The sequence below is a fragment of the Vibrio sp. PNB23_22_6 genome, from assembly GCF_052877535.1.
The window spans coordinates 1-57,671 of the sequence record NZ_JBNFXP010000013.1; the positions used below are offsets into that span (position 1 = coordinate 1).

Consider the following 57,671-nt stretch of genomic DNA (forward strand, 5'->3'; position numbering starts at 1 on the left):
TCCCTGGGAGTATTTAGCAAGGTGTGAGAATAGGAAAAACTCTAAGTTAGAGTGCCACTAATCCAGGGAGGGTTACACCTGTTGACACTCTCCCGTCGAACATATCCTCTATAAGGGAATTGGCTGTTAGTGTCTACACAGCGCCAATAAGTAGCTTCCGAAGTAGTAGGGCTATACACTTATCGATAATTTAGTTTGTTTCATCTATTGCTCTAACCATAATGGGGTTCGTATAGAACATATAGTCACCGTTAATAGGTTGGAAACTACGCCCTCTCAACCTTATAGCCATATCTCCACCCACAGCCAGTACTGGTACCGACATTACTATGCGATGACCGATCTTATAATCTTCTACATCAAATACTTGGCTTGTCACCGTTTCATTCGAGATAACGATTAACTCTACCTGTTCTAATTTTGTTGGCTTTCCTTTCCAGTTAAGTTCATTTAACGTTAGCTCAATATTGACTGTCAGCTTTTCGACGCCACTGATAGGTACTGTCTCTCCCATAATGGCAGGCCTTTCTAGCTTACCGTGCTTCAGCTCAAATTTTAGATCCCTTACGACTTTACCGTGACTAGCAAAAAAAGAGCCTTTACGTAATGCCTCTATTACTCCATTAATTGAATTGTCCCGCGAATAGACCCTAGTTTCTGAAAATTGACAAGGCCAATAATCACCTCTCGTACCATGAAAATCAGAAGGTGCACGTGCCCCCCAAAGTAATTTCCCTTTGCCAAGTAGATTATCCCACACCCCACCAACCTCTGAGACAACAGGGTCCCATCGGTCATGTGTCTTAAATTTATGGAAATACGAACCAATTTTATCACCAGGAACTCGTTGATGGCCTGGAGCTCCGGAAAAGCCTAAAAAAACACTGTTTTCTTTCGCCCAATCCTCCAAATTTCTAAGAGTCTCTTCAAAACTGTCGACTTTGCGGCTAGGGTGATTATAAAAAACTGCAGGTAAAACTGGGTAAGAATCGAAGCTACTTTCAAGCCACTTAAGCCCATCCCTCACAGATGAAAATGGGTTGTTAGGGTTTCTATAGTCATCGAACTGACGTCGAAACTGACTCGCTATCATGGCGGCAGTATGCCCTTCTGGGAACAGCAGCGTCGCATGCTCTCGTCCCTCATACGGAGGTAAATTCCATTCCAAGCCAGAAATAATTGAAAGTGTTGGAAATGCGCGATCGATTGCTTCAATTTCAAGAAAATAGTCTAATGAACCTGCATGTAAATCACCGTCTGAATGATCAGTAATCGCAATAGCATCGCACCCATAGCTCACCGCTTTATTGGCGATTTGTTCTATCGAATGCCCACCATCGGAATGCTTCGTGTGGATATGAGTATCGACAGCCAACCAAACACCATTGGAAGCCCAAGGGATAGTGTCAATTATAGCTAAACTCTTGTTTCTGGATAAATCATCTAAAGAACTGTTTTGATATAAGGTGAGAGCTTGCACTTCTGCTTGTAGTTTCTCTATCGTTTTAGTGTACTCCTCATTTTCAGTACTACCAATGACCTTTTCAAAGTCTGCAGAAGTTATAGAGCGATGCCGATTAACATTCGGAAAAAAAAGGGCTTCGGAATGACTAGCGATAAGAAGGTTTTGTGAGTGAACGGCATTAATTTTACGACTCGAGATAAAATTAGAAAATCTTGCACCAGCGATATCTGCGGCTAAATCAGAAATATCAAAACCAGAACCATCTTGATTAGCATCAAACAACTCTTTTAGTTCGCCCATATTATTAGCAATTGCTTCGCTACCAACTCGTTCAATAATAGCAGAATATAAAAAGTGCAGTGCTAAATCATTTCTGTTATTAAGATATGCTGTCTTTGATGAGAGATTAGATAATTTAGTACCTATTGAATATGTGTCAGCATCTATTAGCTCTGCAAAGCGATGGTTTGCGAATGCCATCGCGACCGCCCACAATGCATACTCATTTTCTTTTCTAGCATCACTAATGCGGCTTCTCTCTTTTGCATGTTGAAATACAACATTAAATATTTCTGATAGAGAAAGCTTTCTTTTGCTCATGATGACATCACTTTCCAACATAAACTCTAAATAGCTACCTATAACATCAGGATCAATTTTATTATTGTATCTTGAACTAAATGATTTTATAAATGAAGATATATCAGACAAACCAGATTTGATATAATTCTTTAGATCACCATTTTTTATCGCTCTTAAGCGTAATGTATTATCTTCTATTTCTATACTTTTTATAAATTGCTCAAAAATATCATTAACACCAGAATCAAATACTATTTTTAAAAAAACACTAACCCCGAATTCAACCAAAGAACCAGGGACATAAATCCCGCCTACCTGACATGAATCGATGGCATTATTACCATCTGGGATGATAAAGCAAGAAACGTTGACATATCGATTATTAATAAAACCGCTTAAATCTAAGGTTCCTAATACTACCGCACCATAATGAGAAACTTTAATCTCAAAATTCATATTAGGTGTAAGATGTGAAGCAGCTTTAAATATAGATGTTAATTTTTCACCACTGATCTCTACTTCTATTTCATCCTCCAAACCAAAGATGACACCGGATACGTATTGATATTTATCCACTGCATCTTTGACCTCTTTTGGATTAATGTAAACATCAGAAACCAATGGTTTTTTAGATAACAAAAAAAACAGCAGCAAAAATAAAACAATCATAACAAACAGAATTAAAACCTTCCATTTATAACGCCTCAACTTGTCCATCTTTGACAATCACCTCATTGTAAACCCAATTTCAACTCTTTATATTTCACCTATTGATTAAAACATCAAAAATCAAATCATGCACTAACAAGGAATAAGTTAGTATTCAACTGAAACTGTAAAATTAGCTCTATTTTCTTTGTATATCGAACTATTGGCATGACGTAAGGACACGTCCCAAAAAATGCTGTTTGAAATCTGATTTTCTAAAGAAACATCGAATATACGGTAATAATTAATCAGAGATTCAGTTGGTTCAGAATCAAATTTATCTATATCAAATTGAAAGCTAGCAGACAATGAAGTCAAATTAGAGATATTGTGCAAAATGGCAAGTTTACTTCCATAAAGCTTACTGTCTCCTACATTATCACTTCCTACATTATCACTGTCAGAGAGTATTAGCCTCTCTTGAGCACGAAGGTCAAAACTAAACGTTGTTCTGCGTGTAATAAACGACGAGTTCATACTCAACTCTTTGACAAGTTGGAATTCCTCTATATTTTCTCCTACAACAAAAAATTGGCGTTCAAATCCTTCAAGTTCTTCACGATAGCTAATGGTGTTAGTCATTCTTTTGTTTATATTAATCAGCGTAAAATCATAGGAATCCCCATAAAACTTTCTTGTGTAATCAAATGCTAAGAATGTTCTTGGGTTAGGATTAAGACTAACAGCCCACCTCCAAAAGTCCCTATCGTTAATCGAAAATTCGTAACCCAATTCAACATAAGATCTCCGATGTAGATAATATCGCACTCCAGGTCCCCAACTCCCAGATTCAACAACTTTATCTTGATTGCCTGTTGTATATCCTTCATAGTACGCGTGAATGAGAGGGCTCACCCCATATACAGTCTGAATTCCAACTTCTTGGTCGATCTCATAGTTATAATAGGATTCTTTTGTATTAGCAGATATGTTTTTTTCGTAAGAATAATCCGTCAACCAAAAATAATCCTTCTCAGACAAACCATTTTGAAAAACTATATTGCTTTCTATAGCATAATAATCACCTATACCATCTTCGTTAGATGTAGCGCTCCCATAAATGGATCCATAAATATCAAAATAACCTCTTGGATTATTCTGATATGAAATTTCTGCGTCTATCGAACGAGTTTCTATCGTGTTACCAGAAATAATATCAGGGTTAGCATTATCTTGAATAGAACGAGCAATATTGGTAATCGTAGCGTTAGTTTCTAACTCTACAGAGTCCTTATATATTTTTCTATTTGCGAAGAGTGAAAGTTCATTAAACAATTTATTTTCACTAGAGTCTTGCAGGTTAAACGTTTGATATACATCGTAGCCAAACAGCAACTCTCCATTATTTCCAATAGATTCAGTGATAACACCGGCGGACCATGTTGATACGAATCCACTGTTTTCATTTGTTGAATCTAAATTTATGTTATCGGAGTAAGTTAATTCGACCGAAGCCGTTGGACTAATCTCTACATTCGCGGAAAATGCATTTTTAACGATGATAGATGATAAAATTAATATTATCCCCTCTAACTTTAGATATTTACAACTAGCCATACCCATAACCGTAACCATATTGACTTAGCTTATAGTTAACAGACTTATTAAGAATAAATCCAATGGCTAACCTGCTATCAAGCTGAGACACCGCCTCTTTGATAGATGAAATTTTCGTTTTGTTGTGTTCGACCACAACCACAACCTGACCGACGAGTTTTGACAACGAGATGGTTTCAATAACACCGAGAAGAGGCGGGCCATCGAACAGCACGATACGATCACTGTAACGGCTTGCTAATTCACTTGCCAATGCCAACATCTTGTCACTGGCCAAAAGTTCGTAGCTCAAATGGTGAGCTTCACCTGAAGGCATTATCCGAAGGTTCTCTACTGAAGTGTTGTAAATAATACTCTCTACATCCGATACATCACCGTTTAAGTAGTCGATTAAACCAGGTCTATTATCAATATTAAGTATTCTGTTAACACTAGGATTTAGCACATCCGCATCAACGAGTAATACTGATTTGTTTTTCTCTAACGAAAGCATCATAGCTAAGTTAACAGCGCAGAAGGTTTTACCTTCATTTGCTGTCGAGCTAGAAACCATGATTAGATTGCCATTCTCATGGCTATTTGCTCCAGAGCCAAATGCATTGCTTACCAATTTATGTTTTATTGCACGAAACTCATCATTAACTCCTTGTTTATTCCCATTACTTCTTACGCAAACCATCCCCTTCTTTTTTAGATCTTCAACATCTATAACGATAATGTCTTTCTTTAAAAATCCAGGTTCATTGATTTCTTTAGTTCGCTCTTCTAAAGATAATTCACCGCTCTCTTCTGATTTTGAGTTGTGCATCCTTTCCCCCAAACGCATTTTATTGTAATAAATAAACTATCGAATCTACCTAATCATGCTATATATTGATGGAACAGTATTGATAACCAGTAACATGAACAACACGCTTAACAACATTAAGGTCATAAAAATAAATACCATTAACCTTTTCTTTTCTGCTGCTAGTAAACCAGAGCACGCTGTAGCCGACACAACACCAAAAACAGGCACTCCTGTCATCTGATAAAGTTGGTTTGGTGAAGTGGCCACTGGATACATCTGGCTCATAATAAACGACACCCCAAAGCCTGCCCCAACGCCAGCGACCAGAACGGCTAATAATAGTAGTAATCGATTTGGGCCAGAAGGTGATGTCGGTATTGAAGGAGGCTCAATGATTTTGAATTTAATGTCTTCCGAAGCATTTCCGACGCTATTAGAAATAGAGGCAGTTTCACCTCGAGACATAAGCTCTAGATACTTTCCTTTAGTGACTTCGTAATTTCTTGTCAGTGATGTAAGCATAGCCTCAACATCTGGCACAATATCAAGCTTACTTTGATACTCGTCTATCTTCGCTTTGTGTTTTTCGACGCGTACTTCTAGCGATGCGATTTCATTGTTAAGTCGGTAAATCGAGATTTTTAAGTCCTGATAGACTAAATTATCATTTAAACTGTTGTCTACGGTGATATTTTTCACCGACTGACTTTTTAACTGTTTTAGCTCTAATAACTGTCGTTTAGTCTCAACGACATCAGGGTGTTTCTGAGTATATCGGAATAGAAGCTCATCTAAACGCATTTCGACAGCCTCAATCCTAGCGTCATACTCAGTCTGAATGGTGAATATTTGGCTCAATGCATTTTGCTTTTCTTCTTCGAGCTGAAGCTTGGCTCTAGCAACACCAGATCTTGCCTCTTTTAGGGCTAATTCTGCTTGTTCTAAATCAGACTTCTCTGATTCAAGATTTGAGTAGTAACTTTGATCACTACCAGGAAGAAGCCCGATATATTCTCGCTTAAAATCTGCCAAGTCTTTTTCTGCTTCGACTAATCGGTTTTCATAATATTCAATCTGGTCATTAATGACATAACGGGCTTGTTCAGCATCAAGTCGTTTATCTCCTAAACTGCTTTCAATAAATACGTTTAGCGCCGCTTGTACTACATTTTTGGCAAAAACTGGGTTTTCACCAGTATAACTGATTGTATATAAATTATTTCTACCCGCAGACCTAATTATTATTCCTGACTTCAAGTCATTTAATAATTCTTCGTATTCTTCTGGAGTAGTTGCCCTAATGTTAGCATCAACTTCATTTCCAATAACTTCGAGATTTCTCGTATTAAGTAATGTCTTTGCCATCAATTCCAATCTCTGGGAAGGATCCGTTTGTATTGCAAGCCCTCGTAGAAGTGGGCCAAGAATAGACTGTGTATCTGCGTAAACTTTTGCCTCTGATGTATACTGATTTGGCAGTAAAGTAACGCCAATCCACCCGATTGGACAAATGATCCAGGCCAAAATGAGAATATACCTTCTTTGCAACCAAATTCCCTGGAGATAGTAAGCCAACAACTTAACTTGTTCTTGCATGTATTGTTCTTCCCTGATTAAAACCACGCCTCTGGAATGATGATAATATCGCCAGGTAAAATATCGACATTCGCCTCTATATCACCGTCTCTCAGTAAGTCATCCATTCTTAAACCGAATTGTTTTTGCTGATTTTTAATCACTCTTATAAGTCGAGCGTTATTTCCGTCGGCAAAATCTGTTAATCCTCCAACCTCAATCATCACGTCAAAGAGCGTCATGTTTTCTTTATAATTGATAGCCTGAGGCTCTAACGCTTCACCCATTACCCGAACCTGCTCGCTGAATGGGCCAACAAAGGTGTCCACCGAGATAGAGACTATTGGATCTCTTATATACACAGATAGTTGGGCTTCAAGCTCTCTAGCGAGGAACGTTGGTGTCTTGCCAGCAACAACAATATCATCGACCAGTTGGGTAGAAATCATGCCATCAGGACGAACCGTATACGTTCCTGATGCCTCTGGATTTCCCCACACCGAAATGGTTAAAGAGTCTCCTGGGCCAATAAGGTAACGATAGTTATTAATGTCCTCAGTCAAGGATGGGTGGATTGTTGCCGTGGGTAACGAAGGTAAATCGTTAGTGGTACAGCCTATCATCAGCCAAACACAACTCAAAACGAATGCTTGTTTAGATTCTCTGTAGAATTGGCAAATTGCACTCATACATGCTTCCTTAGAATTCCTTTTCTCATCCATATCTTTACGTTCCGCTGCCACGTAAACTCAGAGTTCAACGTACCGAATGTTTCGTACTATGACTCCCTTTCCTATTTCCGAATGTACAAAGACATGAAAATCTATAGCTATACAAGAATCTAATATAGAACATGAATTTACACTCTGCACATTAGTTGACAGAAAAAACATGCCCCAAGAAATGCAAAAGTAAAATGTCAGTTACACCCAACATTGTTTTCAGTGGCACCACTCTTTTACCTATTTACATTGTGTAATACTACTCTTCAACATGCTTCCTTAACCTTCTGATTACCAAAATAATTACGGCGAGATTATCCAAATTAAGTAGGACACTACAAACCGCTACATTAAGATCTGAATCCTAATTGTGATTCGTTCATCACGGATTTACTTGAGTCATTAGGCGAACTGTCTTCTACAAGCAAACACTAAACTAAAGTGAAAATAGTCTAATATTGCATTGGATCTAACAACAAAACCCGTCTAAGTTTCATAAGTGTGTGACTCCCAAAATGTATTTAATTTGCTTTAGTGAGTTCTTAATTATGTCAGGGATAGGATATGTCGAGCGCTAAATTTCACGGATTGAATACCAATAATACTTTAATGATAGTTACTGATTTCATGGTGGTTTTTTTCAGTTTCATACTGACAATATTCTGCGCGAAGTTGTTCACGAGTGACTTTTATTTAAGTAATTCTAATATTGATGTTTATGTGCAATTCTTCATCTTTGCTCTGCCTTTACATTTAACGCTGTTAGGTGTTGGTTTATACAACGAAAAACTCAGGGAAACCTTTTATGGCATTCTAATTCGAATATTTGTCGCTGTTTTATTGGCTTATATATTAACCAGACTACTAAGCCATTTATTTATTGCAGACTTTTTCCCTCATTCATTCAATGAGTTATTATCCGTCTTCGCATTTTTTTCGCTGTCGATCTGCCGCTTTATCATGTTAAAGCTAGGGTTGAATCAATTGGTTAAGCGACGCATCCTAATCCTTGGTTCAGGGAAAAGGGCAAGTATCATTGAGCAATGTATGCGCCGTAGCTCCGATCGTATTGGGCTTGATTTTGTCGGTTTTGTCACTGTTGAAGGCGATGCCCAGCAACAGATAAATGACGAACAAGTCATCAAAATCTCAGAACCGATTGATACTTTTGTAAGGCATAAGCAGATTGATGAACTCGTTATTGCAATTGATGAACGTCGAAATAACCTGCCCTTTGAAGAATTGCTTCGCTTAAAACAAGTGGGAGTGCAAATTACCGACATCATTGAATTTGTTGAGCGAGAAACTGGGCAAGTCGCCGTCAACTACCTCAACCCATCTTGGTTTCTTTTCCAGAACCATCGCTCAAAGAACCAATTGAGAACAAACTTGTATTGGTTGTTCAATGGTGCGATCGCGATTTCAATCGCTCTATTAACCCTCCCAGTGATGGCACTTACTGTGGTGGCCATCAAACTAGAAGGCGGGCGACATTTTCCTATCCTGTACTCTCAAGAGCGAGTCGGACTAAACGGCAGACGTTTCTTTATATACAAATTTACGAGCATGCGTACTGACGCAGAAAAAAATGGTGTTCAGTGGGCGCAACAAGATGACCCCCGAGTAACTAAAGTCGGTAAGTTCATTCGGAAATTTCGTATTGATGAACTTCCACAGCTCTACAACGTCATTATCGGTGACATGTACTTCGTTGGTCCGAGGCCAGAGAGACCACAATTTACTCAAGGCTTTAGTAGCTCCATTCCCTATTACAATCAAAGACACAATGTTAAACCAGGTTTAACAGGTTGGGCGCAGCTAAAGTATCCCTATGGCAGCAGTGAAAAGGACGCATTAGAAAAGTTGAAATTCGATCTTTACTACATAAGAAACCGCAACTTTACCTTGGATCTTTTAATTTTATTGAAGACATCCGAGATTATCCTCTTTGGAAAAGGTAGATAGCCGTATGACTGATTTACCAAGCAACGATCACTCTATAGCGCAGTGTGCGATGACCGTCGATGTTGAGGATTATTTTCAAGTAGCAGCCTTTGACAAAGTAATCAAACGTTCAGAATGGGGGACTAAGTACCCTCTACGAATCGAGCGAAGTACGAATAGGATCCTCGAAATTTTCTCAGAACATAATGTAAAGGCAACTTTTTTTATGTTGGGGTGGGTCGCTAATTCATGCCCACAATTGGCTAGAGCAATCACAGAGAACGGGCATGAACTAGCTAGCCATGGCTTCAATCACGAAAGAGCCACCTCTCAGTCCCCAATCGTGTTTAGACAAGATGTTCAACGTAGTAAAGCGTTGCTAGAAGATATAACTGGTGGCCAGATTAAGGGCTATCGAGCACCAAGTTTCTCGATCAACCCACAGAATGAATGGGCATTTAGTGTTTTGGCTGAATTGGGTTTTCTCTACAGCAGTAGTACTTACCCAGTTAAACACGACCATTATGGCGCGCCAGATTGGCCGAAATTGAAGTATCGTCGGCCTGAGGGAATTTACGAAATTCCCATACCGACGTTACATAAATTCAATCGCAGCGTCCCAATTGGCGGGGGTGGTTTTTTCAGACTCTACCCCTACGATTTGAGTAAAGTGTTGATTAACCGTTTTATTCGCGAGACTGGTTTGCCTTATAGCTTTTATTTTCACCCTTGGGAAATCGATCACCAGCAACCTCGCATCGCTGGGATAACCCTGAAATCTCAATTTCGCCACTATCTGAATCTTAATCGAATGGAAGCTCGTATTCAGCACCTATTAACGGATTTTTCATGGAATACGATGAGCCATGTTTTCCAACTGGATGGACTAACGGATGACTCAAAATCTACAAATCAGAAAAATGACTCAACAAGATATGTTGGCCTGGGATAAGTACGTTGACCATCATCAAGACGGTACGTTTTTTCACCTTACCGGTTGGTACACAGTCATACACTCTGTTTTCAAACATAAACCACAATACCTGCTCGCGGAACGCGACCACAACATCGTGGGTGTGTTGCCTCTTTTTGAGCAGAAAAGTGCGATTTTTGGCCACGCGCTGATATCGACACCTTTTTGTGTCTATGGTGGCGTGCTCGCTGACTCTGATGCCATTCGACATAAACTCGAAAAATCAGCACTTGAGCTTGGCGCGTCTTTAAATGTCGACTATGTAGAGCTACGCGATAAAACGCCCCGTGAATCAGAAGGGCCTTGGGTGGCACATTGCCAACACGCAACGTTTTCATCCGTACTTAGTGATTCTCCCGATCAAATCCTAACTGACATTAAGCGAAAGCAAAGAGCGGTCATTCGCCACTCGCTTAAAAACAACCTGAAATGGGATAACAAAGACGACACGTCGTGCTGCTACGATGTGTATGCTCAAAGCGTTCACAACCTTGGCACTCCCGTCTTCAACAAAAAGCTTTTCGATTCACTAAAAGAAACGTTCGCTGAGCGATGCGAGACACTTGTTATCCATAATGATAAAGATACTCCAGTATCGAGTGTGCTCAGTTTCTACTACAAAGATACAGTACTTCCCTATTACGGAGGCGGTACTCACGATGCTCGAGATTTAAAGAGCAATGATTATATGTACTATCAACTTATGTGCATCGCTAAGGACAAGGGCATGACACAGTTTGACTTCGGTCGAAGCAAAAAAGATTCAGGCTCCTACCAGTACAAAAAACACTGGGGTATGCAGGAGAATAATCTTCACTATCGTATTGCACTAATCAAAGCCAAAAACTTACCGAACCTGTCACCAAACAACCCTAAATATCGGATACTAATAGGGTTATGGAAGAAAATGCCGTTAAGCCTTTCTCGTCAAATAGGGCCCCAACTTTCCAAATATTTAGGCTAGAACATGAAAGAACCGCTACTGTACTTGTGTCATCGTATTCCGTATCCCCCGAACAAGGGGGACAAAATCACGACATTCAATGTTCTGAAGTTCTTGAACAAACACTATGACGTATATGTGGGCTGCTTTATCGATGACCCAAACGACAAACAGTACACTGACAACGTTGCTAAGTTGTGCAAAGAATGTTTTTTTGTCGACCTCAATCCTACCCTAGCCAAAATAAAAGGATTAACTGCATTTGGTCGGGGTGAACCGATCACCTTACCCTATTACCGCAGTTCTAAAATGCAGAGCTGGGTTAATCAAACCATCGCAGAGCACAGCATCACTAAAGCTTTTATATACTCAGGCTGCATGGCGCAATATGTACTCAGGCCCGAATCACCAACCTTATATAAAGTGATGCAGTTTGCGGATATTGATTCTGATAAGTGGCGTCAATATGCATGTTCCTCAAACGGGGTCATGAGCAAAATATACATGCGTGAATACCAGGCTCTCGAAGGGTATGAAAAATACGTTGCAGATAAATTCGAGGTTAGTTGCTTTATCTCGGATGCAGAAGCTTCTCTTTTTAAGGAAATGGTGGACGACCATATTCAACCAAAAATTAAAACCTTAAGTAATGGTATCGACAGTGAATACTTCTCACCGTCAGCTATCGCGAACCTAAATGAAGGTTTTTCCGTTCAAGATGACAACTATATTGTCTTTACCGGCGCAATGGATTATCGACCTAACATCGAGACCGTAACGTGGTTTACTCATCATGTTTGGTCTGAAGTCATTAAACAGTGCCCAGATAGCAAGTTTTATATTGTCGGTTCCTCCCCCCCTAAACAGGTATTGGAACTGTCCGCATTTTCTGGCGTTATAGTCACTGGTCGTGTCGATGATGTTAGACCTTACCTCGCACATGCTAAAGCGGCTGTCGCTCCTATGCAGATGGCTAGAGGAATCCAGAATAAAATTTTAGAAGCGATGGCAATGGAAAGGCCTGTACTTACGTCAAACCGTGGTATCGAAGGATTGGAAGGGTGCCCTAATGAAAACCTGTATGTCACCGATTCAGAACAAAATATGAGAGCATGGGTGATCAATAAGTTAGAGAGCCCTCCCCTTAACGCCACTGATTCTAGAGTGTGGTTAGAGCAAAATTACAGCTGGGAAGCAAAACTGACCCCTTTGCTGCATTATTTGGGAGCTCGCGGTGATTAAGCTACCCATATATCGCTTTATTCTCCCCCTTATCACTTGGGCTTTTGTTTACCATGAGTCTATAGAAAGCATGGTCACGGTATGGTCGCAATCTAAAACTTATGAACATGGCTTTATTATTGTTCCAATCTCTCTATGGCTCACTTGGCGTAAAAGAGACCAGATCAAGCAAACCCCGTTGGGGAGCAGCTGGATCCCTGTCGTTCTCTTTATATTCCCGACACTGTGCTGGATGTTCGGAAAGGCGGCAGATGTCGCGCTGCTTGAGCATATTGCCGCTATTTTCAGCTTGCAGCTAATACTTTGGGCGTTACTAGGGACTCCCCTAACGAAGATCCTGTTTTTCCCAATATTTTATCTAATTTTCTGTATTCCTTTTGGTGAGGAGCTCGTTCCTTATCTTCAGGTCATTACCGCTGATATCACCGTGTTTGCCCTACAACTCTCAAATATTCCTGTTTATCGTGAAGGGTTATTCCTCGAGATACCTAATGGCCAGTTTGAAGTGGCCGAAGCGTGTTCAGGAATACGATTCCTAATATCTAGCCTCGCACTCGGGACCTTATTCGCTTACCTCAGCTTCAATAAATGGTGGAAGATACTCATTTTTGTCGGGTTCTCGTTTATTTTTCCGATTATCGCAAATGGCATCCGAGCTTACGGCATTGTGCTCATCGGCTACTTAAGTGACATGAAGTATGCCACTGGCGCGGATCACTTAGTTTACGGGTGGGTCTTCTTCGCTTTCGTCATCGGCATCATCTTCTATATCTCTGATAAGTTTGCCGACAACCCGCGATCTTCGGCTACGTCACAGAAACCGAACCATGTGATTCGAACGCCGGCCAAAACATTGACTATGTCGATATGCTTTACCGCCGTTTTGTTCCTACAATTCAAATGGGAAGCGTCTTTACAAAAAACCGACCAGCAAGCCGTCTCTCCAATTCGTTTACCTGACCAGATAACTGAAGTTCATTCGTCAGTGTGGGGGATCTCTTTCCCGCAGGCACTAACAGTAACGAGGGGCGTCACGCCTGACGGTCGAGTTGAATACTTTTCAGCAAGATATTCCATCCGTCAGAAGCATGGGGAATTAATTAGCTCAGTTAATCACCTCTATGACCAGAATAAATGGGCGCTGAACTCAAACTCGAAACACGTCATTTCACCACAGGTTATTGATGCCTTTAATGCAACGCAACTCACTATCGCTAATCATTACGGCGAGTCAATGAAAGTCCTTTACTGGTATTGCATCGATAATGTCTGTTCGAGTAACCCACTAGAAATAAAACTAATCAAAGCAACGAAATTGATGACTGAACGGTCGGGCACAGCAGATATATTGGCGTTGGCAAGTTTCGATTTGACAGACGAACAACTTCAAGCACTCGCGAAGGCATGGATGGCCAACGGAGACTACTAACAGGGAATCATGTTATGTGTGGAATATCCGGAATATTTAATCTTGAGACCAATGCAGCGATTGACGAGAGCCTATTAAAGCATATCAATCGAGTGCAATCTCACCGAGGGCCTGATGATGAAGGTTACTTCATTGATAGCGACGTTGGGTTAGGTCATCGTAGATTATCAATCATTGACCTCAGTAGTGGACAGCAGCCTATTTTCAATGAAGATCAATCCGTTTGCGTTGTCTTTAACGGCGAGATTTACAACTTCGAATCATTAGTTGCTGAGCTGTCATGTCTTGGCCATCGCTTCTCTACTCATAGTGATACTGAAGTCATTGTTCATGCTTGGGAAGAATGGGGAGTCAAATGTCTTGAACGCTTTCGCGGGATGTTTGCGTTTGCACTGTGGGACAGGAACAAAAAGCGACTTTTTTTAGCGAGAGATAGGCTCGGCAAAAAGCCTCTTTACTACACCAAAACCACATCAGGCCAATTCATTTTTGGTTCTGAGCTCAAGGTATTACTCGCCCATCCAGACGTCGACACAAGGTTACGCGAGCAGATGGCAGAAGAGTTCTTTATGTATGGCTACATACCTGAGCCATTCAGCGCATACAAAAACGTTTATAAGCTCAACGCCGGCCACTATATGCTGTTAGAGCCTTGCACAAAAATCCAACAAACTCGTTACTGGGATCTACCCGTGCCCACCAAAACTCATTCATGGGAAGATGTTCAAACCGAACTGATCGAGCGGCTAAATGAGTCTGTCAGAATTCGCCTGCTCTCCGATGTACCTTTGGGGGCTTTTCTGTCCGGTGGCGTGGATTCAAGTGCTATCACTGCCCTGATGGCTGGCCTGCAAGAAACCCCGGTCAACACGTGTGCAATAGGCTTTAATGAACGTGACTATGACGAAAGTGACTATGCCAACCAAATAGCCGTGAGGTACCAGACCAACCACATAAGCCAAATCGTCTCCTCAAACGATTACCATTTAATAGACAGGCTCAGTACCATTTATGATGAACCTTTTGCCGATAGCTCAGCACTCCCTACCTACCAAGTGTGCCAACTGGCACGGCAAAACGTAAAAGTTGCTTTATCCGGCGATGGCGGTGATGAAGTCTTCGCTGGCTACCGACGTCAAAGAATGCATTTAACCGAACAGCGTCTTAGAGATAAAATCCCCCTACATTTACGCAAATCTCTATTTGGTGGCTTAGCAAGCGTCTACCCTAAAGCCGACTGGGCTCCCAAGCCACTACGAGCAAAAACCACATTACAATCACTGGCGATGAATACGGTCGAGGCATACGCCAACACCATGTCAAAACTGCGAGCAGAACAAAGGCATCAACTTTTTCATCCCGATTATTTGCGTCGCCTCAATGGCTACTCCGGTTTAGAGATCATGCGACAGCATGCTAAGGCGGCACCAACCGATGATCCGTTAAAGCAGATCCAATATTTAGACATCAAAACTTGGCTTCCAGGAGACATATTAACCAAGGTGGATAGAGCCAGCATGGCGCATTCGTTGGAAGTTCGTTCGCCGCTACTCGACCATGTCTTTGTGGAATGGGCATTCTCAATTAAGAGTACGGACAATATCCGAGGCACCGAAGGAAAATACGCCTTCAAGAAAGCGCTTGAACCCTATGTGGACTCAAACATTCTCTACCGCCCAAAAATGGGATTTAGCATTCCTATCGCCGAGTGGTTTAGAGGACCGTTAAAGCACAGCCTCAGCTCAACCATACTTTCTGAAAATATGCTCGACAGTGGTTTTTTTTCTGCCGACACGCTTAAAAAAATGATTAATGAGCATATCGAAGGAAAGAGTAATCACGCCGACGCCCTTTGGTGCCTGCTGATGTTTGCAAAGTTTATGAATAGGCAGTAGTGATAAATGAAGATATTGACAGTAACAACCTTATTCCCTTACGCCAATAACCCAAAGCATGGTGTGTTTATCGAAACTCGGCTACGTCATTTAAAGCAGCATTTTCCTGACGTTGAAATAAAGGTTATCGCTCCGATTCCTTGGTTTCCATTTCGCCAGCCAATGTTTGGTGCGTATGCTTCTTATGCCAATGCTCCACTGCATGAAAATCGTTTTGGGATGGATGTCTACCACCCTCGTTACGTTGTCGTGCCTAAAATTGGAATGACACTCACTCCACATACACTCGCTAATACAATATATAAAAAAGCAGCGGAACTTATCCAGCAAGGCTTTGATTTTGACATAATTGATGGCCACTACTTCTATCCAGATGGGGTGGCCATATCACAAGCTGCAGAAAAACTGGGTAAACCCTTTACAGTCACAGCTCGAGGGACGGATATCAACCTTATTCCAGAATTCACAAAGCCTAAAAAAGATATCCAGGCGGTCCTTAAACGTAGCGATCACAACATGGCGGTTTGTGAAGCGTTAAGGAAGGAGATGATAACGCTGGGAGCGGAACCTAACTCGGTAACCACACTGAGAAATGGTGTGGATCTAGAGCTATTTTCCTATGTGGACGAGTTAAAACAAACCGCACTAAGAGCAGAGCTCAATCTGCCGCAGGATAAACCTATCATCATTTCTGTCGGTCATCTTATTGAACGCAAAGGCCATCACTTCGTTATCGAGTCATTACGACAGCTGCCCAGCGTCTTGCTTCTTATCGCTGGCAATGGACCAGACGAAAATCAACTCAAACAACAGGTCATAAAAAATCAGCTGCAAGATCGCGTCATTTTCCTCGGTAGTCTTAGTCAAAGTGAGCTTGCGAACTACTACGGAGCAGCTAACGCGCTTGTCTTGGCATCAAGCCGTGAAGGGTGGGCGAACGTTCTATTAGAGTCCATGGCCTGTGGAACCCCTGTCGTGGCAACAAATATCTGGGGGACACCGGAAGTGGTTCAAAATATACAGGCCGGTGTCCTTGTTGACAGAGATTCGAACTCGATCGCTCAAGGCGTACAGCATCTGCTAGAAAATCCCCCACAGCGAAATCACACTCGTCTTTACGCAGAACAGTTTGATTGGTTCACCACTTCTCAAGGGCAATACGATGTATTCTCTTCACTTCTAGAAAGACAGTTTGAAGCCCAACGGAATGACGGCGGGGTCCAATATGAATAAGTCGCCTAGCAAGGATGGAGATGCTACATCCCAGGAAGTAAGGACCGTTCAGATACTTAGAGGGCTCGCTGCACTGATTGTTATGATCGGTCATACTGTTGGGAAATTGAAGCATGAATACTCGCAGGAGGCAATGCCAGACCTCTTTCTATCTATATGGAAGGTCAGTGCACTCGGTGTGGACGTATTTTTCATTCTAAGTGGTATTGTCATGGTACTGGTTACACGAGATTCTCAGAATAAAAGTAATGACATAAAATGCTTTGTCATTAAAAGAGTGTTCAGGATTTACCCAATCTATTGGCTTGCTTTTATCGCTTACCTGTCTTTGTTGTCACTGAGTAACATGCTCAACACACAACCTCTACTAGGGCATGTAGAGCTACAGCCTTTAATAACTTCTCTCCTTCTGTTACCGACAACGAATAATGGTAGTTACTATCCTTATCTAGGCATCGCTTGGACACTCGTGTTCGAAATGTTTTTTTACATGGTCTATGCTGCGTTATTAACTTTAAAAATCCAAAGCAGGTTACTGACCCTAAACATTATTTTTGTCTTCCTTGCGCTCACTAATTTTGTCTTATCCTCTACTTTTAGTAGTGCATATATACACTACTACACAAACCCAATAATTTTGGAGTTCATTGCGGGTTGCTGGATCGGCTACCTTTATAAAAAGGGGGTACTTTTAGGCAAAACTCTCGCTATTCCTCTTGCTATCATAGCCCTGATTTTACTCAGTCTGTCATCTCATTTAGAAGCACCTTACGTGTCTTTCTATAACCTAAATCCATGGCGTTTTATAATATGGGGGATGCCATCAATAATGCTCGTTTACGCGATTGTTTCGTCCGAGCACTTATTCCAAGCAAACGCTTTTAGACCAATGGTTGCGTTAGGTAACGCCTCATACTCACTTTACCTGTTTCATGCGGCACTTTTCCTTCCAGTACTTGGCGTTATTTTTTCCACGTTAGATGTGTATGCTTACATAGACGTTTATACCTCTACGGCCGTTCTTTCCATTCTCTGCATAGCAGGCTCATACTTAATTTACTCACTCATTGAACGCCCTTTAGCTTCAATACTCAAAAGAAGGATGTTGTGTAATGAAGATACTTTATCACCACAGAATCGCGTCTAAAGATGGCCAGTATGTCCATGTGGAAGAAATCATTAATGCCCTTGAAAGCCTTGGTCATCAAATTATTGTCGTTGGTCCAAATGTCTCCGAGGAGGCGGAGTTTGGCAGCGACGGTGGATGGGTATCAAAGCTAAGAAGTGTATTACCGAAAGCGTGCTCGGAAGTGTTGGAGTTTGGCTATGCGTTTTATGTCTTTTTCAAGTTGCTACTTGCTGCTATTAAGCACCGCCCCGATGCTATTTATGAACGCTATAACTTATTTTTGCCAGCTGGAATTTGGGTCAAGAAACTCCTTCGCCTTAAGCTCATTCTGGAAGTGAACTCCCCTCTTTACGACGAACGAAAGCAATACGGAGGCATCACACTAAAACCGCTGGCAAAATGGAGTGAGGTGTATACGTGGCGTAATGCCGATCATGTGTGCCCTGTTACCCATGTGCTCGCTCGCTATATCCTGCAAGTGGGCGTTCCAGCAGACCAAATTACGGTGATCCCCAATGGCATTGACCCTCAAAAGTTCTATCCAACCACTCAGCATGATCGAAATCGTAAATTTGAAAATCAGCTAACCATCGGCTTTGTTGGCTTTTGCCGGGAGTGGCATCAGCTAGATAAATTACTATCCTTGATAGCAGAGCCTGAAAATAACCATTTAATGCTACTTGTCGTGGGTGACGGCCCCGCTGCTGCAACGCTACAGCAACAAGCCCAACAGTTAGGCATTGAAGACCGTTTTCACGTCACTGGTTTAATAGAGAGAAACGATATGCCAGGTTGGCTAGACCAAATTGACATCGCTCTTCAACCTGCTGCAACACCATGGTCATCACCACTTAAGCTCATCGAGTACTTAGCAAAAGGGAAAGCCATTGTCGCACCCAATACCGAAAACATTAGAGAGCTTTTATGTGATAACAAAAACGCGCTTCTGTACGACATGAGCTCACCTGATGACATTTTAGTATGCGTGAAACGAATTCTCGCCGATGAAACCCTGCGGAAACAACTGCAGCTTGAAGCAACAAAAACCATTCAAGATAAGAAGCTGACCTGGCTGAACAATGCGAAACGTATCGAACATATATTTTCAGATATAACGTCTAAGGTATCGATACCGTTTAAGGAAACCGAGTAACGCAAGGAACTGCATGTGAACAAACTGGATAAAAGACTCCACATCGCTTTTTTGATTAATGATATAACAGCTCTTGGTGGTACAGAAAGGATGTGTACTATGATATCAAATGAACTCTTCGCCGCCGGGTTTGATGTGACGATCATCAGTCACCATGAATCAAAAACAACACCTTTTTTCTTTCTCAATGAATCGGTGAAAAGAGAACAGCTGTTCGATGCATCGAAGTCGTCCCTTCACCATCTCACGCTGCCTTTCGCTATTTCTCGCATGATCTCACAACTTAAGCCTGACCTTATTATCAGCTGTGACACACAAATGTGCCTGTATTCATCGATACCACTGCTGCGCAAAAATCACGTAGCTTGGGAACACTTCAACTCTGGAATTAGCACCAGATTTGGTAGTCGTTGGTTTGGCCGTCGACTTGCCTCGCTCTTGTGCAAAAAAATCATTGTGCTAACAGCAACGGATAAAAGACATTGGATAAATACGCTTCAAACCAACCCTGACAAAGTGGTCGTTATTCCTAATCCCCTACCCATTGAACGACCTAAGAATTGGAACCACTCGGAGAGGAAGAACATCGTATTGGCAGTAGGACGAATGACCGCTCAAAAGGGATTTGATTTACTCATTAGAGCTTGGGCCCAAATCGAACGAGAATCAAAGAAAAACTGGACACTAAGAATCGTGGGACCCACTGGGAGTGCGAAACCTGAGCTCGAAAAACTTATACGTGAATACCAGCTGGAACAGAGTGTCGAGCTTGTTGCTGAGTCCACTCACATCGAGAATGAGTATCAACAAGCAGCGATGTATGTGCTGAGTTCACGCTATGAAGGATTCGGGCTGACCTTGATAGAAGCGATGGGCCAAGGGCTTCCCGTTATTGCGTTCAATTGTCCGATGGGGCCTTCAGAAATCATTGCCGACAAATATGGCAAATTACTGCCAGAGCATAATATTGAACAACTAGCAGAGTGTATTAACAGCTTCTTGCTCAGTCCTCAACTTCGTGATGAATATGGCAAACTTGCCTACACACGTTCAGAGGAATACACACCTATCAATATCATCAACAAATGGACATCGATGATCCACCAACTATGAAGGCCTGCAACTATGAGTAAAGTGACAAAAAAAATCCGAATTAATGTGCTCGCTTATAATGAAGCAGATTTCATCGAGCGCTGTCTCAACTCTATCGATCAGTCTTTGTTCGCGCTGAGTAACATGGATGCAGAGGTCAACATCATCTGCAATGGATGTCGTGACGATACATACCCAGTAACTCAACGATACTGCCAAAATAAGGACGGTTGGCAAAGCTTCGACATCCCGCTAGGAGACAAGGCGAACGCCTGGAACTATGCAATCGAATTAGGCAACGATACCCCGCTCATGACTATTTTCATTGATGGAGACTGCACGATTACACCAGGTTCACTCATCAGTATCATGCAGTCATATGATGCTCACCCCGATTGCTACATCATCGCAGGCATACCAAAGACTCAAGGAAGAACGACAGATCACATCATCACAAATACACTAAAAGGAGAAGCGCTAAGCGGAGCGTTCTACGCTGTTACTCCGCTTTTTGTCGAGAAGTTGCAAAAGTTAGACTTTAGGCTACCTGTTGGGTTAATTGGTGATGACAGCCTTTTAGCTTGGGCCGCCAGCCATGATTTTAGACTATCCAATGGTTTTTCCTATGGCTTCATGCGCGGATGTGAAGGTGCCGAATTTTATTATCATCGGCTAACACCAACCAGTTTAAAGAATATTTATCTCTATATTAGGCGATTACATCGCTATAGCCTTAGACACCTCCAACAAAGTGCCATACGAGAACATCTGAACCATTATGACAGCTTCGAATCTTTGCCAGACTCGATTGATAGTATTTACAGTAACATCAAATTCGATCACTTAAGGTTAAAGTCACCAAACAGTGTTTTCGACATGATTAACTATTTTAAAATTAAAAACTCCGCATCAATAGCTACTTAAATCATTACCTAAAAGACGAGTACGCCAAATCTCACTATGGTTTCAAACACAGAAGTTAAAATGGGACATCATCATGAATAGTCACTCTTCCGATAGAAGTAACCAAGAAACTTATGTTGTAATCATCAGCGGAAACTCTCTTGGATTGGAAAATGATTCATTAGTACTTCAGTCTGCTCTAAAAAAAGCGTACCCCTGCATTTCCTCAAAAGTACTCTTGGGAAAGAAAAGTTTCTTAAACAAGGCATTGAGTATCGCCAGTCTCTTTCTAGAGAGAACACGTGGTAAGGTGTTGGTGTTTATTCATATGGAAGAAATTCAGGCTAAATTGCTCTGGCTTGCAACACAAAATTACTTGATTCCTAATCAAGACTGGTTCCGCCCCCACACAGAGAAAACAACCTTAAGAAACGAAAAAATTGTGTTACTTTGCAAAACCAGAGACGCACTCCAAGCTTTTTCAGATATTAAAAATAGAACGCATTACTTAGGGTTTAGCTCTTTAGACCGTTATCAGTCTCACTCCCAAAAAAGTTTTAGCCGATATTTGCATCTCGCCGGAAAAAGCGAGAAAAAGGGAACATTATCTGTGATTAATTCGTGGAAAAGGCATCCTGAGTGGCCAAAACTGACTTTGCAAACCACCGTCGTTGCTCACATAGAATCAGCGAAAGACGTGAAGAATATTGACCTGATCACAACCAATCAAACTGGGGATGATTTACTCAGCTTGATGAACAGTCACGGCGTTCATATCTGTGTATCCGAAATGGAAGGCTTTGGTCACTATATCGTTGAAGCTCTCTCAACTGGTGCCGTCGTTGTCACAACAGATGGCGCACCTATGAATGAAATTGTCACACCCAACTGCGGCTTTCTGGTCAGTTGCGTCGAAGCAAATCATCAATATAGAGCGAAAGGATTCAAAATCAATGAGCCAGAATTTGAGAGTATCATCACTTCAATCACCAGAATGCCACACCACAAGCTAATGACAATATCGAAATGCAGCCGAAATAGATATCTTGAAATTACATCAACATTCGAGGGAAACGTTAAAGCTCATTTTGATCAATACATTCTTTCAAACAAATAAAGGATAGAGATAGAGATTCTTTCTTAAACCATATTGTGGACTACTCGCTTGCCTTGCCATCGTAAAATGAAAATATCACTAGTCGCCAACAACCAGCGTCTCATTCAGTATCGTCATGATCTGCGCCGTCGGTGATAATGGTGGTCTTAGCTTCTTTTGCATATCCTCATCAAACATGACCTCATCACCTCGAATTATCGACACGATGAACCTTTCTATGTCTGATTGCTTTTCTGCTTTCAACATTGCGTCATAGCCTAACTTGCCGTAGTCATTCAGACGCTCTCTGATGTTCGGATTAAGGTAAAGTACTGGCTTACCTATGTATAAATACTCGGTGATAAATGAAGTACAATCATGGATCATGCCATCCGACTCTCTGAATAAACCCACATATTCCCCCTCTTCAAGTTGCAAATTAGGCTTGGATGACCAGAAGTTCCAATACTGATCGGTTTTTTCTTTTCCCCAGTCAGGGTGGCGATAAAGCTTCTCTTTTAGTAATGGATGGGGTTTAAAAGCAAAGTTCACTTGATCGGAATACTTGACCGCCAATGCTTTGAGGCACTCAGCGTTTTCAAGAAACGTTGCGTTGGATAAAAAGCTGCTATCAGCGATGCTGTGGTGTGGTGCAATGATGATTTTTTTGAGCGATGGGTTTATCCACGGGTTTTCATATTGGCTGTCATTATACAATGCCTCGGTCGCAGGATAGCCTACGACTACACTATTACTTCCTTCATTGTAAGCGTATTCTTGAGCAATTTTTCTATGGATCTCATTAATTTGAAAAAACTTCCATACCAAGTTTTCAGTCGGGCCATTAAAGTGAATAGCGAAATTCAAATCCAACAATTCAAAGTATGGAACATAACACGTAAGCTTATTTCTTAAACTTGAGATAGAGTACTTCTCTAACGAGTCGTTATGTGGGTTGGTGAAGAATATCAGGTCTTGATTTATGACGTCATCCTCTTCCGCCCATTGTTCACTTGGGCAAGATCGGCTAACCCTATATCCCTTATCAACAAAGAACGCTTCGGTTTGTCTTGTGTTCGCTTCAATATCAGAAGCATTACACCTTGGGATCACCAAAATCATAGGACAATAATGGGGATGCTTATCCATCGCCTGGTAGAGCAAATCTGTTTTCCACATGCTTTTTTCAAGCACCAGAAACACTACCTTGATTTGATCGCCGTGTTTGGTCTTACGCCTAATCCGCTTTATCTCATAGTAGTGAAATGGTTTGGCGGCTAAGATTAAGAGCCGAGTTCGATGTTTTTTCACTCTCATCCATAACCAACGCACCATTGGCACTGTGCCTAAAACGTCCCTTATCATGATTACGCCTTATAAAAAGGGTCAAGCTGGTTGCGTTTGTATAGCGCCTCATAAGCATTCAAATCGTCGGTTGAGTCAATCTCTAACCATCCTGAATCCACCTCTACAGCTTTTATCTTCCAGCCTTTATTGATGAGTATCTGAAGAAAGCTAGTCATATACATATTGTAGAAATCCTTACCGTTATATAATGCCTGACGATCAAGTTTCAAATAGTCATTTACAAAGTCGCCAATCTTATCTTTTCGAATCTTGATAAGCCCAGTATATTGCCCTTGGATCTGATCATAACTTTCCGGCTTCTGACCTAACTCTAAGACGCATCCTTCCTTATCGAGCACCAAAGTCTCTGCATCGTTGAGGGGGTCATCCATCCTAATTGACCATAACTCATGCCAATTTTTGTCGACCATGAGCGCGATTTCAGCCTCCGAAGCTAGCAGTGCCTCTAAATTCGATGGGTTATAGACAATATCACCGTAGCTAATAATCAAGTCCTCTTCACACGCTTCGATGAACTCAATTGCCGAAAATAAACTTTCTACCATATTAGTTCGCTGGAAGTGCTCATTGTAACTGGTATCATAACCGAGTACTTCAAGCTGCTCAGCGCAATAGCCAGTTGCGATGTGGATATCCTTAACGCCTTGACTTTTCAAGCTATCAATTTGCCTATCCAACAACGTTCGACCTACCAAGGGAACCAGACACTTAGGCTTATTATTGGTCAAAGGGCGCAGTCGCGTCCCTTCTCCTGCCGCCAAAATTAATGCTTTAGTCATAAGATTTGTCTTTTCAGTAAGTTTATGTCTAGTTGGTTGAAACCATCGACTCTTTCAGGGTGCCACATCATCCCGAACACTTGTTTTGAAGGATGAGTAAAAGCTTCAATATTTCCCATATGGTCTGATGCGATAGGTTTCAGATGCCTAGCTAATTTTTCTGAAGGGATCCCCCAACCATGAAAACTGTTCACCAATGTTGGCAATTCAAAATCCGCATTTAAAGTAACCAACTCATGCCAGGTACCAATGTGGCCTTCAATTGGTTGAAAACCGCCACCGAAATAATGATTTATCACTTGCATCCCTCGACATACCCCAATCAAAGGCAAATCATTTTCTAATGCATATTGGATAAGTGCATGCTCAAATTCATCCCTTTCAGGCGCCGTATCGCTCGCCAAGGGGTCAAGGTCAGTGATGCTATTTCCTCCGGAGAGGATAATCCCTGACAGACCTAGCGATGTCATCAGCACCTCCACTAGGCTTGCCGGAATATTCGGTAAAGGAACAGGCAACCATTCCATCGAAATCATTAATTCATACCAACGCTGATCGATTGCATCGCGTTGTTCGTCATGGCTTTCGACAAAGTCAACGCGGTGACTTATTCCCACGAGCTTCATTTAACGACTCTCAAGGTTTGTCCCAGGCAATCCAACTCGAGCTTATGAGAAGCTAATAATGCCTCGTAAAGTTTTTCCCCTACGCCTATGGCTGCCGGTAAACCTATCTCTGCGGCTCGAATCGCCATATGCGAGTTTGCGCCGCCAAACTGAGTGATCAGCCCTGCTATTTCGTGACCAAAAAGCCAATCGTAACCAGGATCAGCCTGAGGAATCATGACGATTTTTCCTCTAAGATTGGTGTTCTCATTAGAGATAGGGGCAACCTCTGCCGTAACACTTTTTAAACCAATATAGTTTGGTAATGAAGAGTGTCTCTCAAAACAATAAAATTGAGATTGATCATTAATAAATGAAGGGAGCTCGACAATCCTTGTTATCTGATAGTCCGCCTTTCTTTTCTGTATGCTCTCAAGTAAGCCCTCCGTCGTCATTCGGTTGAGTGTTAAACTTTCAATGTCACTATATGTCATATAGGAGAGGTCATCTCTGCTTAACCCAATGCTATGACCCCATTTCACCAGACTGTCTAATGCTTTGCTTAAACTCTTTGTCATTTCGAATTTAACACTTTCACGCTGTTGAGTTGCTTTCACCAAGTACTCGATGAATGCAGACGTACTAAGAACTGATTCTAACTGTTCCAACAGACCACTCATGGCCAGCAGCTCACCGTCGGTAAACTGTATGTCGCAGCTTATTTGCTCTTTAGATTGCATCTCCTTCGGTATCAAGTAATGCTCAGGAAGCTCCCAATAGGCAGGCGTGGTCACTTCGTAAGTCCCTGGCCTCAAATGACCATACTGGTCTATTAACTCCCCCAAGGTGATTTCACCAGAGGAAAAACGCACTTTATCTTTTTCAAACTGCCCCGCAACAGTGTCAAAACTACTCAAAAAACCCATGCAGCGCTCTTCCGACAAACCACCACTTTGTACCAAACTATTTAACAACGTACGAGCGACGAAACCCGCTCTCGCGGCATGAGAAAATGCCAAGGTACCATAACGCCTGCAATCATCGAGCAAGGCAAATGCTCTATCTAAATCCATCATACAGGCGTCATTAATATTCTGACGTCGCGATGTTAAGATCACGACGGGACTCACGTCGTCATCTAACCGAGTCAGCGCATTTTGCGTTATTTCTTTTAGTCCTTGTTCTAAAAAGGACAAGTCTGACTCTCGGACGCCATAAGGGAGTAAACGTGCAGATGCGTCTTGCTTAAACTCCGGCGTCCAAATCGTAAAAGCGACATCGAATTCAATTTTATCGTGCAGACTTGGGTTATTGTTCAGTATCGCGATGTAAGCATTGACGATCCTCCCCGCAGAGTCTTCAGGTACCGATTCAGGTATAAAAGAGCTAAAACTCGCTCTCACATCAACGTAAGGATGCCCAGAAAAACTGACAATTAACGGGTGTGGCCTCACGTCCTTGTAACCATACTCAGCTCTCTGTTTGGCCCAAACATCATTGGTAATAAGTTGCTGATACAGGCTTAGAGATAACGGTTTAGGCCGGGTACTAATGATTTCGGCAGGGTTCCAATCTGGCATATTGGCGAAGATTGTGGTGTCGCCGAACACAAAGGGAGGCTTAATTTGATACTCGTTATAACGGGTAACATTGGATTTTAGAGAGGTAATGATCCTGTTATTTTCGATCTCATCATCATTGCTGACTAAAACTGGCCGCACCTGAAATATATGCACTGTTCCGGAAGAATCGACCGCAAACTCAATATCTAACTTGTCAAAACCGAGCAGTGTTTCTAGCTCTTGAACCGAAGTCAACACAGACTTGAGTTCTGGAGCCACCGTGTCGAGCGTCTCTGGATGAAATTTACTAACTAGGACGGTTCTTAATTCACCACCACAACCGGATGTCACTGACTCTGTAGATTGCGTTGTATCATCAAAATTAAACCGATAATAAGGTGCGCCGGTTTCTAGGCTACAGGTAAAGACAACACCGGACATGATGACATCTTGCAAAAACGCCTGAATAAGGATCTGTTCTTCACTCGCAAGTGACGGCCCATAAGAATCGAGCACCGTTTGTATCGCCGAGTTGAGTTGTGCCAGATCATTTCCATCAACGCCAAGAATACTATCAAATCCACCCGCGTTAGAGCTGTTCCAGTTGTCTTCGGCCTTTGAGCTGCTTCTCACCACCAGTTGCTTGTTTTCAAACTTATTTCTTATAGCTGCCAGTACTGTGGTTGAATCGATGCGCCATTCTGCTGCGGTAAAACTATACTGTTCGCCGATATAGCTGGTTTTTACGATATGTTCTAGGCGTGAAAGCGTGTCTGCTTTGGTACCCAAAATAAAATTTGCTATATCGTTTGGGGAATTAAACTCTGCCCACTCCCCCTTAACATCTTTATAATGGACGGTCAGTCCTTGCAGGCTCATGAAAGCGATAAGATCGAGCAGTTTTTTTCCTGCCATTTCTCGTTTAATGTCATGATTTGAGTCTACGATTACGTTGACGGCCCGCTCTCCGAAATACACTAAACCGGTAAATTCAAACAGTTCACTATCAACAATCAAAACTTCCGCTTTATCGATGTCTTCTTTTTTTCTGGCGTAGTACCTTTCTAACCAATGACTATCCACCGCAACGGTGATATCCGCCTCTAGTGAGATAAATTCATTAATAACATCATTTCGAAAGACAGTGTCCCCGTACGTTACGATGCAAGGTTTGTTTGAGATTGGGGCATGGAAGAAAGTATCCAGTGGCGTGGAACTTTTCCACTCTGGCGTGGCAATAAAGTTCAATTTGGGGTAAAGACCGATCACTTCCTCTATTTGATAACCTCCAAGAAAATACACATCATCAAGTCGAACTAAACTTGAAAAGCTGTGTATCTGCCAGTCCATTACTCTCGTATTCATTGAGATGTTTTTTAGTGCTGAAGGTTTGCTGCCACTCTTTGGAGCACCAGCCCCCAAAATAAACACGTTCACTCGCCACCCCCAACGTTCCATCCTTAGAACAAGCAATAATTAACTAACAGATTACTGCCGTCGTCGGGCATTGCTTTTCTTGTAACTAGGCAATCGCCCGACCAATTTCTCGCATCAGCGCTAATGGCATTCTCAAAAGCAAATAAATGCGACACTCTCATCCTTGCAAAAACCGCGAAGCTTCGACCGATTAAGCACAGGATATTTTCATCAAAATGCAACTTAGCATGCTTATTTTTTGTGATTATTCATTCAAAAATCGCTCATCACTTCACCACAAATAATGACAATTATATTATCTTTCATTGCGTTATATCCAAATAACCAAGCAACATTCTGATTATCAAATAAGGTGTCAACCATCGTCTATCGTTAAATTAGATGGGAACATAAATCAGGAGCCCTTAGGCATAGCCAGCACGTAAGCCTGACTCTAGCCACGTTGATCATTAGGTTCGTTAAATAATTAGAGCCACTGCGTAATACGCTATGTGGCTCGGATATTTTACCTGTTCAGAACAAAATCGAATATTCAGCTCACTTTCCTACGACGAATCATGCCTAGGCCTAAAAGTCCCGCCGCCAACAAAAGGGTTGAACCTGGTTCAGGAATGCTTCTTGGCGTCCCGCGTCGTGGACTACCGTATGACTTATCACTCCCTGTACACTCTCCGATGCCATCCGGCAGCGTCGCGTCACCGGTACAGAGTTGCTGTGAACGAACGCCGGCTAAGCCAAAATCAGACAGCTCTAGTCCAAAATCCAATGTCGTCCACGTAAAAGTTTGGATTTGATCAAATCCTTGCGCGCCAAGTCTAAATACGAGCTCCCACTCATCATCTGGCGTTTCCAAATTAGGACTAAATCCTTCTAAATTACATCCGTTACCACAATTATTTGAGGTGGTATCTGTCGCCCAAAGCGCTACCTCATCTGCAGGGTCAATATTTGTCAAACCAATGTCCGCAGCCGTCGTCCCGGGCATCGTATGATCGCCAAAATCAATAAATAAACCCAGCGCTTCAGCATCCCAAGGGTCTACGGTAAACGAATAGTTAAATAAATTGTTAGTCTGGTCATGTTCGACGGCAAACACATAACTTCCAGATTCACCTTCATTCGTCGCCCAATTACTATAAACAATCTCAGCTTGCGCTTGAGTAATGAAAGCGATACCAAGATAAAGGAAGATTGCTGATTTAACACTCATAGCTTTAACACTCATAGCTTTAACCTCGTAAAGATGTATTGCAAGGATAAAGGAGCAAAGTTCACGCCAAAATTAAAAGTGCTAGTAAGACAACAAATTAGCGAAGCGCTCTTAGTAAGTCAGCCCTGAAGTGTAAAAAATATTGACAGTGTAGTTATTAAATAAAAATCCTCGTAAGCGGATGCGTCACGAGGATTCGGTTTAGAAAGCAAAAAATTTAGACCGTTATATGCTTATAATCAATTACTCTTCCAACAAGGCTTGATAACGGCTCTGATGATAGTCTGAATCTCCGAGATGCATTTGGGCCACACGAATTCGCTTTAGATACAATCCCACATCCAGCTCATCGGTCACACCAATGCCACCGTGCATTTGAATTGCCTCTTTACTGATCAGATCCGCCATCTGATTCATTTTCCATTTCGCTAAGCTTACAGCTTTCGCACGCTGTTGTTCGTCAACTGAACTATCAATGACAGAAAACGCGTTCATCAAGGTGCTTTTGGCCAGTTCAAGTTCGACATAACACGCAGCAGCGCGGTGCTGAAGCGCTTGGAAACTGCCAATCGGTTGATCAAATTGCTTACGCGTTTTCAGATACTCTAATGTCATCGTAAACAGCGCTTCACTCGCACCCAAAAGCTCTGCTGCCAAACATGAAGCCGCGACATCCTGCGAGAACGCTAACGCTTCTCGAACTTCCTGCGCGCTACCAAGCATGGCCTCTTCCGTTACCACTACCTGCTCGAAACTGACCATCGCCATATTACGAGCATCGACCAGCTTCATCGATTTCTGCGTAACACCTACGCTGCTAGCGGGAATAAACACTAAACGAAGTTGGCTGTTCAGTTTCGCTACTACGAGGTAAGCGTCTGCACCGATACCATCGGTAACAAGCACTTTCTGGCCAGAAAGCACATAGCCATTATCATTCGCTGTCAGTGTGGTACTCACCGTATTCGGATCATAAATGTGGCTCTCTTCATGAGCCAATGCCACGCGAAGTTCACCGCTAATAATCCCCGTAAGCCACTGATCTTTCTGCAATTCATTACTTAGCATTTCGATTAATGAACCGCACAATACCACTGATGAGAGTAAAGGCGATGCCGATAGATTGTGACCAATTTGAGTAAATACCGCGCCCATTCCTTTATAACCGAAAGCGAGACCGCCAAACTCTTCAGCGAATGGTATGGCAGTCCATCCCATTTCGGCCATACTCTTCCAAAGCTCGCTATCGAACGCTTGGTCTGTATTGTTGTCACGCAGTGTGCGCTGAGCAGATACCGGGCTGATCTCACCTAAAAGTCCTTCGGCACTTTCCAGTAACATCAGCTCATCTTGTGAATAAATTAGACTCATTGATGTACCCCTTATTGTGTCTTTTCTACTTTGCTCGCATCCGGCAAATTCAATACGCGTTTGGCAATCACGTTCAGTTGAATTTCGGAAGAGCCGCCTGCGATGGTTTGAGTAAAGCTGTTTAACCAAGCTCGAGTGACACCCAGTTCCTGCTCTGAGAACGCATCATCCTGCCAACCCAGCCCACGATAGCCCATGACGTCAAGTAACAGTTCAAACTTGATTTTTTCTTGCTCAGTGTGCACGAGCTTCATGATCGACATTGTGCCACTCACGTCTAAGCCCGAACGCGCTTCTTCTGTCATGCGCTGAACCGTAAGCGCATAGGCTTGTTCTTCCATGTCGGCTGCGGTGATGCGTGCTTTCAGGCTTGCATTATTAGCAACCGGCGAAGAAGACAAATACGCTTTACTCAGTGCTAAAAGGTCATAGTGCGTCGGCAAGCTAAACTCACCGAACTTCGACATCGCCGCACGTTCATGTTGAAGCAGTTGCTTAGCCAGTGACCAACCCAGATTTGGTTCACCAATGAGGTTGTTCTTCGGTACGCGCACCTCGTCGAAATGCACTTCGCAAAATGACGATTTGCCACTGATCAAATCAATCGGCGAAACCGTTACGCCTGGAGCGTGCATATCCATCAGTAATAACGAGATACCATGGTGTTTACTACCGGAGTTGTCCGTTCGTACCAAAGCATACATCCAGTCACTTTTATTGCCGTAAGAGGTCCAGATTTTTGCCCCATTGACGATGTAATCATCACCATCTTCTTTTGCCGTCGTGCGAATATTCGCTAGATCGGAGCCTGCATTAGGTTCACTGAAGCCTTGGCACCAACGCACTTCTCCACGAGTCATTGGGGTCAGAATACGTTGCTTTTGCGCTTCTGTACCGTATTTTAAAACCACGGGACCGAGCATCCAAATACCGAGGTTAATCTGCGCAGGTCGGCAGCCTAAGCGGCGAATTTCTTGTTCTAGAATATTTTCTTGGGTCGCATCTAAACCGCCACCGCCATATTCTTTAGGCCATCCCGGACAAAACCATCCCTTGTCGCGCATGCGCTCAAACCACAAACGCTGATCTTCCGTCTTGAACTCAATCTGGCTTCCGCCCCAAACCAGTTCGTCATCAGGAGTGGGCGTTCTTAACGAAACCGGACAGTTTTCTTCTAGCCATGCCCGAACTTCCTGTCGAAATAAATCTTTATCGCTCATCGATGTTCTCCTTGAATTATCGGGCTCGAGGCAATCCTAAGCCTAGCTGTGCGATCAATTCGCGCTGAATTTCGTTGGTACCACCACCGAACGTTACCGTAACAGAAGCGCGAACTTCATACTCTAACTCACCCTCAAGTAATGATGCCGCCGATCCCTGACGAACCATGCCATTCGCACCAGTTATCTCTTGTAGCTTGCGCAGTATCTCGATGACAGACTCTGAGCCGTATACTTTGGTCGTTGACGCTAAGGCCGCATCTAACGCCCCTGCTTCAAGCTCAGCCGCAATACGGAAATTGATCAAACGCATCGCTTCAAGACGGGCATAGCACTCAGCCAATGCTGTACGCACCCATGCTTTATCCATCGCTTTGTTGCCTTGCTCGTCCGGTGTTTTTGCCCACAAAAATACGCGGCGGAATAGACCAACGACTTTGTCGGACCATGAGCCAAGACCCAGTCTTTCATGGTTTAACTGAGCCGTCATTAGCTTCCAGCCACCGTTTAACTCACCAACCAACATCGATTTTGGTACTTCCACATTGTCATAATATGTCGAAGTAGTGGTGTTAGATGTCGTAGGAATTAGCGTGTGAGAAAAGCCTTCACTCTTGGTATCAACAATCATGATTGAGATACCTTTATGTCTTGGTAAATCAGGATCAGTGCGAGCAGCTAACCAAATATAATCCGCTTCATTTGCGCCTGATGTCCATAACTTGGTGCCGTTAACCACGAAGTGATCGTCTTTTTGACGCGCAACCGTCTGTAAGCTTGCCAAATCTGAACCCGCATTCGGCTCAGAGTAGCCAATCGCAAAATGGATATCACCGCGTGCAATACCGGGTAAAAACCTCTCTTTTTGCTCTTGCGTCCCAAAGGTCATCAACGCGGGACCAACGGTGCTGATAGTAACAAAAGGAAGCGGAGCGCCTGCGATATTGGCTTCTTCAAAAAAGAGCAACTGCTCCGTTGCGCTGTAACCTTGACCGCCATATTCTTTCGGCCAACCGACGGCTAACCAGCCATCTTTGCCCATCTGACGAATCACATCACGGTATTCCGTGCCGCTCTCTTTACCGCGTAATCGTGCTTTGAGCTCCGGCGTCATCAGTGCAGAGAAATAGTCCCGAATAGTACGGCGTAGCTCTTGTTGTTCTGGTGTTAAATCGACAAACATACTGCCTCCTACTCACTACCTAAAATCAGACCACTGGTTGGAACACCCGTACCTGCCGTCACGAGCACATTGTGTACATCATCAACCTGGTTGACTGCTGTGCCACGAACTTGCCTTACTGCTTCCGCAACGCCGTTCATGCCATGGATATATGCTTCGCCAATCTGGCCACCATGTGGGTTGATTGGGAGCTTGCCACCACGAGCATGATGACCCGCACGAATGAACTCTTTCGCTTGACCCTTAGGCACAAACCCAAACTCTTCTAATTGAGGCAGAACAAAAGGAGTGAAATGGTCATAAATGATCGCCGTTTGGAAATCTTCCGGTGTCAAGCCTGACTGGTTATAAAGCTCTTTTGCGACCACGCCCATTTCAGGCAAACCCGTGATATCTTCACGGTAATATGAAGTCATGCATTGCTGACCATCGGCAATGCCTTGAGCGCCCGCTTTGATGATGACTGGCTTAACTTGCAGTGTTTTTGCTACTTCAGTACGTGTGATAACCATCGCGACCGCGCCATCAGACTCTTGACAGCAATCAAACAAATGCAGGGGTTCGCAGATCCAGCGCGATGCTTGGTGCTCTTCTAACGTGAGCGGTTTTTCATAGAAAAACGCATTTGGGTTAGTCGATGCGAAATCGCGTGCCGCCACCGCGACGCGACCGAAATCCTCAGACGTTGCACCGTATTCATGCATATAGCGCTGTGCAAACATACCAACCCATGCTGCTGGCGTATGGAAACCATGCGGAAGGTACCAGCCGTAGTTAACGTTCTCGAAGATTGGCGTTGATCCGAAACCATAGTCGCCACTACCAAAACGGTACCACGAACGTTCGTTCATCGCGCGGTAAACAACGACCGTATTGGCAAGGCCCGAGGCAACGGCCATTGCGGCATGCATAACCGGCGCACAAGCAGCGCCGCCTCCATGAGGGATTTGAGAGAAAAAGGTCACTTTCTCACACCCTAGCAAGCGTGCTAATTCGTATTCCGGCACTTTATCGACCGAGTAGCTGCAAAAGCCATCGACTTCGGAAGGAGAAATGCCCGCATCTTCCAAGGCAGCTAGCGTCGCTTCCATAGCCAGACGCAGTTCTGTGCGACCTGAGTTTTTGGAAAACTCCGTTGCCCCTAACCCCACGATTGCGGCTTTGCCGCTGATTGACGAATCCATTCTTTTTCTCCCTTATGCCGGCAATGACATTAAAACAGTGCCACTCACGTGTGTACCCATGCTATTTTTGCCCGCGATGCTCACGACGACGTTATTTGCTTCTGAGTCGATGTGCGTCACTTCACCTTTGAATAGCATGGTGTCGCCTGGGTAGTTAGGCATGCCTAGCTTGATCTTAAGATCTTTCAAACGAGCCCCATTACCCGCCCACTCTTCAACGTAACGCTGAACCAATGCATTGGTGGTTAAGATATTCATAAAGATATGCGGGGTACCCGATGCCTGTGCTGCATCTTTGTCATGGTGACCCGGAAAGTAATCGCGTGTGGCAAGTGCCCCGCCAGCAATTAATGCAACCGTGATAGGGATTGATAGTTCTGGTAAGTTATCACCAATTTTAATTTCGCTGATTCTATTATTTTTCTTCGAGATCATATTTCCACCCGAGTGTGTTGTTATCTGCTAGCCAATCGCCTAAGCGTTCAAGGTTGTCACTGCTGCCTCCGAGAGCAAGGCAAATCGCACGGCTCCAATACAAGTACAAATACGTTGGAGAGCTAATGTCAACGCCAAAGCCGCCATGCACATGTTGAGTTTTATGACAAATGAAATGCCCCGCTTCACACGCTTGCCACGCCGTTGATAAGGCCTCTGGCTCACACGGCAAACCTTGATCTAATCGATAAACCAATTGCCAAAGCGTAGATCGCACGGCCTCTAGTGAAATTTGGCAGTCGGCTAATACCATCTGCACCGCTTGGAATGCACCAATTTGTCGTTCAAATTGGCGGCGCTCACTAACGTACTCAACCGTGCGTTTGATTTGCTGCTTACACAGACCAACCAACATGGCAGACTGAGCCGCAATCAAACGAGGATGAAGCCAAGATTCTGCATCGTCAGACAGCAAATAGTGTTGGTTTAGACGTACGCCTTCAAAGACAAGATCGGAAACCGATTCTCCTTGAGTTAGCGTGCCATCAATGCGCTGGATGTCGCTTAAGCTCAAGTCGATCAATACCAAGCGTTTTCGACCTTCAAGCTCAGCGGCAACCAACGTATATTGGCTATCACTCGCTTCAGGTACGGCATTAACGCGTCCAGAAAGGATTAATTCACTACCTTCAAATTGTGCCGATAGTGAAGCGTCATCGAAGTTGGCGATGGTTAACACATTTGCCCCTTCTGCAGCAGTGATTGCAATTGGCAGTAAGGATTCATTGCCAAACTGACTGATCACCGCCGCAGCAAGTTGATGGCGATATAACGGTACCATTGCGAGCGTTTGCCCTTGAGCTTCAAGCACCACCATCATTTCGGTCATGTTTAGTCCACTTCCGCCCACGGTTTCTGGGATCAACAGCGAGTGTAAACCGGTCTCGATGCACGTATTCCATAACGTTTCCATGCGATTTTTACCTGAATCGGCAAACGTGCATAACTGCTCATCGGTACAATAATCACTAAAAACGGAGACGGCTAACTCTTCGATGGCGCGCTGGTCATCTGTAAGGGTAAAGTTCATTGCGCCTCCCTAATTTTAAACATCGGTAATGTCAACTCACCATCAAAGGTTTCAAAGCACACTTCTACTGGAGTTCCAATAGCCATCTTCTTCGGATCCATACCAACGAGACCCGCAGTAATACGAACCCCTTCTTCAAGTTCAATAAGACCGATTGGGTTTGGGTAATCGAAAGGTGGAATTTCTGGGTAGTGCATCACCACGTAGGAATAAAGCTCACCTTGGCCGCTTGCCACTTGATAGTCGAGCTCAAAAGATTGACAGTGAATACAAACCGGAGCCGGTGGGTGCTGCAATTTATTGCAACTTTTGCAATGCTGAATACGCAATTCATGAGCATCACAGCCTTCCCAGAAAAAGCGGTTGTCATCACTGATACCAGGCTTAGAGCGCTTGATCACAGGAATCGCTGAATCACTCTCTTGTTTTGCTTCCACGGGATGAGCAGGCTTAAATTTGAACACTCGGAAAAGCAACTCGCCCACTTTCTCATCGCCGTTTGGTCGTTCTGAGAAATAGGCCATCTTCAATGTGACAAAATAGCCCGTACCTAGCGCGGTTTGTTTCTCGTCACTGAGCGCTTCGAAACGAGTCGTGTAGTACAGCTTTTCGCCCATTTTTAAATAGCGATCAAAGCTTAGCTCCGAGTTAACCGCCACGACCGATGGGTAGCCGTTTTCTTCAAGCAAACTCAATACACCATATGGATTTTCGTCGGTAGAACCTGGTGGGTAATTATTTTGATACAGCCCCGATTCACACCAACTCTGTAGCATCGCCGGTGGCGCAACTATTCCCTCAAATTCGGTGCGAAGTGCGTACTCAGGATCCGTGTACAACGGATTATTCACCCCCATCACTTCACACCATTGCCTTACCATTGCTGGGTTCACTTCATCCCACGCGTAAATACGGCCGAACTCTTTGCCGACCATTTCGCGTAATGGGGTTAACCAGTTATTATCAGCCAATGTCTTTCTCCTACTATTCAAAACAACTGATTACTTAGTTGTTGATGTGTTTACGCTTCTGCCGCAGATAAGAAAGCGGGTTTTTCACCACCACCATGGAGCACTAAATTACAGCCACTCCCGTATAGGCAATGTTCAGATGCCAAAAATAAGCACGCACCACCAATGTCACTTGGTTGGGCCATGCGCCCTAAAGGAATAGTCCCACTCACTGCTTTAATACCGGCATCATCACCATAATGAAGGGTAGATTGCTCAGTCTCGACCAAGCCTGGGGTCACGGCGACAACGCGCACTTTAGGTGCCCACTCCACAGCCAGCGATTGAACTAAAGACAATACGCCCGCTTTTGCTGCACCATAGGCAGCTGTGCCTGGAGATGGTCTCAACGCACTCACACTGCTGATGAAAATGATCACCCCAGGACGAGATTGACTCTGCATCAGGGTGTTTGCTCGTTGAGCTACATTGAGGGGTGCGATTAAATTGAGTCGAATAATACTTTCGTGGAAGCGTGGCGATGCCTTGTCAGCCAGTGCAAACGGACTGCCTCCGGCGTTATTGATTAGCACATCGAGTTGGCCATATTCAGCCTGAATAATCGAAAACAAGGTATCGACAGAGTCTAAATCGCGTACGTCAACAGGTAAGAAGCGGGCTTTCATTGCGCCACTACTTGGCAATGTTTCTGGCTCTGTGCGGCCACACACAATGACTGTCGCACCACTTTGTAGAAATGACTCCGCAATACCGAAACCAATACCCTTCGTACCTCCGGTGATCAACACCGTTTTACCTATATTTTCAAATTGCATAACGTCTCCATTTACCATCATTCCATCACAATGGAAGTGTCCTGATGTTATTTTCAATGTTTATGCCGACCAATTCGTCGTCTAAATGGACGATGAAAAAAAAACGTGAGCTATAGAGAATCGCCTTGAAAGAGAAAGGAGTTTCCGATGGACGAAAAACCGGTTTTATTGACTTATCCTAGCGAAGGGGTAGCGCAGCTAACGCTCAATCGCCCACAGGCGACAAACGCACTGAGCTTAGAGCTGCAGAAACAACTCGCTGATTACTTTGTGCAGTTGTCTGAAGACTCAAGCGTGCGCTGTATTGTACTCACTGGTGGTGAAAAGGTGTTTGCAGCCGGAGGCGATATCCACAGCATGGTCGATTGCAGTCCTATCGATATTTATAAGCGTCACACCGAACGTTTGTGGGCACCGATAGCCAACTGTCCCAAGCCAATCATCGCTGCAGTATGCGGCTATGCTTATGGCGGTGGTTGTGAGTTGATGATGCACGCCGACATCATCATCGCGGGGGAAAGCGCCTCATTTTGCCAGCCTGAGATCAACATCGGTATCATGCCTGGCATAGGCGGCACACAGCGCTTAGTCCGTGCGATTGGTAAAGCCAAAGCAATGCAGATGGCGCTGACTGGTAAACCGATCAACGCCCATGAAGCGTGGGTGGCTGGTTTAGTCAGTGAAGTCTGTGCAGACAACAACGTCCTTGAACATGCCAATTCAATGGCGAAAAGGGTCGCAAGAATGCCACCATTAGCCGCCGAGCAGATAAAAGAAGTGATCAATGCAGGGATGGATGCATCGCTGGATGCCGCGATGGCCATTGAGCGAAAGGCGAATGCGTTGTTGTTTGCTTCGTACGATCAAGAAGAAGGCATGAAAGCCTTTATTGAAAAACGCTACCCTAGCTTTAAAGGGGAATAAAGCAAACCCCAAGCCATGATTTCCCAAAAACATATCTTGGGAACGTCATGGCAATTATTAGGCTCATTTAATTAGCTTGAAGCGATGTAAGAACATGCTGCCACCGCATCAATAGGATCATATATGAGCTTCTGCATCCGTGCATGCAAGTGGCGCAACACTGTTAAGCAAAATACGGACAAGCTCCGTTTGGCGTCGAACGCCGGTCTTGGAAAAGATTGAACGCAGGTGTGCACGAGCAGTATTGCGGCGAATATTGAGCCTTTCTGCCGCTTCTTCTAAAGACAGTCCGTTGGCCAATTCGAGTGTCAGCGCCGTTTCAGCAGACGTTAAACCAAAAATTTTCTTAGCAACATGACTGCTTGCCTGAGACTTAGCTACAGAATCACGGATATAAACCACCGCTTTTCCATGCCCAGTACCATTTTGCCATGCAGGCGATGGGATCACTTCGACAACAACCCCAAGGTTAACCTCACCCGATGGGCGAGCCACAGACATAGCTTCAGGCAGTATCGGTCGATCCGACTCCCTAACCATCTTAAATGAATTATGGATCAGCTGCTTGAGCTCTCGATTATCATTCGGATAATGGGCCGTTAATTTTCCGCCCTGAACTTTCAGTCCATCTTCTTGCATCAACAATTCATTGGCAAAGACATTCTGCTCAAGAACACGGCCCGATTCATCGATTTGCACCGTGGCGATCGATAGACGGCTAATCGCTTCATTGTACATTGAGCCGAGTGAGTGGCTTCTGTCTAGCTGGTGATGAATATCAAGGGCACGTTTAAGGTGGGAGACAAGCATTTGACAAAGCGCTTTGTCTTCGGAGGAAAAGTTTTGGGCAGCTTCAGGTCTCGTGATACGCAGTTTCACCGTTCCGCCATCACTCGTTGCAATATCAACCGACATCACATGATAGACATCAATATTTGCACACCAATATTTACGATAAGTACTTTGGATCCACGCTTCTTCATCCATTAGATCATCAACCGTAAATACCGTATCTACTTGTTGATTATTAAATGGTGTGATGTGATAACGATAAGGAAGATACTGCACCTTTTTTTCTGCGCTAATACCGTTTCCAATCGCGATCATTAAGCCTAGATCTTCTTCCTCATTTTCGAACGTTGGTTTAAGAATCAAAGTAACATAATTTGCCTCAAAGCAATCGCGCAAAGCTTGTAATGGCTTATACCAATTGGATTTACTTTGAGAAAATTCATAAATACCTTCAATCAGTCCACTGTACTGTTTAAGATCAAAAGACATGTCCGCCAAAATACCCTCCGTTATACTACTTATTTAAGGGTAGGAACCCGCAGTAATCACTTACTGCGGATCGCACTATGACTGAGCAATAGATTCCGTAAGTTCAGGAACCACAGTGAACAAGTCACCTTCCAGGCCATAATCAGCAAACTGAAAAATAGGCGCATCAGGATCCTTATTAATGGCTACTATTACTTTAGAATCGCTCATCCCTGCAAGATGTTGAATCGCGCCAGAAATCCCTACAGCTATATATAGCTCAGGCGCCACAATTTTACCGGTTTGCCCTACTTGATAATCATTCGGTACATAACCTGCGTCTACTGCAGCTCGTGAAGCGCCTAGCGCCGCACCCAGTTTGTCAGCCAGTGGTTCTAGAAGAGCGCGGTAGTTTTGATCACTACCTAACCCTCTCCCCCCGGACACCACGACTGACGCAGTATTGAGATCTGGACGATCTGATTCAACCAATTCAATTTTAACAAACTGCGATAGACCCGTGTCTGCAGCAGCTTCAATGTTAACTAATTCAGCTTGACCTTCCATGGCTGCCTTTTCAAATGCAGTCGTTCTGACAGTTAAGATCTGAATTTTTTCTTTCGACTCAAGTGTTAACAATATGTTACTAGTGTATATGTGGCGTTGGTAGATGCCAATATTTTCTATACTAATAACATCCGAAACTTGAGCCGTATCAAGAAGTGCACTTACACGAGGGGATACATTTTTTCCAAACGTTGAGCTGGCGCTAATAATAGCGTCGTACTGCTCTGTTCGAGCCAACTCAACCACAAGCTCTGCCACGTTTTCAGCAACCAAGCCTGCATAATGAGCGGCATCGGCATGTAATACGCGGTCAACACCAGAGATTTTCTGACACGCTTGCGCGACTTCAGCACACTGCTCGCCCGCAACAAGAAGATCAATCTTTGCGTCGGTACTAAAGCTTGCTAGCTTTTGAGCGGCGCCAACGGCATTACACGTAGCACTGACAAGTTGATTATTAAGATGTTCTGCGACAACTAGAATTTTCATAATTTCCCCTTAAAGAACCTTTGCTTCGTTCTTAAGCTTTTCGATTAGCTCTTCAACACTTGAAACCATCACGCCACCTTTGCGCTGCTCAGGAACGGCATAAGACACGGCCTTAAATCGAGGTGTGGTATCAATGCCTAAGCTTGCTATATCGATGGAATCTAAGGGTTTACGCTTTGCCTTCATGATATTCGGAAGTGAAGCATAGCGAGGTTCATTGAGTCGTAGGTCACACGTCACAACTGCTGGTAAAGGCATGTTCAATACTTCCAAGCCTGCGTCAACTTCACGTGTCACGGTCAGTGAATCACCATCCACGATAATCTCAGAGGCAAACGTCCCTTGTGGCCACTTAAGTAGCGCCGCAAGCATTTGACCAGTTTGGTTGCTGTCGTCATCAATCGCCTGCTTACCAAGCAACAATAGTTGTGGCAGCTCTTGCTCTGTCACCGCTTTTAGGGTTTTCGCAACCGCCAGAGGCTCGATGCCATCTTCGGCAAGAACATGAATGCCTCTGTCAGCCCCAACCGCCAATGCGGTTCGAATGATATCTTGGCAACCTTGACTGCCGATACTGACGACGACAACTTCAGACGCGACACCCGCCTCTTTTAGACGAACCGCTTCTTCTACCGCAATCTCGTCAAACGGATTCATGGACATCTTTACGTTATCAAGATCAACACCTGAGCCGTCTGACTTCACTCGCACCTTAACGTTGTGATCGACCACTCGTTTGATGGGAACCAGAATCTTCATGTATTACTCCCTCATTTGTACATGGCACCGATCATTGCTTTTAGAATCTTACGTTTAGCAATCATCGATTAACCGGGTTTTCCGTAAGTTTCACCAAGGTTAAGAAAAAGTAACGCGTTAAACATCGTCCATTGAGACTAGCGATAACTGTTGGGAAACAGTGAAACACAAAAAACCAAGACAAGAAAAAGCGGCCATCTAAAATGCCAACACCTATCAGCCATCAACTGTTATTGGTACCAATACATTACTTGCGTACGAAAACATGGTTTCGTGCCATCGGTTTCGTCATTGATGAGATTAAGGGCTCATCAAGTTGATCAAAAAGGCTGCGAATGTCGCTCCCAGTGAGCAATGTCCAAAAATAAGGAGAACAAGATGACAATGACACGCCCTAGATTTTGCATGACCACAACGTTCAGCCCCTTTGCAGCGTTGGTCTTATTGACAAGTTATAGCGATCTCGCCAGCGCTCAGTTACAACCCGCTTGTTGCGATGATAGATGGGATCCCGAATGGGCTCAGCGAGATATGTGGGCCCCGGGCATGATGAATATTGGACAACGAATGACAAGGCATTGAACTTTTACGCACTCAAACATTCCACAAGAATATCTCAATGTAAAAAGCCATTTGCACAAAAGCCAGACGCGATTCGTGAAGGTGGCAAACTGTATCAACAGAAGTGTGTACGCTGTCATGGCACACAGGGGGTGGGAGATGGAAAAATCGCCAACTCATTAAATCCCTCACCCGCACTTTTAGCGTATATGATCCAAATGCCTATGGCGGTGGATGGGTATTTACTTTGGTCAATCTCTGACGGGGAAATTGTTGGGCACAGGTATGCCTGCGTATAAAGGCCAGTTAACGCAGAATGATATGTGGAAAATCATTACTTATATTCGATCAGGGTTCCCTCAGATACTCAAAGCGAGCAGAAATAATTCACCTGAATACGGGATAAGGAAGCCTGTGAGCCAATAGATATCATTAACTTATGCTTTCTTGGTTGGTCGTACTAATATTTCGATATCCAACGACGTAACACTATCCTTAGGTAACAAAAACGGGAAGCGCTCACTTCCCGTTTGTTACTGTTTACACGAAGTCTCTTTAAGTAAAGCGAATCTTAGCTACTTTAGAGTGTGGGATCGCTTGGCAACTCAAAATCAGCTTTTGCTTGATATCACGCTCATCTAACACCTCATTAACCAGCATGCTGACATCGCCTTCTACCACTTCACACATGCACGAGGCACAAAGCCCGCTGCAACAAGAGTAAGGCAACTCGACCCCAGCTCGCTCGGCAGCGTTCAATAGCGTCTCGTCTGGCTGCCATGGGAATTGATGCGTTTCGCGTCCAATTTCCACCGTTGTGTCACAGATTGAGCTAAGCCCATCATCCGATGACATCTCAAGCACTGGCTTACTGTCAGCGGATGGCGCAACAAAGCGCTCTAGGTGAATCGCCGACTTTGGTATGTCAACGGTCGATAGCGCGTTTTCTACCGCGTCCATGAAAGGTGCCGGCCCACAAATGAAAACCTGCGCTGAAGATGACATTGAACTCGCGAGCGATGTCAAAAAGGACTCACTCGGAATACCACTCAGGCTCTCTAGCAAGTGAATCACTTCTAAGCGCTGTGGGTAATCCGCCTGCAAACTTTTGAGCGTGTCTTTAAAAATCACCGACTGCTCATCTCGGTTGGCGTAAATAAGGCGAATGCGTGCATTGCCTTTAACCAATGCGCTTCTCAATATCGAATAGACCGGGGTAATACCACTTCCCCCGGCAAACAGTAACAACTCATCATCAAAGCTTTTCGGCACAAATACGCCAGCAGGCGGCATTACGTCGAGCACATCACCTGGCTTTACGTTGTCACACAGGTAGTTAGAGACTCGACCTCCTGCCACACGTTTAACCGAAACTTGCAACTCCGTATCGAGTTCAGGTGAACTGGACATTGAGTAACAGCGGACCTGATCGCCTCCTTCCCACGGTACACGCAGCGTAAGGAATTGACCTGGCTTATATTGGTATAATGTGCGAACGGACTCCGGCACTTCAAACTGCAATGAAATCGCCTCTTGGGTCTCTTGAACGACCTTCTTAACCACAAGCGCGTGATAATGAGCTGCCGACATAGATTATCCTCCGATAACTGAGATTAATTATACAAATGGGTCCATGTTTGGCATACCAAGCATGACAGCGCCATGTGCACGCATATAAGCATCTGTGTTGTTGGCAATGTGACCACGAGCTTGATGAATATCGCGGAAAATTCGTTCAATAGGATTAGCACGATACAGACCAGATGCAGCGCAAGCACGTAATAAGGCATCCACTTGCTCTGCACAAAGCTTAGGCACCGCTGATGACTGAGCACGCTGCAGTAAACGTTCATTTACGTCTAGAGTGCGTCCATCGCGAATGCTCTCTACAATGCGACTGTAGTTTCTAAATAGCACCAACTTTAGCTGATCACTGACCATCATCGCATCGCATACTGCAAATTGAGCATTCGGGTCTTCGGCAGTTTTGCTGCCGTGCTTACCGATATGCGCGCTTGCTCGCTCTCTAAACTCGTTGATAGCACCATCTAGCGCACCAATACACGCCGAAGAAACTGCACGTTGGAACACTTGAGTAAATGGAATCTTATACAGCCAACTCGGGTTAGTCGCTCGACCTGGACAGCCCTCGTCACTGTGATTGTTTGTACGTTGAGTGCGATGCTCTGGCACAAACACACCTTCAACGACAATATCGTGACTGCCTGTTGCTCTTAGGCCATGAACATCCCAGTTTTTCTCTATGCGGAAGTCAGACTTAGGCAGAAGGAAAGTCGTGTGTTCTAGGTCACCACTGTCATCATTTTTTGGTAGCAGTGCACCAAGGAAGATCCACTCACAATGCTCACAGCCACTTGAATAGCCCCAACGACCCGAGAACTGGTAACCACCTTCGACTTTTTCTGCTTTACCAACCGGCATATAGGTTGATGCAATTCGAGTGCTGCTATCGTTCTGCCACACATCTTGTTGAGCCTGTTCTGGGAACAACGGCAGTTGCCAATTGTGAACGCCAATCACGCCGTAAATCCAAGCGGTAGACATACAGCCTTTGGCCAGCGTCATTTGAATACGGTAGAAAACACGTGGGTCAAGTTCGTAACCGCCCCATCGTTTTGGTTGCAATACGCGGAAAAGACCCGCCGCTTCGATGTCAGCAACCGACTCGCTAGGCACCTTACCATCAAGATCGGCCTGTTGGGCGCGTGCTTTCAGTTTTGGGATTAAAGCCGTTGCTTTTTCAATAAGATCAAGCGCCTCTGGCGTGAGGTAGTCTTCGTTGACGGCGTGTGCGGTAATTTCTTCATAGATTGCCATGTTTATTCTCCTAAACACCCCCGCCAAATCTCGACGGTTTCGGCGTTACTCTCTTTGATTAGACGCTAAAAGATTTCCACACTTCCTGTAGGCTCTCATCGTCAATACGGACTAACTCCCTATTCGACACCAGGATTCATGACGGTAAAGCGATAAAACGACACGACTTGTGACAAGCGCACATGAGGAATCGCGGGAAGAGAGTAGAAATAGAGGATGAGAGCGGACAAACAGAGAGAAGGCTACAACGCGGTTACTAAAAAACAATCGTCAAAGTAATCGCGTCGCAAGCCGAATTTACGTAAAAAGTTTAGATGGTGCTCGGCATACGATCATGCCAAGACAGTGCGGTTTCGAGCTCCGCGGCTAAAGAGAGCAGTAACGCCTCTTGACCGAATCCAGCCGCGAAGTGCATACCAATCGGTAGATTATCCGCATTCCAGTGTAGTGGAACCGACATGGCCGGTAAGCCCGTCATGTTAAACAGCGCAGTAATTGGGGATGCTTTGATCACCTCACGGACAAATGCGTCATAAGGCTGATAGAGACTTAACTCACCAATTTTAGGTGGAGGCCCTGCGGTGACCGGCGATAAGATCACATCATATTGATTGAAAAACTGATCAAATGCCTTACCGCCTTGGTCAAAGGCGCTGCGTGCGTCATACACTTGTTGAGCTGTGAACGTTTTTGCACGTTGAATATGCTGCCAGACAATAGGAGAAAACTCTTCCTTAGTCGCCGCGCGGCCTAGAGAAGCTTCTCTGTCTCGAACAGCGTGTAAAACACCACTCGATGTTGCCACACCCATCCCACTGAACATCGATTCGATTGGCAGTATAGGCGCCGCTCTCTCGACATGGTGACCCAAAGAGGCCAATAAGGCAGCGGTTTTATTCACGCCATCCAAGCAATCTTGACTGATGGGCAATCCGAATGGATGTGAATCCATAATGGCGATATTCAAACGCTTAGGCGGACGTTTTACGGCTTCAAGGTAATCGTGTTGCTGATGAGGTATGCGTGACCCGGCTTCTCGACCACTGGTCAAAGCCAGCAATTTCGCGGTATCTCTCACCGTGCGGGTGATCACGTTGTGCACCGATAATCCCATCCAGCCTTCCATATGTTTCGGGCCCATCGGCACCAAACCACGACTTGGCTTTAAGCCGAACACACCACAATGGGAAGCGGGAATACGAATGGAACCACCACCGTCACTGGCGTGCGCCGCAGGCAAAATGCGCGCAGCCACAGCAACCGCGGAGCCACCGCTCGAACCACCGGAGGAGTAGCGAGTATCCCAAGGGTTTAACGTATCGCCATGCAGCTGGGATTCCGTCGTCGCGGTTTGACCAAATTCAGGGCTGGTCAGCTTAGCCAATATGTTGAGCCCGGCCGCTTGATAACGCTCGGTCAACGTCGAGTTTTGAGTCGCACGTGCGTTTTTATAAAACACGCTGCCATTCGTAGTTACTGTATCTTTCAGCTGAATATGCAGATCTTTAAGCGCGAAAGGCACACCAAGTAATGGTGATTGCTGATAAAGAGCGTCACGCTCTTTGCTCGATTTAGCACTCAGTTCACTGGCACTCTCACGTGCCCGTTCGAAGTGGTTCACCGATAACAAATTGAACTGTTTGCGTTTTTCAAACCTTGCCGTTGCCGCATCAAATAGCTCTAAAGGGGTCACTTCACCTTTTCTGAGCAGCGAGGCCATGTCTGTTACATCCCACCCTTCATACTCAGGAAGAGGTAGCGTTGATCCAGAGATCGACGAGGCGTTTGCAGTAAAGCTAAGGCCAGATGCGACTAGTGCCCCTGTCCCCAAACCACCTTTCAGTAACTGTCGACGACGGCGGTCTATATTTTCCATATTAACTCCCCCACACCTTTTGTGCAGGCTTGGCATCATTAAGTAATGAAGTGATGGCTGGGCCAACTTGGTCCATTTCCCACTTCGCGCCTTTATCTGCTGTTACGCCAGTGCGCCAACCGTCACCTAGCGAGATACGGCCACCCTGACTCTCGAAGATTTGACCAGTGACATGCGATGACTCCGTACTACCAAGCCATACCACAAGTGGTGCAACGTTTTCTGGTGCCCATAGATCAAAGCTGTCGTCTTCTGGCTTTTTCACCACGTCAGGCATCGCGCTTTCCGTCATATGAGTACGTGCTGCAGGCGCTAGTGCATTACTTGTAATACCGTAACGTCGTAATTCAGCGGCTTGAACAAGGGTTAAGCTCGCAACGCCACCCTTAGCTGTCGAGTAATTTGATTGACCGATCGAACCCTGTAAGCCCGCGCCTGAGGTCGTATTGATAATACGAGCGTCAACTGGTGTGCCTGCCTTGGCGAGATCACGCCAGCGACGTGCCAAGATATTCGCAAGACAGAAGTGACCTTTAAGGTGAACCTGCATCACTTTATCCCAGTCGGCTTCCGTCAGACTCACAAACATTCTATCGGCCAGAATACCCGCATTATTGACCAACACGTGTACTTCACCGAATGCCTCAAGTGCCGCATCTACAATGAGCTGTGCGCTTTCAAGCGAAGTAATGTCATTACTGTTTGCAATCGCTTTACCGCCCGCAGTGACAATCTCATCCGCAACCGCTGCTGCCGCTTCATGGCGGATATCATTGACCACCACATTGGCACCTTCTTTTGCAAATGCCAACGCGTACGCTTTACCAAGACCACCGCCTGCGCCTGTGATGATTACCGTGCGTCCATTACACCATTCCATTGTCTCTCCTTAACTGGGTATCCCGTCTGTATTCTGTTTAAAGTCGTTCGATGATGGTGACATTGGCGACGCCGCCACCTTCACACATCGCTTGCAGACCATAGCGTCCACCACGACGCTCAAGCTCATGCAACATTCCTGTCATTAGCCTAGCGCCAGTTGCGCCAAGAGGGTGTCCCAGTGCAATCGCGCCGCCATTAACATTCATTCGATCGTAGTCACAGCCCGTTTCTTTCATCCAAGCCATCGCGACCGATGCAAACGCTTCATTCACTTCGGCGATGTCGATGTCACTCATTTCCAAACCGGCTTTTTCTAACGCCACTTTGGTGGCAGGGATGGGTGCCGTTAAGTGCCAAATTGGGTCATCACCCAACACACTTAAATGATGAATTCGAGCACGTGGCGTCAGGTTGTAGCGATTCAACGCTGCTTCTGAAACGATCAACAGAGCAGCTGATGCGTCACAGGTTTGGCTTGATACAGCGGCGGTGATCGAGGGGTAATCTTCACCAACAGGCTCCAACTCAGCCATTTTCTCAATCGATGTTTCTCTTGGCGTTTCATCGCGACTTAGCCCAGCGAATGGTACGATTTCTCGATCGAAGTAGCCCTCTTCTCGAGCGACTATCGCACGGCGGTGACTTTCCAGAGCAAACGCTTCCATCTCTGCGCGAGTAATTCCCCAATGGTCAGCGATGCGCTGAGCGGCATAGAATTGATCCACGGGGGCATCGCCAAAGCGGGCTTTCCATCCCTCACTCTCAGCAAATGGCGTGGTAAAACCAAGCGGTTGCCCGGCCAGCATGGCAGAAGAGATAGGTATTTGGGTCATGGTTTGTACGCCACCCACGGCGATCACATCTTGTGTGCCACTCATCACCGCTTGCGCGGCAAAATGGATAGCCTGCTGAGAAGAGCCACATTGGCGATCCACCGTGGTACCCGGTACATTCAGTGGTAAGCCCGCCGCCAACCAACTAGTTCGAGCAATATTGCCCGCTTGCGAACCAATGGTGTCCACACAACCAAAAATCACATCATCGTATTCTTGGGCAGGAATGTTGTTGCGTTCGACCAGTGCTTTTAGCACATGAGCGCCTAGGTCCATCGCGTGTACGTGAGCTAAGCTCCCTTTGCGTCGTCCCGTTGGCGTTCTTATTGCGTCTACTATGTATGCTTGTGCCATTAGTCTCTCCCGAATGTAGATGCAGGGCCTGCAGTCTCTAATGCGTTGGCCAGAGAAGTATGTACGAAGTCGGTAACTCGCTGCTGATGGAACGCTTTTGAACCCCAGTAAGATTCCAGCGCCCATGTACGCTTCATGAACATCTGTAAATCCACTTCCCAGGTGTAACCCATCGCACCGTGAACCTGAATGCCGTGCTTTGCCGCTAAATGCGCCGCTTTGGAAGCAAACAGTTTTGCTTGAGAAACGTGGAACTCAACATCAGAGTGACCAGATTCCAACGAGTATGCTGCGCGGTACAAGACCGGACGTGCAAATTCAATCTCTTTCGCCACATCCGCCAAGTGGTGCTTCAGCGCTTGGAAACTGCCAATCGCACGACCAAACTGTTTTCGTTGCGCTACATAATCAACCGAAAGATCGAGCATACGTTGCGCAAGTCCCAGCAGTTGCCCAGCGGTCGCTAATGTACCACGGTTAAATAGCTGGTTTTTTATCGCCTTACCTTGCTCACCGCCAACCAATTTGGTTTCAGCACTTGGGTGCCATGCCACTTTGGCTAAACGTCGAGAGGAGTCGATACTGTTGCAGGCTTCGATATCGACCTGATCACGCTTAACGGCATGAAGATCATCACCATCAAACATCAGTAACAAATCAGCCAGGTGCGCGTCAGCAACTAATGCGTTAACCGGATGCGAAACCGCAACGCGTAACGCTCCAGATGCAATCTGCTCAAGCCACTCATCACGTTGGCCTGAGGTCGGTAACGCACTCAGTAAACCAACTGCGGTATAGCCGGTGTCAGCAATCACATCCGGAATGCAGTAATAGCCGAGCTCTTGAGTCAATAAAGACCAAGCAACATCGCCCATACCAATGCCTCCGGCCTCTTCAGGAACCGAGACCGCAAGTACCCCTTGCTCGGCAATGTTGGTCATCAATATCGGTGAGCGGCCTGAATCGGTCTCCCAAATCTCTCTTAACACTTCAGGGGCGGTTTCCGTCATCAGAAAACGGCTTATCGCTTCCTGGAAGGCCAACTGATCATCTGTGAATGTAAAGTCCATTTCTCACCTCAACTTTTTGGTAGCGCAAGCATACGCTCGGCAATGATGTTGCGTTGAATTTCGTTCGTTCCTGCGTAGATAGGACCCGCATGAGAAAAGAGGAAGCCTTCTAGCCATTTCGAACTTTGTTCTCCTATCAGTTCGCCTCTCGCACCGAGAATTTCCATCGCCAGCTCATGCATTTTTAAATCCAACTCTGACCAAAAGATTTTGTTTACGCTGGATTCGGCGCCGATTTTTTCGCCTTTACTGAGTCGCCCCACTGTGTAGTACGCCGATAAAGCGTAAGCTTGTGCATCCGACCACGCGTTGGCGACTTCCACGGCAAGTTGTGGATTTTGCTCAGCATGCTGCTTGTTTTCGTGAAACAATTTGATCAGCTCGCGAGCCGTCTGCTGGAATCGAGCGGGTGAACGCAGCAACAATCCACGTTCAAAGCCCGCGGTCGCCATCGCTACCTTCCAGCCTTGACCTTCGTCACCGATGCGGTTTTCAACCGGTACACGTACGTTGTCAAAAAAGATTTCCGCAAACGCCTCTTTGCCGTTCAGCGCCTTGATTGGACGGATAGTCACACCCGGCGTGTCCAATTTCACCATGATATAAGACAGGCCATGGTGGCGTGTCGAGTCTGGTTCACTGCGAAACAGGCCAAAACACCAGTCGGCAAAAATGGCTCGAGTTGACCAGGTCTTCTGGCCATTAATAACGTATTCGTCACCGTCACGAACTGCTTTGCTGGTGATGGCCGCCATATCAGAGCCTGCATTAGGCTCAGACCACGCTTGAGCCCACATGTCTTCGCTCGATGCCATGCGAGGCAGAAATTGCTGCTTTTGCGCTTCGGTGCCAAAATCAATCAACGTTGAGCCAAGCAGTAACTGGCCATTTTGGTTAACACGCATTGGCGCGCCTGCACCGTAATACTCCTCTTCGAATATCAGCCAATCAATCAGGTCACAACCGCGACCACCGAGCTCTTCAGGCCACATCACCATAGAAAGGCGCGCGTCAGACAGTTTTTTCTCCCACGCACGATGCTGTTCAAAGCCTTCTTTGGTGTCGTAGCTGGCTAATGGCTCACGAGGTACATTTTCAGCGAGCCACTGGCGTACTTCGTCGCGAAAAGCTCGTTGTTTATCATTAAAAATTAGTTCCATGGTGGTTTATGTCCTCCATTACACATCGAAACGCGCTTCACGTTTTTCAACAAACGCGCGTCGTGTTTCTGCTGAATCTGGACGAGTGTAAGCTTCCAGTGTAAATCCTTGTTCCCAACGGTATTTAGCTTCTAAATCACCATCTTCGATACCGTTCAGTGCCTCTTTTGCGATGCGTATCATCGCCGGGCTTTTCGCTGCGATCTTGCTTGCGATCTCTAACGCGGTTTCTCTTAACTGAGAATGAGGAACGATACGCTCAATAAAGCCATAACGATCCGCCTCTTGTGCGGTCACCGTTTCGCCAGTAAAAAACATGTAACGCACTTTTTGTACTGGGAATAGGCGTTGTAGATGCGCGCCACCGCCCATCGCACCGCGATCAACTTCAGGCAGGGCAAAAGTGGCACATTCCGAAGCGACGACAATATCAGCCGCACCAGTAATACCAATGCCACCGCCAAGCACATAACCGTGCACCGCGACGATCACCGGAACCGGGCTACGATGCACCGCTTTAAACGTGGCGTAGTTACCCGCATTCACTTGAACAATACGCTCTGGGTACTGATCCAGCTCCTTAATATCAACACCGGCACAAAAACCACGTCCTTGTGATCGAATCACAATCACTTTAACCTGCTCCTCATTGCCAAGCTGGTCAATCGCTTGAGCTAACGCAAGCCATTCATGGCTGTCCAGGGCATTCACTGGCGGCTTTTCAATAACAAGCTCTGCGATACCATTGTCGATAACGATGCTAAACGCATCGATTTGATTATTTCGTTGTGTCATCTAACTCACTTCCTTGTGCATATAGATAAAATGGTTGGCATTCTCCTGATACAAGCGGTTTAAACACTGCTCCGCTTCTTCAGCAATGCCGTGAATAAGCTGCTCAGCAGAAACCAGTTCATCAATCGCCGCGGCAACCTGCCCACTTGGTAAAATACCTTGATCAGGGTGACCATCAACCATCGAGTGTTGTAACAACACTGGCTGATTCGCCGCCATAACGGTTTGTGACAGCTCTGCTGGATCTTCTTTTAACGCTTTAAAAAATACACTCAGCATATGCAGGAATGTCATGTTGGTTTGCTTCTTCCATTCCCATGCACTTTTAAGGGCAATCAGAAGACGTCCCATTGCACTCGATTTTTCAAGCTTTCTAATCAGGGAAGTGGCAATCATTCGGTGTCTAAGTCCGTCCACCGCAGTGGTGACTTGAATTTGTTGCGGGTCTCTGACGTTGAGATAACGCTCCAGCGTCGCACTCGGTGTTGGCGAGTCCGTGGTCATCAAAAAGCGGGTGCCCATCGCGATACCACAGGCGCCAGCACCCAGCGCCGATGCCAAACCACGCCCCGTAGAAAAACCGCCAGCAGCAATCACTGGCACATCAACCGCATCCAACACTTGAGGAAGCAAAATAGAAGATGGAACACCACCAGTATGACCGCCCCCTTCTGCGCCTTGAATGGTGATCATATCGGCACCGAGTTTCACCGCACTCACCGCATGTTTTACTGCACCGACGGTTGGGATACATAGCACCCCGGCAGCTTTCAAACGCGCAATGGTTTCTTTATCAGGACCACGACCGTAACTGATCGCTTTCAGTTGGTATTCAATGGCCAAGTCGACACATTGCGCAGCATTTTCCTGAAACATATGGAAATTGAGACCAAAGTTTCGGCTGCCGGTGTGAGAGATGACACGCTTAATCTCATCTTCCAAGTCATCTGGGTTAATGGTTGCACCAGCCAGAAAGCCAAAGCCGCCTGCATTTGTGGTGGCAATCACTAGGTTTGAATCCGACACCCATCCCATTGCCGTCTGCACAATTGGGTATCGACAACCGAGTTTTTGGGTGAGCTCTGTCTGTAACATGCGCCTACCTCACTTTCTCAGATTCAGCGTGTTGCTGCTTGTTGGCTTTTGCCATCGCTTTTGCATCAAATCCCGACAGCTTGTCACCAGAAATCAACTGGTTGTGAGCATGAGCAAAGTGGTGAAAACCAAACGCCATGTCCATCGAGGTGCGTTTGCCCATGATATCTTCAATGGTATTGACGACTTGCTTGGTCAGTTGCAGGCCAAGTCTTGGCATCTCGGCGATTTTTTCCGCCATTTTGAACGTTTCTGCTTCAAGGTCTTCTCTTGCAACAACGCGATTCACCATGCCAAGCTCATAAGCGCGCTGGGCGCTCATTCGCTCACCCAAGAACAGAAACTCTTTCGCGACACGTGGGTTCATCTCAAACACGTGAGCAAAATATTCCACGCCAGGAATCCCCATTCGTACCACAGGATCTTGAAAGAAACTGTCTTCCGAACAAACGATAAGGTCGCACACCCAGGCCAGCATCAAGCCGCCTGCAATACAGGCACCATTCACCATTGCAATGGTTGGCTTCGGCATTTCTCTCCAACGGCGGCACATGCCTAAATACGCTTCCTGCTCACGGGCGTATTGGAACTCGCCCCCAGGCTTATTGGTATGGTCATACCAAAGGCTTGTACGATCAAAGCTCTGATCCACATCGCGGCCCGGAGAGCCTATATCGTGACCGGCGGAAAAGTGCTTACCCGCGCCACACAGAACAATGGCTTTAACATCGTCGTCATCACAAGCACGCTTAAAAGCATTATCCAAGGCATAAGTCATTTGACCATTCTGCGCGTTGTTGTATTGCGGTCTTGCCATCGTGACGACCGCGATACCACTACGAACTTGGTATTCAACCACGTCGTCAATCAAAATTGTTTCTTCGCTCATACCACGCTCTCCTTTTCAGCAGCCTCAGATACACGAACGCCAGGAGGATTGTCTTTTAATTGTCGAGCACGAATATTATGCGGATCTAACTGACGAATGATCTCCAGTTGCTCAATCGTTGGCGCAGGAGTCACACTGACAACATCCGGCACAAAGATCTCAAAGCCCGTGTTGGCAACCACGTCATCCACCGATACACCTGGGTGCACACTGAGCACACGCAGCTGGTTGTTAGGTCCTTGCCAGTCCATTACGGCAAGGTTGGTGATAACCAAGCGCAGGTCGATATCATCCAGCGAGTAACCTTTAGGTAGTCGCGCTGGGTTTTTACCAATTGACGCCACCATGTCGCATTCACCGCTGACGAACACACGGCTATTGTGATCAGGAACGAAAAATGAGTTCGCATGACAAATCGAGTTTCCTGGAAAGCCACGCACACCCAACATTTGCACTTTTGGACGCTGGTAATCGCTGCCCAATGCAGAAATATTCGCCTGACCAAACTGGTCAATTTGGGTTGGCCCGACCATGGCGTGTCGCTTTTTGCTCCACACGTTGTCAAAAATGCGCGAAAATCCCATCCAAGTTTCATTTTTCTGGATAAACTGCTCGCTGCGTTGACCAATTGGATTCGGCTCAGATAGCAGGAATGCCTCTGAGTCTGTCATCATCAAATCAGGGTTGCTTGTCTTCATTGCCAGGCTGGCAGCAAGACGCGGGATCACACCGATCCCGGTTGCGAGCACTTCTCCATCATGGCGAAAGGCTTCTGCACCGGCACAGATCATTAACTCGGCAAGGCTGTAGTCTTTTGCAACTGTCATCGTATCATCCTCTAGTAAACAGGTAGTGCTAACTGTCGAATGGCATCCAAACCACCCACTTTTTCCTGATAGCCTTGCTCATTTTGATGCTCAATAAACTTGGCGTAGTAGCCTTCGAATCCACCTTCACGGGCGAATCCGGCATACTCTTTAAAGTGCGCGGTATCAAAGCCGTACAATGGCGCGCAAGACGTTGGATGAGCCCCTCCAGCCACCTCAACAACACCCGTGGTATGACAGCGCTCCCAAAGCACATAACGTGATTCTTCTGCGCTGTAGAACGCGTCCGATTCAACGAGCGCTTCACAGCTGACAAATGTCTTATCTGCCGCACGAGCAAACCAATCATCCATGTAATGATCTGGTCCCTTGATTTGGCAAACACCTCGTCGATCGGCTTTGTCGACGTGCACGAGCGCAACATCCAGTTTCAGAGCCGGCATTGCCACCCACTCTTTGCCATCATAAGGGCTGTCAACGCGCTTCAAATCAGGGTTCACCGAAACCACATCGGTGCCTAAACCCAAGGCTGTTGGGATATAAGGGCACCCCCAAGCAGCAGCTCGTAACCCGAGCAACATCATCCCTTCATCAATTTCCATCACTTCTAATTCACCTTTTTGGCGCGCTTGGCGGAAGAAAGGCTCAAGTGGGATGAAATCAAGAGAAACGAAGGCAAAAATGAGTTTTTTCACTTTCCCTGCAGCACACAACATGCCGACGTCCGCACCGCCATAAGCGACAACGGTAAGGTCTTTCACGTTTGAGTTTAAAATGGCGCGAATCAACGCCATTGGTTTACGGCGAGGCCCCCACCCCCCGATTCCGATCGTCATCCCATCTTCGAGGGAGTTCACCATCTGCTCAATGGTCATTTCCTTATTCATCTTATTTCTCCTGTCCGACCGAAAAATCGTGTCCCCATAGGCTGACACGAGTAAATTCAAAGGCACTGTGGTTATCCCAATCGACCTGTAGGCCGCCGTAGCCAAATTCCATATCGAAACCTGAAGGCGTCTGCATGTAAAAAGAGGTCATTTTGTCATTCAGATGCTGACCCAGCGTCGCTGATAGCTGGACACCATGTTCAATACGGCGGTCATTCGCTCGCCCCACTTCCGACATGGAATCCACTTCAACCATGGTGTGTACACAGCCCGATGGCACAGGAAACTCGCAGATTGCAAGGCTGTGGTGACGAGGATTATTACAGTGCATAAAGTAAATACGAGCACTTGGCGCGTCTTCTGTTGGACGGAAATTGAAAATATCGGAAAGTTGGAAACCCATCACTTCGGTTAAGAACTGGTGCGTTTCGTCAAAATTAGGAGCAGGAAGAACGGTATGGCCAAGCCCCATTTCATCGGTAAGAAAACGAGGGACGCCCTGAGGAGAAACAAGCGGTTCGCAACCTGATAGGAATCCCCAGTACACTTCATGAGTGTTGCCAGCAGGGTCGTTAAATGTCACTAGCTGTTGCACACCACGTTGCGTACATTGCTCGTTGTCGGCTAGCTCCCATGGCACCTGATGCTCGGTGAGCTTTTCAAGGGCGGCATCGAATGCGCCTTTAGAAGCCAGCTCCCAACCTGAAGCGATATAACGATTCTCGCTTCCTTCAATAATGAGCATACGAAATGGACGCTCATCCATTTTTACGTATAGGCCGCCACTTGGGGCTGGGTGGGTAGACATGCCCAATACTTGCTCTGCATAGTGTTGCCACTTATTCAAGTCATCGGTCTGGGCTACAAAATACCCGAGCGCCTTGATATCCATATTCTCGTCCTCTGATTATTACACACTGGCAATTATCGAAAGGTTATGGAAATCTCTCATCGTCCATTAAGACTAAAGGTTGAATTGTTGTTTTGACTTGAGTTTTCGGGAAAAAATGCAATAAGTAGACTACAATCACTCTGTTGTAGCTAAAAAACAAAGACTTCTGAGATTTCAAATCGGTGAAAGTTATGGATAACAAAGAGAAACCAAAAACAATGTCAGATGGTGACAACATTACTAACATTCAACGGAGCGACGATCAAAATGCAGCTGCAACGTCGCGCTTTTCACGAAGACGATTCATTCGTTCAGCTGCGGTTACTTCACCGATTTTATTATCCGTAAAAAGCCCTGTTGCTTGGGGAGGAGGCCTCTATAGCGATCAATGTAGTATCGTTTCGCAATTGTCCGGTAATGCTTCCCACCCCCATAACTGTCAGACTCAGGCCAAAAGCCCGTTATACTGGATTAACACCTTCATCGGTGACAATGAGATAGTAAATCAAGAACTGGAGAAGCAAGGATATTACGCCACTACTCCGTTTCATGAATTGTTCCCCCACAATCTCAGCTCCTATAAGATACAACCTCGGATGAGCAAAACCTGGCGCTACCGAGTGAATCCTGACACAGAAAACCCCGCATTATTGCAATGCCTAATGAGATCTGACACAAGCTTCTGGTTAGAGTTCGAGAATATTGAAAGTAAGCAGAAAGTAAATATTGATGTGCTCAATGGCGTTCCAAACTTCCATTGCTGCGTCACAGCTGGTTTTCTCAACGGTTTATTTCACCCTTCTCCGATAAACTACGTTGGCGATGAGACCTACGTTCAAAAAGTATTCAAAGAAGCGCTGTTTCGTTCCGTTAACACCATCCTTTGGGATATTGAAACAAAACAATTACAGGAAACAAGTGGGACAAAATATTCGCAAGCGATGCTTGACGTAACGACTCGTCTTAATAGGTGGGATAATGTTTGATAATAAATCATTTACTTAAAAATTTACATCAAGCAGACAATATCGAAATAAATCCAGCGTTTTGCT

Annotated in this window: 49 protein-coding genes; 15 read left to right on the forward strand and 34 right to left on the reverse strand. The window is 45.1% G+C overall.

What is annotated here, in order from left to right; all coding sequences use genetic code 11:
* Positions 1-190 precede the first annotated feature (190 nt).
* The 5 genes from ACVA54_RS11650 to ACVA54_RS11670 all read right to left on the reverse strand — a co-directional run bounded on the left by ACVA54_RS11650 (position 191) and on the right by ACVA54_RS11670 (position 7,366).
* Positions 191-2,764: a PHP domain-containing protein gene (locus ACVA54_RS11650; protein WP_446642385.1), complete on the reverse strand. Its 2,574-nt coding sequence runs from the start codon at positions 2,762-2,764 to the stop codon at positions 191-193.
* 99 nt (positions 2,765-2,863) lie between these two features.
* Positions 2,864-4,318, reverse strand: coding sequence for a hypothetical protein (locus ACVA54_RS11655; protein WP_446608970.1), 1,455 nt, complete (start codon positions 4,316-4,318; stop codon positions 2,864-2,866).
* A complete protein-coding gene (locus ACVA54_RS11660; protein WP_099079377.1) occupies positions 4,305-5,120 on the reverse strand; it encodes an XrtA-associated tyrosine autokinase in 816 nt (271 codons plus the stop codon). The genes ACVA54_RS11655 and ACVA54_RS11660 overlap by 14 nt, the downstream gene beginning before the upstream one ends.
* A gap of 45 nt (positions 5,121-5,165) precedes the next feature.
* Positions 5,166-6,698, reverse strand: coding sequence for an XrtA system polysaccharide chain length determinant (locus ACVA54_RS11665; RefSeq protein WP_446580738.1), 1,533 nt, complete (start codon positions 6,696-6,698; stop codon positions 5,166-5,168).
* A 17-nt stretch (positions 6,699-6,715) separates the two neighbouring features.
* Positions 6,716-7,366 (reverse strand): XrtA/PEP-CTERM system exopolysaccharide export protein, encoded by a 651-nt coding sequence (locus ACVA54_RS11670; RefSeq protein ID WP_099079379.1) that lies wholly within the window; start codon positions 7,364-7,366, stop codon positions 6,716-6,718.
* A gap of 597 nt (positions 7,367-7,963) precedes the next feature.
* Between ACVA54_RS11670 and ACVA54_RS11675 the strand changes: the two genes are divergently transcribed.
* The 12 genes from ACVA54_RS11675 to ACVA54_RS11730 all read left to right on the forward strand — a co-directional run bounded on the left by ACVA54_RS11675 (position 7,964) and on the right by ACVA54_RS11730 (position 22,452).
* On the forward strand, positions 7,964-9,364 hold the full coding sequence (locus ACVA54_RS11675) for a TIGR03013 family XrtA/PEP-CTERM system glycosyltransferase (RefSeq protein ID WP_446580739.1): 1,401 nt from the start codon (positions 7,964-7,966) through the stop codon (positions 9,362-9,364).
* A 4-nt stretch (positions 9,365-9,368) separates the two neighbouring features.
* Entirely contained in the window at positions 9,369-10,295 is a 927-nt protein-coding gene (locus ACVA54_RS11680; RefSeq protein WP_099079381.1) for an XrtA system polysaccharide deacetylase, read from the forward strand.
* Entirely contained in the window at positions 10,237-11,280 is a 1,044-nt protein-coding gene (locus ACVA54_RS11685) for a FemAB family XrtA/PEP-CTERM system-associated protein (RefSeq protein WP_099079382.1), read from the forward strand. Before ACVA54_RS11680 ends, ACVA54_RS11685 begins: the two co-directional genes overlap by 59 nt.
* Before the next feature lie 3 nt (positions 11,281-11,283).
* Positions 11,284-12,501: a TIGR03087 family PEP-CTERM/XrtA system glycosyltransferase gene (locus ACVA54_RS11690; RefSeq protein WP_446580741.1), complete on the forward strand. Its 1,218-nt coding sequence runs from the start codon at positions 11,284-11,286 to the stop codon at positions 12,499-12,501.
* Complete coding sequence (gene xrtA, locus ACVA54_RS11695; protein ID WP_099079384.1) at positions 12,494-13,930, forward strand: exosortase A; 1,437 nt, start codon at positions 12,494-12,496, stop codon at positions 13,928-13,930. The genes ACVA54_RS11690 and xrtA overlap by 8 nt, the downstream gene beginning before the upstream one ends.
* Positions 13,931-13,944: 14 nt before the next feature.
* Positions 13,945-15,825, forward strand: coding sequence for an XrtA/PEP-CTERM system amidotransferase (locus ACVA54_RS11700; protein WP_099079385.1), 1,881 nt, complete (start codon positions 13,945-13,947; stop codon positions 15,823-15,825).
* 6 nt (positions 15,826-15,831) lie between these two features.
* Positions 15,832-17,058 carry a glycosyltransferase family 4 protein gene (locus tag ACVA54_RS11705; RefSeq protein ID WP_119464462.1) on the forward strand — a complete coding sequence of 409 codons (1,227 nt, stop codon included), beginning with the start codon at positions 15,832-15,834 and terminating at the stop codon, positions 17,056-17,058.
* Complete coding sequence (locus ACVA54_RS11710; protein WP_446608967.1) at positions 17,051-18,205, forward strand: acyltransferase family protein; 1,155 nt, start codon at positions 17,051-17,053, stop codon at positions 18,203-18,205. The genes ACVA54_RS11705 and ACVA54_RS11710 overlap by 8 nt, the downstream gene beginning before the upstream one ends.
* The gene (locus ACVA54_RS11715) at positions 18,171-19,340 is read left to right on the forward strand and encodes a glycosyltransferase (RefSeq protein WP_099079387.1); all 1,170 of its coding nucleotides are present in this window, start codon (positions 18,171-18,173) and stop codon (positions 19,338-19,340) included. Before ACVA54_RS11710 ends, ACVA54_RS11715 begins: the two co-directional genes overlap by 35 nt.
* A 15-nt stretch (positions 19,341-19,355) precedes the next feature.
* Positions 19,356-20,453 carry a glycosyltransferase family 4 protein gene (locus ACVA54_RS11720; RefSeq protein ID WP_119464460.1) on the forward strand — a complete coding sequence of 366 codons (1,098 nt, stop codon included), beginning with the start codon at positions 19,356-19,358 and terminating at the stop codon, positions 20,451-20,453.
* A gap of 12 nt (positions 20,454-20,465) precedes the next feature.
* Positions 20,466-21,356 (forward strand): glycosyltransferase family A protein, encoded by an 891-nt coding sequence (locus tag ACVA54_RS11725; protein WP_099079389.1) that lies wholly within the window; start codon positions 20,466-20,468, stop codon positions 21,354-21,356.
* Positions 21,357-21,429: 73 nt separating this feature from the next.
* Complete coding sequence (locus tag ACVA54_RS11730; protein WP_099079390.1) at positions 21,430-22,452, forward strand: glycosyltransferase; 1,023 nt, start codon at positions 21,430-21,432, stop codon at positions 22,450-22,452.
* A 78-nt stretch (positions 22,453-22,530) separates the two neighbouring features.
* On the opposite strand, the gene ACVA54_RS11735 is transcribed toward ACVA54_RS11730, so the two are convergent.
* The 13 genes from ACVA54_RS11735 to ACVA54_RS11795 all read right to left on the reverse strand — a co-directional run bounded on the left by ACVA54_RS11735 (position 22,531) and on the right by ACVA54_RS11795 (position 37,661).
* Positions 22,531-23,742, reverse strand: coding sequence for a CDP-glycerol glycerophosphotransferase family protein (locus ACVA54_RS11735; RefSeq protein WP_172438116.1), 1,212 nt, complete (start codon positions 23,740-23,742; stop codon positions 22,531-22,533).
* Positions 23,743-23,798: 56 nt separating this feature from the next.
* Positions 23,799-24,578 carry a phosphocholine cytidylyltransferase family protein gene (locus ACVA54_RS11740; RefSeq protein WP_446632506.1) on the reverse strand — a complete coding sequence of 260 codons (780 nt, stop codon included), beginning with the start codon at positions 24,576-24,578 and terminating at the stop codon, positions 23,799-23,801.
* Positions 24,575-25,204: a gamma-glutamyl-gamma-aminobutyrate hydrolase family protein gene (locus tag ACVA54_RS11745; RefSeq protein WP_119464457.1), complete on the reverse strand. Its 630-nt coding sequence runs from the start codon at positions 25,202-25,204 to the stop codon at positions 24,575-24,577. The genes ACVA54_RS11740 and ACVA54_RS11745 overlap by 4 nt, the downstream gene beginning before the upstream one ends.
* Positions 25,201-28,182, reverse strand: a complete 2,982-nt coding sequence (locus ACVA54_RS11750; protein WP_446649632.1) for a PEP-utilizing enzyme — start codon at positions 28,180-28,182, stop codon at positions 25,201-25,203. Before ACVA54_RS11750 ends, ACVA54_RS11745 begins: the two co-directional genes overlap by 4 nt.
* 532 nt (positions 28,183-28,714) lie before the next feature.
* Positions 28,715-29,407 (reverse strand): PEP-CTERM sorting domain-containing protein, encoded by a 693-nt coding sequence (locus tag ACVA54_RS11755; RefSeq protein ID WP_446649633.1) that lies wholly within the window; start codon positions 29,405-29,407, stop codon positions 28,715-28,717.
* 228 nt (positions 29,408-29,635) lie between these two features.
* Complete coding sequence (locus ACVA54_RS11760) at positions 29,636-30,763, reverse strand: acyl-CoA dehydrogenase family protein (RefSeq protein ID WP_446649634.1); 1,128 nt, start codon at positions 30,761-30,763, stop codon at positions 29,636-29,638.
* Positions 30,764-30,774: 11 nt separating this feature from the next.
* Entirely contained in the window at positions 30,775-31,983 is a 1,209-nt protein-coding gene (locus ACVA54_RS11765) for an acyl-CoA dehydrogenase family protein (protein ID WP_099079397.1), read from the reverse strand.
* Between the two features lie 16 nt (positions 31,984-31,999).
* On the reverse strand, positions 32,000-33,166 hold the full coding sequence (locus ACVA54_RS11770) for an acyl-CoA dehydrogenase family protein (protein ID WP_099079398.1): 1,167 nt from the start codon (positions 33,164-33,166) through the stop codon (positions 32,000-32,002).
* 8 nt (positions 33,167-33,174) lie between these two features.
* On the reverse strand, positions 33,175-34,350 hold the full coding sequence (locus ACVA54_RS11775; RefSeq protein WP_099079399.1) for a lipid-transfer protein: 1,176 nt from the start codon (positions 34,348-34,350) through the stop codon (positions 33,175-33,177).
* Positions 34,351-34,362: 12 nt separating this feature from the next.
* Positions 34,363-34,785 (reverse strand): MaoC family dehydratase, encoded by a 423-nt coding sequence (locus ACVA54_RS11780; protein ID WP_446580750.1) that lies wholly within the window; start codon positions 34,783-34,785, stop codon positions 34,363-34,365.
* Positions 34,766-35,875, reverse strand: a complete 1,110-nt coding sequence (locus tag ACVA54_RS11785) for an acyl-CoA dehydrogenase family protein (RefSeq protein ID WP_446580752.1) — start codon at positions 35,873-35,875, stop codon at positions 34,766-34,768. Before ACVA54_RS11785 ends, ACVA54_RS11780 begins: the two co-directional genes overlap by 20 nt.
* On the reverse strand, positions 35,872-36,846 hold the full coding sequence (locus tag ACVA54_RS11790; protein WP_182852700.1) for an OB-fold domain-containing protein: 975 nt from the start codon (positions 36,844-36,846) through the stop codon (positions 35,872-35,874). The genes ACVA54_RS11785 and ACVA54_RS11790 overlap by 4 nt, the downstream gene beginning before the upstream one ends.
* A 50-nt stretch (positions 36,847-36,896) precedes the next feature.
* Positions 36,897-37,661 carry an SDR family oxidoreductase gene (locus ACVA54_RS11795; RefSeq protein WP_099079402.1) on the reverse strand — a complete coding sequence of 255 codons (765 nt, stop codon included), beginning with the start codon at positions 37,659-37,661 and terminating at the stop codon, positions 36,897-36,899.
* A 147-nt stretch (positions 37,662-37,808) separates the two neighbouring features.
* Between ACVA54_RS11795 and ACVA54_RS11800 the strand changes: the two genes are divergently transcribed.
* On the forward strand, positions 37,809-38,585 hold the full coding sequence (locus tag ACVA54_RS11800; RefSeq protein WP_119464451.1) for an enoyl-CoA hydratase: 777 nt from the start codon (positions 37,809-37,811) through the stop codon (positions 38,583-38,585).
* Positions 38,586-38,702: 117 nt separating this feature from the next.
* On the opposite strand, the gene ACVA54_RS11805 is transcribed toward ACVA54_RS11800, so the two are convergent.
* From ACVA54_RS11805 to ACVA54_RS11815, 3 genes are all read right to left on the reverse strand, one after another.
* Positions 38,703-39,866, reverse strand: coding sequence for a helix-turn-helix transcriptional regulator (locus ACVA54_RS11805; protein ID WP_446644397.1), 1,164 nt, complete (start codon positions 39,864-39,866; stop codon positions 38,703-38,705).
* A gap of 75 nt (positions 39,867-39,941) precedes the next feature.
* Entirely contained in the window at positions 39,942-40,901 is a 960-nt protein-coding gene (locus ACVA54_RS11810; RefSeq protein ID WP_119464450.1) for an electron transfer flavoprotein subunit alpha/FixB family protein, read from the reverse strand.
* 9 nt (positions 40,902-40,910) lie between these two features.
* Entirely contained in the window at positions 40,911-41,660 is a 750-nt protein-coding gene (locus ACVA54_RS11815; RefSeq protein WP_099079406.1) for an electron transfer flavoprotein subunit beta/FixA family protein, read from the reverse strand.
* A gap of 515 nt (positions 41,661-42,175) precedes the next feature.
* Here ACVA54_RS11815 and ACVA54_RS11820 point away from each other — a divergent pair.
* On the forward strand, positions 42,176-42,520 hold the full coding sequence (locus tag ACVA54_RS11820) for a c-type cytochrome (RefSeq protein ID WP_446608962.1): 345 nt from the start codon (positions 42,176-42,178) through the stop codon (positions 42,518-42,520).
* Positions 42,521-42,776: 256 nt separating this feature from the next.
* Here ACVA54_RS11820 and ACVA54_RS11825 read toward each other — a convergent pair whose 3' ends face one another.
* The 13 genes from ACVA54_RS11825 to ACVA54_RS11885 all read right to left on the reverse strand — a co-directional run bounded on the left by ACVA54_RS11825 (position 42,777) and on the right by ACVA54_RS11885 (position 56,619).
* The gene (locus ACVA54_RS11825) at positions 42,777-43,811 is read right to left on the reverse strand and encodes a ferredoxin--NADP reductase (protein WP_099079409.1); all 1,035 of its coding nucleotides are present in this window, start codon (positions 43,809-43,811) and stop codon (positions 42,777-42,779) included.
* Between the two features lie 27 nt (positions 43,812-43,838).
* On the reverse strand, positions 43,839-45,059 hold the full coding sequence (locus ACVA54_RS11830) for an acyl-CoA dehydrogenase family protein (RefSeq protein WP_099079410.1): 1,221 nt from the start codon (positions 45,057-45,059) through the stop codon (positions 43,839-43,841).
* 310 nt (positions 45,060-45,369) lie between these two features.
* A complete protein-coding gene (locus ACVA54_RS11835; protein ID WP_446649635.1) occupies positions 45,370-46,935 on the reverse strand; it encodes an amidase in 1,566 nt (521 codons plus the stop codon).
* Between the two features lies 1 nt (position 46,936).
* Positions 46,937-47,815 carry an SDR family oxidoreductase gene (locus ACVA54_RS11840; RefSeq protein ID WP_446649636.1) on the reverse strand — a complete coding sequence of 293 codons (879 nt, stop codon included), beginning with the start codon at positions 47,813-47,815 and terminating at the stop codon, positions 46,937-46,939.
* 37 nt (positions 47,816-47,852) lie between these two features.
* Complete coding sequence (locus tag ACVA54_RS11845; protein WP_099079413.1) at positions 47,853-49,004, reverse strand: acetyl-CoA C-acetyltransferase; 1,152 nt, start codon at positions 49,002-49,004, stop codon at positions 47,853-47,855.
* Positions 49,004-50,074, reverse strand: coding sequence for an acyl-CoA dehydrogenase family protein (locus tag ACVA54_RS11850; RefSeq protein ID WP_446619376.1), 1,071 nt, complete (start codon positions 50,072-50,074; stop codon positions 49,004-49,006). Before ACVA54_RS11850 ends, ACVA54_RS11845 begins: the two co-directional genes overlap by 1 nt.
* 8 nt (positions 50,075-50,082) lie before the next feature.
* The gene (locus ACVA54_RS11855) at positions 50,083-51,234 is read right to left on the reverse strand and encodes an acyl-CoA dehydrogenase family protein (protein WP_099079415.1); all 1,152 of its coding nucleotides are present in this window, start codon (positions 51,232-51,234) and stop codon (positions 50,083-50,085) included.
* Between the two features lie 18 nt (positions 51,235-51,252).
* Positions 51,253-52,029: an enoyl-CoA hydratase family protein gene (locus ACVA54_RS11860; RefSeq protein WP_446580762.1), complete on the reverse strand. Its 777-nt coding sequence runs from the start codon at positions 52,027-52,029 to the stop codon at positions 51,253-51,255.
* A complete protein-coding gene (locus ACVA54_RS11865; protein WP_099079417.1) occupies positions 52,030-53,124 on the reverse strand; it encodes an NAD(P)H-dependent flavin oxidoreductase in 1,095 nt (364 codons plus the stop codon).
* 4 nt (positions 53,125-53,128) lie between these two features.
* A complete protein-coding gene (locus tag ACVA54_RS11870) occupies positions 53,129-54,013 on the reverse strand; it encodes an enoyl-CoA hydratase (protein WP_099079418.1) in 885 nt (294 codons plus the stop codon).
* Positions 54,010-54,840 carry a CoA-transferase subunit beta gene (locus ACVA54_RS11875; RefSeq protein ID WP_099079419.1) on the reverse strand — a complete coding sequence of 277 codons (831 nt, stop codon included), beginning with the start codon at positions 54,838-54,840 and terminating at the stop codon, positions 54,010-54,012. Before ACVA54_RS11875 ends, ACVA54_RS11870 begins: the two co-directional genes overlap by 4 nt.
* 11 nt (positions 54,841-54,851) lie before the next feature.
* Positions 54,852-55,727: a CoA transferase subunit A gene (locus ACVA54_RS11880; protein ID WP_446649637.1), complete on the reverse strand. Its 876-nt coding sequence runs from the start codon at positions 55,725-55,727 to the stop codon at positions 54,852-54,854.
* Between the two features lies 1 nt (position 55,728).
* Complete coding sequence (locus ACVA54_RS11885) at positions 55,729-56,619, reverse strand: VOC family protein (RefSeq protein WP_119464441.1); 891 nt, start codon at positions 56,617-56,619, stop codon at positions 55,729-55,731.
* 191 nt (positions 56,620-56,810) lie between these two features.
* On the opposite strand from ACVA54_RS11885, the gene ACVA54_RS11890 reads away from it, so the two are divergent.
* Complete coding sequence (locus tag ACVA54_RS11890) at positions 56,811-57,605, forward strand: hypothetical protein (RefSeq protein ID WP_446580766.1); 795 nt, start codon at positions 56,811-56,813, stop codon at positions 57,603-57,605.
* Positions 57,606-57,671: the final 66 nt, after the last annotated feature.

Bases quoted from the DNA above. Each gene is read 5' to 3' on its own strand.
- ACVA54_RS11650 (WP_446642385.1), bottom strand. From the start codon at position 2,764: ATGGACAAGTTGAGGCGTTATAAATGGAAGGTTTTAATTCTGTTTGTT.
- ACVA54_RS11655 (WP_446608970.1), bottom strand. From the start codon at position 4,318: ATGGGTATGGCTAGTTGTAAATATCTAAAGTTAGAGGGGATAATATTA.
- ACVA54_RS11660 (WP_099079377.1), bottom strand. From the start codon at position 5,120: ATGCACAACTCAAAATCAGAAGAGAGCGGTGAATTATCTTTAGAAGAG.
- ACVA54_RS11665 (WP_446580738.1), bottom strand. From the start codon at position 6,698: ATGCAAGAACAAGTTAAGTTGTTGGCTTACTATCTCCAGGGAATTTGG.
- ACVA54_RS11670 (WP_099079379.1), bottom strand. From the start codon at position 7,366: ATGAGTGCAATTTGCCAATTCTACAGAGAATCTAAACAAGCATTCGTT.
- ACVA54_RS11675 (WP_446580739.1), top strand. From the start codon at position 7,964: ATGTCGAGCGCTAAATTTCACGGATTGAATACCAATAATACTTTAATG.
- ACVA54_RS11680 (WP_099079381.1), top strand. From the start codon at position 9,369: ATGACTGATTTACCAAGCAACGATCACTCTATAGCGCAGTGTGCGATG.
- ACVA54_RS11685 (WP_099079382.1), top strand. From the start codon at position 10,237: ATGACTCAAAATCTACAAATCAGAAAAATGACTCAACAAGATATGTTG.
- ACVA54_RS11690 (WP_446580741.1), top strand. From the start codon at position 11,284: ATGAAAGAACCGCTACTGTACTTGTGTCATCGTATTCCGTATCCCCCG.
- ACVA54_RS11700 (WP_099079385.1), top strand. From the start codon at position 13,945: ATGTGTGGAATATCCGGAATATTTAATCTTGAGACCAATGCAGCGATT.
- ACVA54_RS11705 (WP_119464462.1), top strand. From the start codon at position 15,832: ATGAAGATATTGACAGTAACAACCTTATTCCCTTACGCCAATAACCCA.
- ACVA54_RS11710 (WP_446608967.1), top strand. From the start codon at position 17,051: ATGAATAAGTCGCCTAGCAAGGATGGAGATGCTACATCCCAGGAAGTA.
- ACVA54_RS11715 (WP_099079387.1), top strand. From the start codon at position 18,171: ATGAAGATACTTTATCACCACAGAATCGCGTCTAAAGATGGCCAGTAT.
- ACVA54_RS11725 (WP_099079389.1), top strand. From the start codon at position 20,466: ATGAGTAAAGTGACAAAAAAAATCCGAATTAATGTGCTCGCTTATAAT.
- ACVA54_RS11730 (WP_099079390.1), top strand. From the start codon at position 21,430: ATGAATAGTCACTCTTCCGATAGAAGTAACCAAGAAACTTATGTTGTA.
- ACVA54_RS11740 (WP_446632506.1), bottom strand. From the start codon at position 24,578: ATGACTAAAGCATTAATTTTGGCGGCAGGAGAAGGGACGCGACTGCGC.
- ACVA54_RS11745 (WP_119464457.1), bottom strand. From the start codon at position 25,204: ATGAAGCTCGTGGGAATAAGTCACCGCGTTGACTTTGTCGAAAGCCAT.
- ACVA54_RS11755 (WP_446649633.1), bottom strand. From the start codon at position 29,407: ATGAGTGTTAAAGCTATGAGTGTTAAATCAGCAATCTTCCTTTATCTT.
- ACVA54_RS11760 (WP_446649634.1), bottom strand. From the start codon at position 30,763: ATGAGTCTAATTTATTCACAAGATGAGCTGATGTTACTGGAAAGTGCC.
- ACVA54_RS11765 (WP_099079397.1), bottom strand. From the start codon at position 31,983: ATGAGCGATAAAGATTTATTTCGACAGGAAGTTCGGGCATGGCTAGAA.
- ACVA54_RS11770 (WP_099079398.1), bottom strand. From the start codon at position 33,166: ATGTTTGTCGATTTAACACCAGAACAACAAGAGCTACGCCGTACTATT.
- ACVA54_RS11775 (WP_099079399.1), bottom strand. From the start codon at position 34,350: ATGGATTCGTCAATCAGCGGCAAAGCCGCAATCGTGGGGTTAGGGGCA.
- ACVA54_RS11780 (WP_446580750.1), bottom strand. From the start codon at position 34,785: ATGATCTCGAAGAAAAATAATAGAATCAGCGAAATTAAAATTGGTGAT.
- ACVA54_RS11785 (WP_446580752.1), bottom strand. From the start codon at position 35,875: ATGAACTTTACCCTTACAGATGACCAGCGCGCCATCGAAGAGTTAGCC.
- ACVA54_RS11795 (WP_099079402.1), bottom strand. From the start codon at position 37,661: ATGCAATTTGAAAATATAGGTAAAACGGTGTTGATCACCGGAGGTACG.
- ACVA54_RS11800 (WP_119464451.1), top strand. From the start codon at position 37,809: ATGGACGAAAAACCGGTTTTATTGACTTATCCTAGCGAAGGGGTAGCG.
- ACVA54_RS11805 (WP_446644397.1), bottom strand. From the start codon at position 39,866: ATGTCTTTTGATCTTAAACAGTACAGTGGACTGATTGAAGGTATTTAT.
- ACVA54_RS11810 (WP_119464450.1), bottom strand. From the start codon at position 40,901: ATGAAAATTCTAGTTGTCGCAGAACATCTTAATAATCAACTTGTCAGT.
- ACVA54_RS11815 (WP_099079406.1), bottom strand. From the start codon at position 41,660: ATGAAGATTCTGGTTCCCATCAAACGAGTGGTCGATCACAACGTTAAG.
- ACVA54_RS11820 (WP_446608962.1), top strand. From the start codon at position 42,176: ATGGGCTCAGCGAGATATGTGGGCCCCGGGCATGATGAATATTGGACA.
- ACVA54_RS11825 (WP_099079409.1), bottom strand. From the start codon at position 43,811: ATGTCGGCAGCTCATTATCACGCGCTTGTGGTTAAGAAGGTCGTTCAA.
- ACVA54_RS11830 (WP_099079410.1), bottom strand. From the start codon at position 45,059: ATGGCAATCTATGAAGAAATTACCGCACACGCCGTCAACGAAGACTAC.
- ACVA54_RS11835 (WP_446649635.1), bottom strand. From the start codon at position 46,935: ATGGAAAATATAGACCGCCGTCGTCGACAGTTACTGAAAGGTGGTTTG.
- ACVA54_RS11840 (WP_446649636.1), bottom strand. From the start codon at position 47,815: ATGGAATGGTGTAATGGACGCACGGTAATCATCACAGGCGCAGGCGGT.
- ACVA54_RS11845 (WP_099079413.1), bottom strand. From the start codon at position 49,004: ATGGCACAAGCATACATAGTAGACGCAATAAGAACGCCAACGGGACGA.
- ACVA54_RS11850 (WP_446619376.1), bottom strand. From the start codon at position 50,074: ATGGACTTTACATTCACAGATGATCAGTTGGCCTTCCAGGAAGCGATA.
- ACVA54_RS11855 (WP_099079415.1), bottom strand. From the start codon at position 51,234: ATGGAACTAATTTTTAATGATAAACAACGAGCTTTTCGCGACGAAGTA.
- ACVA54_RS11860 (WP_446580762.1), bottom strand. From the start codon at position 52,029: ATGACACAACGAAATAATCAAATCGATGCGTTTAGCATCGTTATCGAC.
- ACVA54_RS11865 (WP_099079417.1), bottom strand. From the start codon at position 53,124: ATGTTACAGACAGAGCTCACCCAAAAACTCGGTTGTCGATACCCAATT.
- ACVA54_RS11870 (WP_099079418.1), bottom strand. From the start codon at position 54,013: ATGAGCGAAGAAACAATTTTGATTGACGACGTGGTTGAATACCAAGTT.
- ACVA54_RS11875 (WP_099079419.1), bottom strand. From the start codon at position 54,840: ATGACAGTTGCAAAAGACTACAGCCTTGCCGAGTTAATGATCTGTGCC.
- ACVA54_RS11880 (WP_446649637.1), bottom strand. From the start codon at position 55,727: ATGAATAAGGAAATGACCATTGAGCAGATGGTGAACTCCCTCGAAGAT.
- ACVA54_RS11885 (WP_119464441.1), bottom strand. From the start codon at position 56,619: ATGGATATCAAGGCGCTCGGGTATTTTGTAGCCCAGACCGATGACTTG.
- ACVA54_RS11890 (WP_446580766.1), top strand. From the start codon at position 56,811: ATGGATAACAAAGAGAAACCAAAAACAATGTCAGATGGTGACAACATT.